Origin of the sequence: Arenicella sp. 4NH20-0111, assembly GCF_040366405.1 — a bacterium.
GTDB lineage: Bacteria > Pseudomonadota > Gammaproteobacteria > Arenicellales > Arenicellaceae > Arenicella.
The window spans coordinates 1-57671 of the sequence record NZ_BAABWF010000015.1 but is presented as its reverse complement, the minus strand read 5'-3'; the positions used below and the strand labels follow the sequence as shown (position 1 = coordinate 57671).

Here is a 57671-nt window from a genome sequence, read left to right as displayed (position 1 = left end):
CAAATTCCAACACAAAACTGAGTTCACCCATTAACGTGAGAATAGCCGCAGGTAAACTTTGATCGGGCGCTTCTGCATCCAGCTCTTCATTTAGATAGACAAAGTGGTCTTCTTTTCTATCGCCTTTGTATACGTAGCATTGCATTACTATAGTCTCTTAAGTCTCTTACTGTTTGCGCTGTATTACTCGCCCTTAAGAATCACAAAGCGATCCACTCGGGGCGTGCCTGTGCCTTCGCTGTAGTCAACTAGTTCATGCGGCAAGTGCTTAAGCATGGCGTCAAAATCGGGCTTAGCGCTGGGGTCGGTCGCCAACACTTCCACGTACTCACCCACGGACACCGCCTTTAAGGCTTGCTTGGCCCGCAACAACGGAACTGGGCAACGAGTGCCTTTAGCATCAACGCTTTTGGCTATTAAAACCTGTTCTGACGTGCTTTTAATCAAACTTTTACCTGACATGGGTTAGTATTTAAGCCTAAAAATTACGACTTGGGGATAATTCCGGCGACGTCGCGGTCTGAATTTTAACAAACTTAGATAAATCTCGCGGTGATTTTATGAACTGTCGGCTAATTTGTAATGCATATACGTAAGCAAAACTCGAAATACCACACGATGACAACCCGATTAAAGAAAACGGTGCTTGTTGGAATGCTGGCGACTGGTATTACCTTGGGTGGCACTACCTCTGGGCAAGAAGATCATTTTGACCAATTGCCGGACTTGGGTTCTCAGGCGGCCACTTTTCTGTCTGAAGAAAAAGCCAAGCTGTTGGGCAAATCGTTTATTCGTCAGTCTCGCTATCGTACTCCATACGTGTCTGACCCAGAGCTGGTGAGCTATATTAATAATTTGGGTAACCGGCTGCTTGAAGTTAGCCCAGACGCCGACAAAGACTATAATTTTTATTTAATCGACAGCGACGTCATTAACGCGTTTGCCGTGCCGGGTGGCCACATCGCCATGCACACGGCCATTTTAACCAAGGCCGAGAGCGAGAGCGAGTTGGCGTCGGTGGTGGCGCACGAAATCTCACACGTTACTCAAGCGCACATTTCCCGCAAACTGGAAAACTCCAAGTACGACAGCTGGATTGCCCTTGGTGCCCTACTGGCCGCGGCGGCGGCGGGCGGCGCAGAAGCAGCGCAAGCGGCATTGGGCGTATCACAAGCCAGCATATTGGACAGACAATTAAGCTATTCAAGAGATTACGAGGCGGAAGCCGACTCCTTAGGCATTCGCCTGCTAAGTCGCGCGGGTTTTAATCCGGGCGCCATGCCCATCTTTTTTAAACGCCTGCTGGACGAAAACCGAATTAATGAATCACGAGCCTTGGAATTTTTGCGCTCACACCCGCTTACCATCAGCCGGATTACCGAATCAGCGGAACGCGTGCGCGCCTACCCGGAAGCTCCACCGCAAGACGAACGTCAATTTTTAATGATGCAAGCGAAAGCCACCGCGGCCTACTCAAAAAACAAGCAACTTACGCGCGACGTGTTTCAACAACGAATCAAAGAGGGTGACTCGACGTTAGCCACGCGTTACGGTTTCGCCATCGCTTTATCTGAAAATGGTGAGTTCGATAAAGCACGAACAGAATACCAGGCGCTGTTGAAAGAATACCCGGACAACATGAGTGTTCGCTTAGTTCAGGGCGACAATGAACTCGAAGCTGGCAATATTGAAGTCGGGTTAGAGTTATTAAAGAGCTTATACGACGACGAAATTGCCAAGGGCAATCACATGGTCGACATCTATTACGCCAACGCCCTCGTGTTAACCAACCACAACGACGAGGCGATTCCTATCATTCGAGGCGCGTTAGCCAACAACCAAGAAGAACCGTATCTGCACTTCTTATTAGCTCGCGCTCATGCGGCTCAGGGCGACACCAAACAATCGTTCATTGAACGCGGCGAGTATCACTACATGCGCGGAAATTACGAATTTGCCATTGAGCAATTCAAGCGCGCCTTTGTGTTGACTAAGACAGAATACGAGCGCGAAAGCTTGGGCGCAAAAATCGAATCGGTGGAAGACGAGTTAAAGCAAATTCGACAGCTTTGAGTTTTTTCAGGCCGATGGTCTAGCCAATACGGATTAGCTAAAAAACGCTTTCACGGTGTCTGCGGTTTGCTCGGGTTGCTCTATGTGAAGCATGTGAGCGGCCTCATTGACTACCCAATAGTTTTCATCAGCGATTCGCAACACGTCTTTGGCTTGCTCGATTCGCCCTGACTTACCAAACCGACGAAACATCCACGACTTATCCGCCATCACTAGCCCGACTTTGGCTTGCACTTGCTTCCATATTTCCAATACATCATCAAAGTTGTATCGAACTGGGTTAGCGTATCGATGCTTGTGGTCGGCCTTAAGCTGCAACGCACCGTAGTCGCCAAACGGCCTCCCCCACATTGTAACCAGGTCATCGATCTTATCTGAAGGCAATGTCGGGTTGCCTGCGTAAATCGACATTCTGAGCATCTGCGCCGTTGGGTACACTTTGCTGGGCTCTTCAGACAAGATTTCATTCATCCAACGTCGGTACTTTTCAGGTGCTTCACTCGGCTCGGTTGGCGCCAAGCCCAACGCTTCAAGAATAAGAACCTTGCCAACTCGCTCCGGCCTCAGGCCAGCGTACATAGTGACAATGTTACCGCCCATACTGTGACCAACTAACTGCACCGACTCGTTAGGGGCGTAATGATCAAGAATAACCTCTAGGTCAGCCAAATAATCGGGAAACCAATAGCCTGGTGCGTGCTCGGTTTCACCAAACCCCCGTAAGTCTGGCGCCACAAGATGAAAGTCTTGTTCTAGGTACTTGGCCATATATTGATACGTGGCGCCGCAATCCATCCACCCGTGCAGCATAAAAATGGTGGGGTTACTAGGGTCACCCCATTCTTGTATATGAGTGCGTAAACCGCGCACTGTGATCGTTGTATTTTTCATTACGGAAGTTTAGCAAACAAACACCGACCACAAACGAAAAAAGGCCCTGCTTACGCAGAGCCTTTTTGTACTAGCGCTTACTAGTCTAAGGTTAGCAAGAACTAACGTTAGAATGTAAGTTGGAAACGAACTCGGAATTCGCTGCCATCGTCGTCAGACGTATTGCTGTCGCCATCCGTGTAATTGATGCCAAATTTAACGTTGTTATGAGCGTACCAGTTCATGCCTAGCGTGAACGCAGACGCGTCGTCACTGCCTAATTCGATGTCGCTGTGGTTACCGTCGCCATCTTCATAACGCGCAACCAATTCCCATGCGCCACCTTTACCTTTTGGCTTAACACGTTTGAATTTGCCGCCTTTATAAGGCCGTGACTCACCCGTTAGAATGTAACCAGCTTGCAAGTAGTAACCGCTTAGGTCGTCGTTAGAACCTTCTTCGCCGTCTACGTACTCAGCTTGGATATGGAAAGGGCCTGATGCGAAAGCACCTTCGAAACCCAACGCCGAATCTTCGTTGATGTCTTTGTAAGCGATACCAAGGTGAACTAAGCTGTTCTCGCCCTTGAACGCTGTTGTGTAACGTGCGGCAAAACCCGTGTCTGCGTCTTTTTCGTCGTCAGTGAATACACCGATCGCGTACGTAGAGTTACTTCCTGCAGCACCGTGCAATTGAACACCTTCAGCACGACCAACCGCGTAACGCTCAGTGATGGCAGAACGCTCTAAAACACTGATGTCTTTAGAAGAAGTCAGTTCTTCTAGACCGAAAGGCATTTTTTGGTTACCGATGGTGATGTTTGCACCCTTACCAAAACCAGTGTAGCGCAAGTACAGATCTTCTACGCCATCGCCATTTGTGTTGAACTGAGTTTTGAAAGCCCAGTTTTTAGCAATGTTGCCTTTCGCGTAAACTCGGCCACGACGAAGGTCAAAGTCATTTTCGTCAACTTCGCCATTCTTTTCAGAACGGTTGAAGTCATACATTACTCGACCACCGAATTGGAATTTGTAATCGCCGCTTGATACTTTCAAGCCGCCTTTGGTTGAAACTTTAACTTCTGCGTTGGCAGCAGGAGCGGCGGTAACGGCTGAAGCAGCGATTAAAGCTGCAATCAATTTAACTTTCATTTAACTCAAACCTCATTTTTGTTGGGGGGCCGCATTTGCACTACAACGGCTTGATCAATGCCCTAACTGTGTGGACGAGCGTATTCTGACTAGGTTTGATTACAGCTATATTACAATTTAAGCAACCCGAACATCCTTCGGTTAGTCGGCTTTCCTTGCTGTATGGGTAATTGCCCGTGCTGGCAACGAGAACCAGGCGACTCTCGATGACACGTCGGGCAGGGTAAAGTTATTCCGGTGAGGCCTGCTCTTTTTGCTCTTCTAAACGACGCTTACGCCACTCATCAAAAGAAATAGTTTCTTCAGGATCACGCTCTTCAACCTCTTTTCGTCCGACAATGGTTTCAGGTGGGCGAGTAATATCGACCGAGGGTTGCTTTGATTCTGCAAGTGCCGGCTTATCTTTTTTAAAACCGCCGCAGGCGGATAAAGTCAAACTAAAGGCGAGGATCAAAGTCAATGGAGCCAAACTGCGCTTTACCATAGTAATAACCGATGTGTGTGTTTTCATTTTTATAGTATGTGGTGCAAACAAAATTGCAATGGTATCTTCCTATGATAACAAAAATTAGAGATTAATCGCCCTTACCATGAGCAAAGCTTCATCAGTTAATACACATTTATTCGTCGGCCCCTTGCTCGCAGCCTTACTTTATTGGCTAATGAATGCTTCTGGGGTGTCAACACCGGCCAGCGCTACCGCGGCAATCACATTGTTGACCGCGTGGTACTGGGCCACAGAAGCGCTGCCCATCCCAGCCACGTCCTTAATACCGTTTGCTTTGTTTCCGGTATTTGGGGTGCTCAATCACAAAACAGCCGCCGCCGGCATGGGTTCGCACATAATTTTACTGATGCTTGGCGGCTTCTTGATGGCAAAGGCGTTGGAAAAATCGGGTGCGCACCGCCGCTTTGCGATCATGATTTTACGATCCGTGGGCCAGAACAGCCTTAAGCGCCTGATTCTCGCGTTTATGCTGGCAGCCGCGTTGTTATCAATGTGGATTAGCAACACCGCTACGTGCTTGATGTTGATGCCCATTGTCTTGGCGTGCCTCAACCAAATAGAGGATCCTAAACTGAGCACACCGTTGATTTTATCGGTGGCCTACGCTTGCTCAATTGGAGGCATTGCGACGCTGATCGGCACCCCGCCAAACGTTATTTTTGCCGGGGTATACGAGGAAATTTCAGGCGGCGAATTTGGTTTTCTTGATTGGATGGCCATTGGTGGTCCAATCGTGATTATTTTGTTACCAGTGGCCTGGGCTTGGCTGTCGCGTAATGTGTCTGGATCGTGCCCGATTGCTCTGCCAGACTTACCTGACTGGCAACAGGATGAAAAACGCGTGGTCGCGGTGTTTTCGCTGGTTATTTTGCTCTGGGTATTTCGCAGCCAACCATTTGGTGGCTGGACTGGCGTACTGGGATTATCCGGAATTGGTGATGCAACGGTCTCCATGCTGGGCGCTTTGATGATGTTCGCTGTGCGCTCTGAAAAAGGCGATGGCTTGTTAGATTGGCCCACCGCAACCACCATACCGTGGGGCATACTGCTGATGTACGGTGCCGGCATTACCATCGCCAAAGCCTTTTTTGAAAGCGGCTTAGCGGGCCTTATCGGCACCCATTTTAGCGCAGGCATTGGAGGCTTTCATCCGCTGCTAATCGTGTTACTTGTGTGCTTATCCATTACCTTCTTTACAGAACTCAATTCTAATTTAGCAACCACGACGCTCGTACTACCGATTTTAGCGGCGGCAGCCACCAGTACCGGACTGCCAATCGAGCTACTGATGATTCCGGCAACCATTTCGGCTTCCTGTGCGTTCATGCTCCCTGTCGCCACCGCACCAAACGCTATCGCTTACGCCACCGAAAAAATATCTGTAAAACAAATGATGCGAGAAGGCTTACTATTAAACCTACTCTTTGCCGGGCTGATTGCCGGCCTTTGCTATCTCTTGATATAGGCGCAAAGGCTTCTGAAAAACGCTCAGTCCAGCTCTCGCATTTGCCCAATCCTTGCGATGACTTCCGTAACGATTTGAAAATCAAGCAAGAACTGATCGACCGTTTTGTACTCGACACCCAAGGGGTCCGCCCCTTTTTCGTTTGGCAAGGCCAAGCCAAATTGAAGCGTGTTTGGAGCGTGGAGATACAACGCGGAATGCGCCTCACTAGGCATCGCCACCGTTGCGTTTAAGCTTTCGGTTGCCACTCTTAGCAAGGCTTTACCCCACCGGCTTCGGTAATTATTTGCGTTCGAACTGGCTTGAGAAGTGCTAACTTCAGACACGTTATTTTTGCCTATCGGTTGATTGCTTTTATCCCCTTCAGCGTAGATGGCCGTAGATTGCGATACGGGGTATGAACCGTCCAGCAACACATTGTACGAAGGCGCTTTGTGAGTCTCCAGATAATGCACAATTCCAGCGTGCTTTGAATGATCTGACGTATCCACCAACAGCGTTACGTTATTGAGTAGGCTGATGTTTTCTTCAACCATGACCCTCATTGCGTACATAACAATCACGATCGCATTCTTATTGTCTTGAACACCTCGACCGTACAAATTGCCTTGAAGTTTAGTCAATGTGTAAGGGTTCAGTTTAGCCCCGTTTACCACCCAGTTTTTCGCTTGGGCGTCTGAAACGCCAATGTGGGTGTGTAGGGCGATATCCCTTGCTTTACTCTGGTTGAAAGGAAGCGAGATCTCGAACAGATTATCATCGACTTTACGGAACCTAAGCCCGAACTCCTTCGACATCTGTTGTAATAACTTGGCGGTTGCAACCACTTGTGCTGCATTACTAGAGCGCTTCTTTCGTTTTCTATCCTTCTTACGTCGCTCAGCGACCTCCACCATTGACGCGCCGTCTACGGTCGGTATTTCGATCAGCTGCTTCAGCGATCTCAATGCGTCTCCGCCGTACTTAAATTGAGAATAGAGCCCCAAAACTCGAAACATAACCTCGCGTTGCTTGCCAGACAATGGCTCTTTAACCGCAAAATTGGCCAGAGAGTTCAGTTGCTCTCGGCTTAGAAAAGCTTGGCCTGAATTATACAGCCCAAAGGCGAAGTCTTGAAAATCATCAAACGGCCGCCCGGCAAAGCGATCAATAATGACATCGACCTGCCCTTTACTAAGATTACCGCTGGCCGCAGGGGTAATGGCATTACCACCTTGTGCCACGACAACACTGCAAAGCCAAACGTAATTGGCCACCAGCATCACTAATAGAAACCGTTTTACTACCATCATTGTTCATGCCCCCGAACTGAGTGTACTACTAAATGATTGAGACTAATGTGATCTAAAACTCAATCAAACTTCCCCCTTTTTGCGTTGATTTAGCCAATCACGTCGTGACAATCGATACAGTACGTGCTCACTTAATACGTGATTCAATGGCAGTTTTGGATGCGCGAATTTTTTTGGACTTCCAATCATCCCAATCCTTTGCATTACTCGTTCAGACGGCGCATTAAGCGCTGGTGTCATTGACACTATCTCATTTAACTGACGATTTTCAAACCCAAATTTGAGCGATTCCAAGGCGGCTTCGGTAGCCAGCCCTTGTCCCCAACTTGATTTTGACAGCCTCCACCCAATCTCTACATTGGGTGAAAAATCAAACCCATCGTCAACGAACTTCAAGCCTACGAAACCAATAAACTCTCCAGACTCGGTTCTTTGAGCAGCCCAAAAACCAAATTGATTTCTCTCAATGTGATCACTAAAACGCGTTATCGCGGACTCGACTTCGCCCAACGTTAAGGTACTTGGGAAAAAGCGCATCACCTCTGGGTCCGAGCACATTTCGTAAAATGGCAATATATCCGCAGATTCCCATTGCCTGAGTGTAAGCCTTGCCGTGTTTATTGGGTCCATAAGTTAAGTATATCAGTTGGCCCAATTGGGAGGTTAGTTAAGGTTACTTTCTGGGTAAATCGGGTTACCATTAACGAGTTCGACTCATCTTCTTAAGCGCGGTAAAAAACATGAGAATTGGCGTAGTGATGGACCCTATTTCGTCCATCAACATCAAAAAAGACAGTACCTTCGAAATGATCTGGCAAGCTCAGCAACTCGGCTGGCAGGTAGATTATTTGGAAATGAATGATCTTTCAATTGACAACGGTATTGCCAAAGGAGACGCGCGACACGTCACCGTGCAACAGAATCCCGAAGATTGGTATCAATTAGGCGAATCACGCCGAATCGATTTGGGAGAACTTGACGCAATATTAATGCGCAAAGACCCTCCTTTCGACATGGAGTTTGTGTATTCAACCTATATTTTAGAACTCGCGGAAGAACAAGGCGCACTGGTGGTTAATTCCCCTAAAGCGCTAAGAGATTGCAACGAAAAAGCTTACTGTGCTTGGTTTCCAGAGGTCTGCCCCGACACCGTGATCACACGCAAAGCCTCTGATTTTCGCGCCTTCTTAGCAAAGCACGGCGACATTATTGTAAAACCATTGGATGGCATGGGTGGCGCTTCGATCTTTAGAATTCAAGCGGGCTCGCCAAATATCGGTGTCATCATTGAAACGTTGACCAACCATGAAAGCACCTACGCGATGGCGCAACGCTACATGCCTGAAATCGTCGAGGGCGACAAACGAATATTAATGGTAAACGGTGAACCTGTCCCGTACGTACTCGCACGCTTACCAGCCAAAGGTGAAACGCGAGGCAACCTCGCTGCAGGCGGTCGAGGCGTGGCGCAACCTTTGAGTGAGAGCGACCGTAAAATTGCTGAAGTTGTGGGCCCTGAATTGGTAAAACGCAAGATTTTGTTTGCAGGCCTTGACGTCATTGGTGATCGCTTAACTGAAATTAATGTAACAAGCCCTACCTGTATCAAAGAGATTAATGCAGAATACGACACCAACATCGCGTTAGACTTGATGCGCGCAATCGAACAAACATTGTCGAAAAAATAAGGCACGTCTGGCTTCATGGCAAACCCATACAACAGCAAACAAAACGATTTACTGAGCGTTACCGCGTTTCTGTCCGCGCTGCTGCATACGATATTGATCTTAGCCGTGAGTTTTAAATTGCCGGATATTGCCGCGCGCCCCAACACGGACAATAACTTAGACGTTATTTTGCTTAATAACGCCAACAACCAAGTGGTGGAAGACGCACAATTGATATCCAGCGCTGGAAACGAAGGTGGCGGCGATGATGAACGAGAAGGTAAAACCCCGCTTCCTTGGAAGGCCGTCAACCCGTCACCGGTACAATCGGTGGCTAAAACCGCCAAACGCGTGGTGGAAACCCGAGTTTCACCAGACAGATTATTAAGCGCTGAGCAAGGAGAGGTAAGCCTACAGCGGCAATTGCCAACCCCTGAGAAATTGCGAATGGACGGCAGCCAGACGGGCGCCGACAGACTCACCACCAACGCTCGCATGCTCGAGCGAGAACGTTTGTTAGCGAAAACCAGCCGCGATTGGGAAAACTATCAGAAGCGACCACGAAAGAAATTCGTCGGCCCGATTACCAAATCTCACGGAGCAGCAAAGTATTTGGAAAAATGGAAAAAACGCGTTGTTACGGTTGGCAATGCGAACTACCCGATTCAAATCAAAGCTCGGGGGTTGCATGGAACCCTCATCATGTCGATTGAAATAAACAGCAATGGAACCATTCATTCGATTAAGGTACTTCAACCTTCGAATTACAAATTGTTAAACGATGCTGCGTTGAGGATTGTTCGCGATGCCTCTCCGTTTGAAGCGTTCCCCGATGAAGAGTATTTTGAAAACACCAACATATTGGTGATTACCCGGGCCATCCATTTTTTACCTGATAACAGCTTTGATAGTACGGCGAGTGGGCGAGGCTGAGTGTGGACATCACTGTTTTAGCGCTTGATATTGGACTTAAGCGGACAGGCGTAGCCTGTGGCCACAGTTACACCGGATCGGCGACACCCGCGGGCCAACTAACCGTCACAAGAGGCAGGCACGACTGGCCGGGCTTGGACAGCTTAATCAGCGAATGGGAGCCCGATCAGATCGTCATCGGAGACCCTGAGAGCAGCGACCCGCATTTAAATAAGGCCATCAATCGAGTAAAAAGTCACATACAACAGCACCATAAAATACCCATCATTGATGTCAATGAACGCCTGACATCCAGCGCCGCTAACAGTGAGCTTGCTGCACGCGGCTTAACGGAACGCAGAAAAACCGAAATGCGCGACCAGATTGCAGCGTGCTTGATCTTAGAAACCTACTTCAATGCCCAGAAATCCTAGGCTCTGTGCTATTATGCGCGCAGTTTTAAACTCGACAGTGAATTTCCCATGCTGCCATTTGACTCACTAATTTCAGCACAACAGCTCACTCCTGAAATCGTCGCGAACGTGATTTCTGTGACGGATGCGATGGCACAGAATATCGAACAGTCGGGGCGTATCGATCTGCTGGACGACAAAGTGGTTTCACTGCTGTTTTTCGAGCCAAGCTCACGAACCATGATGAGCTTTCAGAGCGCCGCACAACGACTAAAAGCGGGTATGGTGTTTGCGCAAAGTGCCGCCGGAACCTCACTGGAAAAAGGCGAAAGCATTGAAGACACCATCCGAATGGTCGAAGCTTATTCAGACATCATCGTGATGAGACACGCCATGCCAGGGAGCGCAGAAATTGCCGCTAACACCAGCAAAGTGCCTTTCATTAACGCCGGTGACGGTGGCAATGAACACCCCACACAAGCGCTCATTGACGTCTACACCATCCACAAGCACAAGGGACGCTTGGATAACCTGAATGTTGTGTTCGGGTATGATTCCCTGCAATCGAGAAGCATTCACTCGCTATCAAGATTGCTTGCTCAATACCCAAACAACCGGTTCACGTTTACCGGCCCAAAAGAGCTAAATCCGCGCGATGAAGTGCTGACAGACCTGCGGGCACTTGGAGTGGAGTGCGAGATTCGCTCAGAGGTCGAGCTCGGCGACGGATTTGATATCGCCTACGTGAACCGCCTACAACAAGAACGATTTGCCGACCAAGCCTTGTTCGACAAGAATCGCAGAAAATACCGCCTAACGAGAGATAAAGTTGAAGGCAGCAACTGCTTAATACTTGACCCGTTACCACGAATAGATGAAATAGACACCGACGTGGATTCATTGCCTAACGCGCTCTATTTCAAACAAGCCAGCTATGGGGTTCCACTTCGTATGGCCCTTCTGGCCATGCTTTTAGGCAAGGCTTGACCTTGTTAACCGTTACTCATTAGACGTTTTATCACTATGAAAGATCACATTCGCTCCAGCCTGACAGAAGCTCAATCTGCGTTGGAAAACTTATTGAGCAATGAACAACAACTCGGCAATATCGAACAAGCGGCCCAACTTTTGGTGCACGCGTTAGAAAACGGTAAAACCATATTTTCCTGCGGCAATGGTGGCTCTATGTGCGATGCCATGCACTTCGCAGAAGAACTCACTGGACGTTACCGAAAAAACCGGAAAGGCCATGCGGCCGTCTCAATCAGTGACCCCAGCCACATTAGCTGCGTTGCCAATGATTTTGGCTACGAATATATATTCTCTCGATACATCGAAAGCCACGCCTCAGAAGGAGATGTGTTGTTAGGAATTAGCACCAGCGGCACGAGCAAAAATGTGATTCAAGCCGCGAAGGTCGCTAAAGAGCTTGGTGTTCATTCAATTATATTGAGTGGCCGCGAAGCACAAGAACTGGAGTCTTTGGCCAAAGTTTACATCTGCACCAAAGGCGGAGACTTTGCTGACAGAGTTCAAGAACTGCACATTAAAATATTGCACATTTTTATCGAATTGATTGAGCGCAGCTTTCACCCTGAAAATTACCAATAGATTGGTGCTTCATCGATGATTAATTTCTCTATGGCTTCTGAGTGTTGGCCCTGACCAGAGGCCAAAACAGTTGTTCGCCAGCGCTGGTTGACGGTAAATTTTCAACTCCGATTTGCTTAGGATAACGGCGCGTTATTTTGGCGGTTCCAAACAACACATCCCAGAAAAACAATAAATTCCCGAAATTGCCCTTGTAGTGCGTCACGCCGTCGTCAGCGTGCTTCCCGTGATGAGCACTGTGAGTCGCAGGCGTGGAAATAGTTCTCTCCACAATCCACATTACGGGCGAAAGCCACGCTATTTTATACAGTGGTTCATCCCACCTAACATCGCAGTGTGCCGCATAGATAACCGTCATTTTCACCACTAAATAGACAGCGTAGACCCAACCTCCCCCCATGAAAACAAGGGCCCCAGAAAGCCAAAGACCGGGCATGAGAAGATAGAAAAAGAAATTGTTCCGGTAGACGACGCGTATGGATAAATACTCTGCGTTGTGATGAGGGCGATGCAGTTTATACATCCAAGGCACGGTGTGAGATAAACGATGCCACCAGTATTGCGTCATATCATCAAATAATAAAAACAGACCAAATACGGCGAAAAACGACCAATCACTCAAAACGCCGGCCCAGCCTGGAACCAACAAAGCCGCTGCGCCAGCACCAAGAGCGAACACCACAGGTTGTGTAAAAACAATCAACAGTAGACTGCCTATAACTTCAACAATCGCGTCATCCCGTCCCTGCCCTGGTTTGTGGAAAAACCGCGTGAACACTATTTCTAACAGCACGAACCCGAAGAAAATTGATGCGATGGCCATTACTTCAAATTTCATTTAAATCCCCATAATCAAAAAACATGCTAGCGCGTATTGACGGGCTCGCAATAGCTCAGTTCAAGCCTAAGCTTAACAAGCGTCGCCAACCCCAATTGCTAAATAGTTATCAATCAGTTCTAATTGGGCATGGACAAATTCCGCTCAACATTTATGCAAGGTGGGTCGCCCGCCTTGATGACTCACCTTTCGCCTGCTCTTCGGCAAACACTGACGTATCAATCAAACGTCATAAAATACGCCGATGGCCAGTTGATCCACAGCCGCGGAGACATTAAGCCGGGCTTATCGATCATTAAAAAGGGAGTTGCTAATGTGGGTGTGTATGGGGTAGACGGCACGTTCATCATGGCTGGCCTGTTAGGCGCTGGCGAATGCTTCGGAGAATTCACCATTTTCACAGAGCTGCCTCGTACCCATGATGTTTCTGCGAATGGCGACGTAGAGATTCATCAACTTGAAGCCGGTCGGTTCACTAAGCTATGCGATGAGGAGCCCGAATTACTGAAAGCCGTATTAAAAACAACCTTAATACGAACCCATATTCTATTAGAGTTGCTTGATTCTATGCGACGGCTGCCTCTGAAAGAAAGAACGGTAAAGTTAATGCTCTCCCTTTCTTACCACAGTGGGCGAATAGCGCAGATCCGCACACGCCAAAGCGACTTGGCTGATTCGCTCGGTGTGTCACGAGTATCATTAGGAAAAGTGCTAAAACAACTGCAAACCGAGGAGATGATTATTCTGGGCTATCGCGTAATAACGATACCAGACCGCGAAAAGATGGAGCGTTGGCTTGAGGCTAAAAATAACACCCCGTTGATAATAAAAAAATGAGCAGAAACACAGTAAGAGCCCACCCTGCAAAACAAGGTGGGCCCGAACCTAAATAGCCTAAACTCGGTGAAGCGTAAGCTCAATTAGCCATGCTAAATGGTTTGTTATCTGTTACAGCTTTGAAGCGGCAACGGCCTTGATAACCTTCCATTGCTGGTCCGCTGTTACGATGTTTTCGGACTTATCTTCTTCCCAAACTTCGTAAACGTCCTCGTTTTTATTGACGTAGAGCTTACCGTCAACAATTTCAAATGCTTTTCCATTAACCTCAAACTTCTTGCCTAACGCTGCGCCATAGGCACAGAACCCGCCATATTGAGGTTCAAATTTTTCTGGATTGTCGGTGAATAGATCTCTGTTTTTTGACGAACTAAAGCGATAGATCGCGCCGTTATGCGTTGCAGTGAATTCCGCGCTTCCCTCTATCGCCGCGTTTTGTGTAAAGTAAGCTACCGCGTCGTAGCCGGCTAAAATGACTCCGTTTTTGTCCGTTTCAACGTGATCGTTGCCGGCGAATGCACTAACTGAAAAGGTCAATAATACGGAAAAAATAATAAATAGACTGTGTCGTAGTTTCATGGTTCTATATCCAAATGTTATTAATGAATCAGGCTTTGTACGCCATAGGAGTATGTTAAATGCCCCAACGTTGGATCGATATGTTCGTGCGTCTTAGCTTTATGTCCGATCGTCCATGAAGGCCCTAAATCAGCTATTTAAGGCGCTGAACGTCCGCGCCAATGTATTTCATAACGGTCAGTATTTTGGGTCTTGGGCGGTGGATACCTCGGGAAGCGGCAGCACTTCTTTTCATCTGGTGACGCACGGGAACTGCGTCATTAGTGTGTCGGGGCAACAACACCATTTAAGGGCCGGCGATGCGATATTTCTGCCGAATGACGCTGAACACACAATCAGCGACTCCTTCAATACAAAGGCTCAAACTAATCAACAGTGCTCTGTTCCAATGACGGAGCCTTTACAGGAAACGAGTACCGGTCTGATCTGTGGCAACCTCATTAACGAACACCCACTGGGCGCCAGTCTAATGAGAGCTCTGCCACCAGCGATTGTCATCAAACACGACAAACACGCTTCCTGCTCAGCGCTGATAGCCCTATTACTTGAAGAAGCTCGTCGAGCTGACCAAGGGGCTCACTTTTTGTTAGACCATCTTGCTGACGCGCTCTTCTTTATCCTAATTAGGGATCATGCTAATGCAAGTTCAGGCCTGCTGGCCGCCATACTTCATCCTCAATTAAGGCCGGCCATTGAATTGATCCACCAGAATGCCGATAAGCCACTGTCAAACGAATCACTTGCGGATGCGGCCGCGATGTCTCGGTCAGCATTTGCAGCTCAATTTAAACACAGTGTGGGAATGCCACCAGCGGAATACCAAACACAATGGAGAATGTTGCGCGCTTATCGTTGGCTCGCGGACGAACAAATATCAACATTGGATGCGGCACTAAAAAGTGGTTACGAAAGCGAAGCATCTTTTAGCAAGGCTTTTAAACGGATCATTGGTATTGGTCCAGGCGAAGCCAGACGACAGTAAAGACATAAAAAAACCCAACCGACGTTGACGACTGGGTTAAGTTATTCGTTTAACTGCCGAGATTTACCACTCAGCAATCGTGCCATCATCGTGGCGCCAAATTGGGTTTTTCCAATCACAACCTTGTTCGGCCATTTCTTGCATGAAATCTTCGTCAATAATGACACCCAAACCAGGCTTATCTAACGGTTTGATGTAACCATTTTCGATGGCAAAATCTTCTTTATTGACGACATAATCAAGGACTTCGGCCCCCTGATTATAGTGGATGCCCATTGATTGCTCTTGTAACACAGCGTTATGCGACACAAAGTCCACCGCCAAACACGCGGCAAGGGCCACAGGGCCTAGCGGACAATGCGGTGCAAGTGCTACGTCATAGGCTTCGGCCATGGACGCGATTTTCATGCATTCAGTAATGCCACCAGCATGAGATAAGTCGGGTTGAATAATGCCGATTCCGCCGTCTTCAAACACCCGTTTAAATTCAAAACGGCTAAACATCCTTTCACCTGCCGCGAGCACAATACTGGTTGACTGAGAGAGTGCGGCGTATTGCTCTGCTTGCTCTGCGAGCACTGGCTCTTCAACGAACAATGGACGATAGGGTTCCAGTTCTCTTAAGAGCACTTTGGCCATTGGGACTGACACGCGTCCATGAAAATCCAGCCCAAAATCGACTGCTGAGCCAAAATTTTCGCGAATACTGGCTATCCGTTCTACCACGCGATCAACTGCTCGGTGGTTATCGATCATTTTCAAACGACCGCATCCGTTCAGTTTAAATGTATCCCAACCGCGTTCTACCAGAGTTTGTATGTGTTCTGTTTCTTCTGCTGGATCGTCACCACCAACCCAGGAGTACGTTTTCATCTTATCTCTGAGCTTTCCACCCAAAAGTTCGTAAACAGGCTGACCTAATACTTTGCCTTTGATATCCCAAAGTGCTTGATCAATTCCAGCAATTGCTGACATTAAAATAGGCCCGCCTCGATAGAACCCACCGCGGTACATGGTTTGCCAATGATCATTAATATGGCGCGGGTCTTTGCCGATTAAGTAAGCCATTAGCTCTTCAACCGCCGCTGCCACCGAATGGGAACGCCCTTCGATCACTGGTTCCCCCCAGCCGGTGATTCCTTCATCCGTTTCTATTGCTAAAAACAGCCAACGAGGCTTAACTGAATACAGTCGAAAATTGGTAATTTTCATGGAATGGTTCTCTCTAGACCTAAATTCAAACCCAAAACGGCTTACTTCCAAATGAATATTTTAACGCTCGCTTCGGCTGCTCATCCCGGGAGAATTAATCAGCTTAGAATAGAAACAAACATCACTATGTATATTTATATGATAAATATGATGGTACAGAAGATGACCAGCTCTGTCAAAGTGATTCTACGCTTGTCAATTCACTTTGGGCGTTGAAAACAACGCCCTATTATGAATTGAAATAGAGACTGAAAACAACGATCTAAGTTCGTTCAAGGACAATTAATCTGGAGGTGAAATCGCCTTTTTCCAAATGATTTGTATAATCGGTATCGTCCTGATGCTGCATTGCGTCGACGTAAGGCAAATCGATGCCTAACGTCATGAGAGCGTCCCCCCCAAACACCTGATTACCATGCTCGAGTTTGTATTGCGCCGACGAGTCTAAACCCACTAACTTTGCGCGTCGATAAGGTAAATTGGGGGCCGACAAAATATGGTAATACCCAACGTAAACGCGCCTGCCGTCTTTACTTATGAGTTGCCAACAGACTTCATTGTCTTGATATTTAATGCGCGAAAAGTCGCCGTCCACCATGTCTTGCGCCGACGCCTTATAGAGCTTGATGGCGTCCTTTATTTCGTCTTCGGAAGCATTGAGATCTTCTTCATTTAAAGACAGACCTCGCGCTGAGGCAAAAAATCCGACCTCCGTTCGCATTTTCACAGACGTCTGACGACCATTCTGGTGATTTGGAACCGGTCCAATGTAACTCGCCAAGGTACTCAATGGAAACAACAAAGAAGCTCCGTTAATGATACTCAACCGCCCAATAGGATCACACATATCACTCACCCAACCCTGTGACATGTAACGCAGCATTCCTAGGTCAAAACGATTGCCACCCGAGGCGCAGTTTTCAAATAAGACCGACGGGTGTTTAGTCGTAATTCGTTCAACTAAGCTATATAGCCCAAGCATGTAACGATGCGGAACCTCTAACTGTCGCTCTGCAGGCAAACCCGCGGAGCCAACTTCGGTCATCACTCGATTCATATCCCACTTAACGTAGTCAATGAGCCCACTGGAAAGAAAGCTGTCTAACCGGGCATAAAGGTAATCAACCACCTCGGTACGAGACAGGTCTAAGGTGTGCTGATAGCGACCAGTGGATAGTGTTCTATTGGGTACATGAATCAACCAGTCGGGGTGATCCCGATAGAGCTGACTTTCTTTATTGACCATTTCAGGTTCGAACCACAAACCAAACTTTAGTCCCTTTTGCTTAACCAAACGCGCTGTTTCTTCCACCCCATTTGGAAACTTCTTAGGGTCGGAAAACCAATCTCCTAGTGAAGACGTGTCGTCGTCTCTGCCAGCAAACCAACCGTCATCAAGCACCAACATTTCAACGCCTAACGATTTGGCCTTATCAGCCAGCCCTAATACAACGTCGTGACTAACATCAAAGTAAGCGGCCTCCCACGAATTTAAGTAGGTTGGCCTGGGAACGCCGTCGAACTGAGGAGGACTGATCATTCCGTTGACAAAACCATGCCAAACGTGACTCATCCCGCTCAGCCCTTCTGATGAAAATACCTGAAGTGACTCTGGCGTAACAAACTCCTCTTCAGGCTGCAACCGCCATTGGAAGTTAAAGGGATTGATTCCCGCACTAACGCGAACACTCTCAAACTCGTTTTTCTCCACACTGATGGCAAAGTTTCCGCTGTACATTAATGCCGTTCCGTACACGTCGCCTTTGCGCTCGTCAGCCCCCCGGCTTAAGACGGCTAGAAACGGATTATGAGCGTTGCTGCTGGTTCCTCGAGTAGAGTCAATGACAAATCGTCCGTGCGGCACGTCCATTCGTTCTTGTTCGAACTCTCTTGACCAACTTCCTCTCAAGTGAACCAGTTCATATTCGCTCTGAGGTAAATCAAGCGATGAACTCAACGCGTTGTGCAACAGCACCTCTTTTGATCCACAGTTGCGAATAGTGGCAGAACGAGCAATAACATCATGGTCTGCGTATATCGTGTAGCGCAGCGTCACTTCAAGTTCCGACGTCTGATCGACTAGAGTGAGCAATAATGTTTCGCTGTCATTTGATTTTTGATCGCCCCCCTTGTTACCTAGTGTGTTACCTCGTGCGCTTGGTAACCCATTCAGCAATGGCTTATCCAGCACGACCTCATGAGACTTGTACAAAAATGTATTGGTGCTGTTGCCGTCAGAGTTAACCACATGAAGCGCAGGTTGACGGGTATCCGAAGTACCAAATAAAGGGTATTCCTGAGGAGTATCATCTAAACTGTAGTTTTTAATTCCTTGGAACTCCAACACAGTGCAACGGAACTCCCTACGAGGCCCAGCCGCTAATCCGTGAGTCGGTGCAATGGCGCCACCAAAATGGATATGCTCCAAAATTCCTTCTGGGGACACTCTAAATATGTACGAAACATTTTCATTAGACAAATTGAAAACTAAGTCTTCACTTACAAAAACCAGCGATTTATTTGACGCGCTCATCCACGACACCCTCAGTTGATATTCAGCTTGGTTGAAATTGACTCTATCAGATGCTTATGTGCTGACAAACCACACATATTCTTGAATCCGGGGTACCGAAAGATACGCCTATGGAAACTCAAACAATTAAACGGTCAATTTTATTTATAATATATATATTATTATTTGATCTTCTCTCGATAACTGCAAGCTTTTTTCGTTAGTTTTAGTCGAATGACTAAATTAACTCGGTATAAAACCAAAAGACTGCGTCTGAAAAAGAAGCTATCGCTCATTTGCTTAGCATTCTTATAGAGCAATGTAGCACAAGAAAAAGCCCGATTGCTGCATGGGCAACAATCGGGCATTGAACAGTAAAACGGAGCTTGCCTGAGTTCCGCAAGCAAGCTAAGTCTGTGACGTACTAATGCCCTACGAACACCGCCGTGGTCATCGCGGGGACAATAAACTTCCCGTTTTTATACGTTGATTTCGCGGCAATTCGATCAAAAGACCAACGCTGCACTGGGTGCAAACGATATCGCTTTGCGTCCAAAGCGTCGCTTTCGAACTCAACTTCGGTGTTGGTTCCGTTAAACAAAACAACCTGTTCTCGCGCGCGTGGCCGTTCGGGGTCTTTGAGGCGCATTACGATAAGGCCCGAATGTTGTGATGGCCCAGTATTAAGAAAAGTCACACTGCGTTGGACGGCGTCTTTATCCTGCAAGCGATACAGCGGTGATGCGTATCGAATCCTTAGCCACTCTTTAAAATTTAGACTGGTTTTGAAGGACAACCACGGTGACGGCTTTAGCTCGGTGTTGGCCAACAGCGGAGCCATAACAGGCCATGCATCTTGATTTTTTTCAGCGATGGGCAATCCCTTTCCCCATCCGTTCTCGCGGAAACTAAAATCAATGGCATTGAACCAGTCGCCAGAGTTATAGCTATCTCGATCCAGAGATTTCGAACGTAAGAAGTCTTGCCCAGCGTGCAAAAATGGTACTCCTTGGCCGAGCAATATGATCGAATTGCTAAAATTCTGCATGCGAGCTCGGTCAGCCACATTAGCGGCGTCAGGCGCCTTAAGGTGGATCCCATCGAATAACGTTTCGTTGTCGTGTGCCGCTATGTACGATATCTGTTCTTGAGGGTCATCAGTAAACCCGGTTGGCAGACCACTGTAGTCGATCTCTTGAGCACTGAGCACCTCACCAGTATTGGTTTCGAAACGGTACTCCTTGAGGCCTCCTGTCAAACTACTGCGGGTCCGATCGGCCAGTGTTAATAGCGTGCTTTCTCGGTCATCGCCGATTCCGTTTGGATTGGTGAATAGGCCGTTTCCAAAGCCTTGGTCACGGTATCCTCCGAAGGGGTTTCCACCACGAATGGCGTCTCGCCCCCGATCATCAAATGAACCAATACCGGTGCCAGCCATATTCAATTGCGTGGCTTGAGTGAAGCGCGCGTCATTCGCCACTTCGCCGAAATTCCAACCTTCGCCATACAAATAGATATCTTTGCCACTAACGCCATCGCGACGTCGCTTTAACTGAGATAACGCCGCTTGCACATTAAGCATGTTTTGTTTGCTGTGATGGCCCATCAAATCAAAGCGGAAGGAGTCGACCTTATAGGCCTTAGCCCATACTAACAATGAGTCGATCATGAGCTTTTCCATCATCTTGTTCTCTGACGCCGTGTTCGCACAGCAAGAGCTCATTTCCAGTCCGCCGTCGGCGTTGTAACGATGATAGTAGCTGGGAACAATCTTATCGAGCACGGAGTTATCAAATTGACCAAACGATGATGTGTGGTTGTATACCACGTCCATGACCACGCGCAATCCGACTCGATTAAGCGCCTTGACCATTTGACGAAACTCTAAGATCCGAGTTACGCCATCGGCGTTAGTGCTGTAGCTGCCTTCAGGCACGGTAAAATGCAGAGGGTCATAACCCCAGTTAAAACCGTCTTGATTTTGCACTGCCGCCACGGCGGCTTGTTGTTCTGTGGAATCTGGCGCATAGAGACTCAAGTCTTCAGCAATCGTGACTTGCTCGGACTTCTCTTCATTCACGGTGGCTATATCAAACGCCGGTAGCAAATGAATGTGGCTCAGCCCGGCGTAGGACAATGACCGTAAGTGACGCATACCGCGAGACCAATACCGGCTGAACGCATTGAACGTACCGCGATCTTGCTCTGGGACGGAGTCATCGGCGATGCTGAAGTCGCGAACGTGCAATTCGTAAATACTGATATCTTCAGGTGCTTTTAGCTTAGGTTTACGCAGGTAATCCCAACCTCGTGGCTTGAGATCTCGATCGTCAAGATTAACAAACTGACTGAGTTTACTGTTTGTACTTAAACTCAACGAATAAGGGTCTGTGACGTCATTAATTTCAACTTGATTCGTAATGTTGGTGTAAACGGTCACTCGGTAACGATAATATTTTCGATCCCAATTTCCGGCGCTGGCTGACCACACTCCAGTAGCATCATCAACAACCATAGGAAGCACTTGTGAAGGAGCCGCGTCGGCGCTTGTTTCATAAAGCAATAGCTCAACATTCTGAGCGGTTGGCGCCCATACTTTGGCCCACGCTTGCTCGCCGTCAATAACAGGGCCTAAGTCTCCATCAAAGTAGAATAGATCATCCAGAATTCCATGGTGTTGGATGCTGGTCGCGTCTTTTAAATCGCCGTTTGCATCAATAATCGAAACCGCCAACTGGGTTTTTACCAACTGCCTCTTCAAAGCGTCGTCCAAGCCCTGGGTACTGATCGCAGAATATGAGGCTAAATGTGGAAATTTTGCTTGCAATTCCGCACTCAATTGCGATACCGAGCCCAACACATAGTCAACCCCACCTTGAACACCGTCGGTGCTCAGGCTCAGTTCGGCAGTTGAGCTTGAATGCAAGATCACTTGGTCTCCATCACTCAATGACGAATCCCATGCCAAGGTATCAGCATCCAACCACTGTGCGCGTTGAATGGCCAAGTTACCATTTGGCTCTCCGCCAGCCTTGATGGTCAACTTGTTAGTCGCCGATTCAAAACGGAAAAACATTTCCTCTCCGTTTGCTGGAACAGTAAAGTCAATGTTCGCACCATCGCGAACACCGTCTTGCCCGTAGTTTTCGTCCCAACTTTCTCCTACGGTAACCTTAGCTTGGTAGTTGCCGGCCGGAATTAGATTTGACGTAAGGGTATAAACACCATCGCCTTCAATGTCTTTCAACCATCCATTCAAGCAATCGGGCTGCCAATTTCCAGTACAACCCAAAAATTCTTGAAAACTGCCAGCCACAATGGCAATGCGTGAATTTCGATTGTCGGTTACCCAATGGGACTCATGATCATAGTAAAAGCTAACCGACGCATCACCGTCGAGAAATAACCTTACATTCGCTCCATTTCGCTGGCCATTTTCACCGTAATTTTCATCCCAGGACTCGTTCAAGGCTACTTTGTATTCATAGTCACCCACGACCATATCAAAGGTTGCTTTCCAAACGTTGGCTGAATCTATCAAGCTCAGCTTGGTGTTCGGACACTCTGGTTGCCAGTTAGCGGGACACCCAAGCGATTCTTGTAGATTGCCTGGAATGGTTACGGTAGTAGGGTCTGGTGTATCGGCCGCAAACGCTGCGATCGACCCGGTGCTCAAGATAAATGCTGCGCCCAGTTTGAGATGACCCAGCCTATTTTTTGTGCTGAATGAATCCATGATTTCCTCTGGTTGGTTTCTCTATTTTTTTGGTGAGAATTTTTACTTTTCTTTGACGATCACCGAGGCCCGTGCTTGCTAATCAATCTGGCTTAAAGCCGAGTCTAGCGCCTGAGTTAACGAAGGCCGAAGCGATGCGCGACTATTGTCAGGGAAATCTGAGGAAAAAAAAGTTGAATACGTATGCACAGTTTTATCAAATACTGACAGGGGTTTATGCACACTAAATCAGTAACTTAGAGACATTCCACCAGAAAAACTAATAGATCGAATGAAAATATTTGTCACAAAAAGTAGTTGAAAACTAATTCAATGTCCCTATTTAACAATTGTAACCAACAGATGGAGTATGTAATGACTGAACAATTTGAAAACAAATCTACATGGCTACGAATTTTATTTGTGGCTCTGTTTTGGGTGGTATTTCACGTAACCCAATTGGTGATTTTAGCCGTTGCAATAGGCCAATGCCTATTCACATTGTTTACTGGAACACCTAATCCTCAGCTGATGAAGCTTGGTGATACGCTTAGCCGCTATGTACAAGAAATTTTGGCGTTTGTGACGTTCAATTCTGACAAACGCCCATTCCCTTTTAATGACTTCCCTCAATCGGGAATGGTAATTGAAGGCGAAAAAGCATCCGGATAAAGTAAACCTTCCAACGATGTGTCTGAAAGCTCCGAAGCGAATGCTTTGGAGCTTTTTTATTGCCTAGCTATAGATGCTAGCGCACAAGTGAACCTAAGATACACAATGCCCCAATGTCATCATCGGTGGCCATCACCGTCTATCAATCTAACTTAAATGCGTGCTTGTAGTCCTTGGCTAAACTGGAATCCTGATCGGCCTTTCGAAGAATGAAGTCGCCAATGGCCAACACGTCCATTTCTGTGCCCATAAAGCAATTAAATGCATCTTCTGGAGAGCATACTATCGGCTCTCCTCGAACATTGAAACTGGTGTTAACAACAACCGGGCACCCGCTTAGATCATTAAATTTAGAAATCAACCCGTGGTAAAGCGGGTTGGTGTCATTGTGGACGGTTTGGATGCGGGCCGAATAATCCACGTGAGTGACCGCCGGTATACTCGAACGCGCAATGTTGAGCTTTTCAATGCCAAAGAGTGACTTCTGCTCTTCATTCATGGGTATGCATTTCTCACCCTTAACCTTATCAACTAACAGCATGTAAGGACTGTCGCCATTTAACTCAAACCAGTCGGACACGTGTTCTCGCAAGATAGACGGTGCGAAGGGTCGAAACGACTCACGATACTTAATCTTTAGATTAAGCGTTTTTTGCATCGCTTCAGATCGTGGGTCACCTAAAATTGATCGCCCTCCCAGCGCTCTGGGACCAAACTCCATGCGCCCCTGAAACCAACCCACAACTTGTTGCTCAGCCAAAGCCTTAGCCGCTTCATGAAGCATGCCATCTTGCTCATACTCTTCGAAGACAGCGCCAGCCGCGTCCAGCCTTTGACGTATCTCGTTGTTACTAAATTCACACCCTAAGTACGAGCCTTGCATATTGTCGTTGGGTTTTACCGTACGAGGAAGATCATGCACCATATGTGCAACGGCTTGAGCGGCCCCCAATGCCCCACCCGCATCGCCAGCAGCAGGCTGCACCCACACATTATCAAAATGACCTGCTCGCTGAATCTTCCCATTTGCAACGCAATTTAGCGCCACGCCACCGGCCATGCACAAATTTCTGATTCCAGTTTCAGCCGCTAATGATTTGGTCAACTTAAGTACGATGATTTCAGTGACCTCCTGAACCGACGCGGCGATATCCATATGAAACTGCTCGAGTTCCTCTTGATCTGGTTTTCTCGCCGGACGACCAAACAGTGCATCAAACTTTTTATTGGTCATGGTCAAACCAGTGCAATAGTTAAAATATTGCTGATCTAAGCGATAAGAACCATCCTCTTTGACGTCAATCAAATTGTCTAGAATTAGTTGTGTGTATTTGGGCTCACCATACGGAGCCAGCCCCATGACTTTATATTCACCGGAGTTCACTCGAAAGCCGGTGTAATACGTAAAGGCTGAATACAATAGTCCTAGGGAGTGCGGAAAGTGTATTTCCTTTACTATTTCCAGCTTATTACCTCGCCCAATAGCCACCGACGTGGTCACCCATTCACCCACGCCGTCCAGCGTTAAAACCACGGCTTCTTCAAAAGGAGAAGGGTAAAACGCGCTTGCGGCGTGACTCAAATGATGCTCAGAAAACTTGAGTTTTTGTTCCCAATCTATTTGCTCTGGATTAGACGAAAAACGTCCAGCCATTTCGCGAATAATTTTTTTCTGAAACAGTTTCTCTTTTACCCAAAGAGGCAGTGCGGACTTAAACGAAGCGAAGCCTCGTGGTACAAAACTGACGTAGGTTTCTAGCAGACGCTCAAACTTAATAAATGGCTTCTCAAAAAACACCACGCTATCAACGTCATCAATGTTAAGTCCGGCTTGCGCGAGACAATACTCAACTGCATTCTCCGGAAATGAAGAATCATGCTTGATCCGAGTAAACCGCTCTTCCTGCGCTGCAGCGATAATACGCTCGCCATCTATGATGGCGGCGGCGCTATCATGGTAAAACGCCGAAATACCGAGAATGATCATAGGCTGCTTAGAATAATGTGTAGATAAACGGGGCCAATGCGGATCCTTGAGCGAAGACAACCAACCCGCCGATCAACAAGCTAAACACAATAATGGGGAGAAGCCAGAATTTTTTTCTAGCTTTCATAAAACGCCAAAGTTCTTTAATAAGGTCCATCGTCTTTCTTCGTATTTAAAGTTAAAACTGATTATCGAAACTGTCTCTCGTTAAATCTTCGTTCTCACGAGGTATCCAGTACGTCGTTGCATTGGGATCCATTTTTCTTCGCATAGGATCTTTGCCAAAAAGCTTAAGCATTAAACCAGTCGGCAACACCGCCACGAAAAATATTAGCCCCATCAAAATGGGGTTCACTATGCGATGCATGAATTGACCAAAGTGCACCCAAGCAATATTTAACGGTCTTAGAGCCTTGGGGAAAATCAACGCAGGGAGCCCGAAAGCCCCCATAAGAATCATCGCCCATTGCCTCAGAGGCTCTCCAAAAATAAGAGGAAACAAGGCAATGCATAGAAATATGGCCGCAAATATTAATCCAAAACTTCGCTCACTAAGCATGTTGGGAGTAGGCTGTTTGTTATCAGTCATAATAGAGAGGTATAGGGTTGGTGGGGGTTGCGATTGACCTGGAATTTAAATGCAACTACGGCTGAGGTTGACTATTGAGAGTATTAACACGATGGATTTCGTCAACGATGGCCTCAACGATCATGGCAGAGCCCTTTGAGTTTACATGGCAGCAGGTATCAATGTAAATTTCACCGGCCTCTTGTTCATAAAGATAGGTTAGGTCAACCGAATGCACTCCCATTTTTTGTACGCGAGCCTGTTCCTTTTTCAAATAAGAATAACCTTTCTTATACCAATTCCCATACCCACCTTTTCCCGCAGGCGAGAAAGCGACGGCTCTTTCAGCCGCGGACATCGTTGGCTTAGCCCCCTCTATATACTGGTTAGGTTGTAGAAAATGGAAGAACTTGCCACCATGAGTTTTGGCTGCACTGTTGGACAACAAGGTACTATTACCCCACAAAGCGGCAGAATATTCAAATAGGGTTTCCCAGTCAGTAAACGGGTAACGCGGGCCAATCCCTTCAAATTGAAATTCTTCAGGCGTATCCGCGTCTGTAACCTGCGCCTGCTCTGCTTGTGTGTTCAATGTACTCAATTGGGCACTGAAATTCGAATGCATCACTTTCCACAATAAATTAAACGTCACACTATTGCGTGGTAACGGGCTGCTAAAAAACGTTGCTCTTGCAATGTGTTTCTTTTCAAGGGCGACCTTCTCGGCTAGCAGTAGAATTAGGTCAGGGGACACCTTATCCGACATCCTAAACTTCCAACTGCGTGGAAAAGAAGGGTGTATCTTGTGGCGCTTATACTCAGTCCCGGCAATCGCAATTTCATTGAACCCGTCCAATGCAATCACCAAGTCGTATTCTGCCCCCAAGGTCTGATAGTAATTTAGCAGCATCAATGGCTGAGGCTGTCGGTACCCACCAGCGGCCAACATATGCAGTACAATGTTGCGCCCTTGGTATTCCGGAAGCGCAGCCAGCCTCTTTTGATAATAATTAGGCGGAGCTCCATTAACCGTTCCAACCGCCACCGAACCACCCAATAATGCAACATTAAGGGTATGGTCGTTGCGCTTGGGCATGGGTGAGTCTTCTGGGCGAACAACACGTTCCTTACAAGCCCAAGGATTATCCGCTTGTAAATTGCACCCGCTCTTGCTGCGACTTCCTTGAACGGTATAGCCTGCATAAGGGTGGATGATTTCCTTAAGCTGTTCTTGTTTCTTAGACTCGGCCTCAGTCGTATCGGCCTCTTTGCCAGTGAACACTGGACCAGTTTGTACGCTGGCAACGACTCCCAAGCGCTCTTGCTGCAACTGTGCACGTGAGAACTCACCATACTTGGCTCGAAAGAAACCGTAAGCCACCAATTCCAGAAAGACACAATTCACCGCCACAATGACGGCATAAAAGATAACCTTTTTAATTCTACTGCTCCTTACACTACGCATCTTTTACGCAAAGGAAAATAGTATCTAATATGAACTGCGTTTTCTAGTCGCTCAGTTCTAAATTCATTACCACCTATCCATGACGAGCGGCGAAACTGTCTGAATCAAGAAAACGAGAATCAAACCGACGATCACCTTCGCTGGATTTACGCTTAAGCACGCTTAAAACAATCAGCCACGTGGTCGTCTACCATTCCGGCCGCCTGCATAAAGGCATAACAAATAGTACTGCCGACAAACTTAAAGCCGAGCTTTTTCAACGCTTTACTCATTGCGTCAGATTCGGGAGTATTTACTGGAACATCGGAAAGAGTTTGAGGGTGGTTCACTATCGGCTCTCCGCCGACAAAAGACCATAAAAAATCTGAAAAACCAGCACTCTCTCCGCGCTTGGCCTTGGCCTGCATATCAAGGTATAGCTGCGCATTAACGATGAAGGCATTCACTTTCAGTTTGTTTCTAATAATCCCAGGATCACTGAGCAGCGCTTCACGTTTTTGTTGATCGTATTTTGCTATTTTTTTAGGATCAAACCCATCGAACACGTTACGATAGTGATCTCGTTTTCTTAATACGGTAATCCAACTCAATCCCGCTTGAGCTCCTTCCAGGTTTAGCATTTCAAACAGTTCAAGATCATCACGTACTGGCACACCCCATTCAGTATCGTGATACTTCTCGTATTGCGCATCACCCTCACACCAACGGCATCTGTGTATCACTTTTCATCCCCTCTGAGCTCCAGCACTTGGTCATAGAGGCTTTGGCGAGATACTTCGGCCGGATCTAAAACATCACCTGCAACCGCAGTAAGCTTTTTCATGTAACCGGTCGGCACTCCTTTCAGTGCGCGCCCCTTCTTACGCGACGCCCAAGTCCCCCACATGCCTCTGAGCGCCATGGGAACAACGGGTACGGGTGTCCTCTTTAGAATCTTATCGATACCAGGCTGGAAGTTATTAAGTTCGCCAGTCTTTGTAATGTGCCCTTCTGGGAAAATAACCACGAGATGTCCAGCTTCCAATTCCTCAGCAATTTTATCGTACGCCAATGGAATCAGGTCTGCTCTCTCGCGAGCATTTCCAATGGGGATAGTTTTAAGCCATTTAAACAAGCGCCCAGCAATAGGTAAGTCATAAAAACTGTGCCACATAATAAAGCGCGCCGGTCTAGGCAATATCCCGAGTAATATAGGCGGATCGAAAAAGCTAACGTGATTACATACAATCAGCGCCGGACCTTCCTTGGGAATTTTATCAAGATCAACCTTCTTAATGCGGTAAACACTGTGCATCAATAGCCAGCTCAGTAGCCGAAGAAAATGCTCCGGGATTTGCGAAAAGATATAGATCGCAACAATGGCGTTTGCCACGGCGGCCAATTTATATATTTGCAATACGCTAAAATCCAGCGCGAGTAACACTACAGCCGCAACTCCGGCCACAACCATGAAAACCGAGTTCAAAATATTGTTAACTGCGATCGTTCTAGAGCGGTGTTTTTCATCACTGAAAACTTGCATAAAGGCGTACAAGGGCACAATGAATAACCCGGAACTAAACGCCAACATGGTTAGGTTAACTATCACCCACCAGATTCCAGGCACGGCCATTAATTCAGTCAGGCTTAAAAGTTCAGTCGAAACAACGAGGTCTGTCCTGCCTAATTGCCAAGCGAAAAATGAAATGCCAAAGGCCCCAAACGGAACAAGCCCCATCTCAACATGCCCGCGTGAAAAAATTGAACAGGCAAAGGAGCCCATGCCTATTCCGATGGAAAACGTGGCTAACAGCATGACCGCAACGTTCCCGTCCCCCGACAATATGTCTTTGGCAAAGGCTGGAAACTGCGTCATCACCACGGCACCGAAAAACCAAAACCATGAGTTAGCAAGAATGGCCGTAAACACCGGCTTATTTTCGTGAGTCTTCGTAATAATATCCACTGTACTGCGAGGCACATTAAAACTCAGTTTCAACTCAGGCGACGCCGCTGGCGCTTGGGGGATCAAGGCTGAAGCAAACCAGCCTAAAATCGCGAATCCGATTATGGCTCCCATCAACGCGTACTGAAAGTTCATGTTGACGCCCATATAATTGGCGAGCGATCCGCCAAGAATGGTACCTAAGAGAATGGCAACGAAAGTACCCGCTTCCACGTACGCGTTTGCCGTCAGCACCTCATCTTTACTGACGTGCTGAGGTAATATGCTGTATTTGATCGGGCCGAAAAAAGCAGACTGCGACCCTAAAGCAAACAACACAAACAACATCGCGCCAACGGATTGAAAATACAGTGCTAAGCTCCCCAAAATCATAATCACAATTTCGGCTACTTTTATGTGGCGTATTAACTTGGCTTTCTCATACTTATCAGCCAGCTGACCAGCAATCGCACCGAACAAAAAGAAGGGCAATATGAACGCCACCAAGGCCGCGTTTACGATCACACCTTCATTCTCCTTGGCGATAAAATAGGTCACTAAAATCGCAAACGCGTTTCGATAAATATTATCGTTAAAAGCACCCAAAAATTGGGTACAAAAATAGGGTAAAAAACGCTTTTCGTTGATCAGGTTGTTAGCCAACGTTGCCTCCGAGCCTAAATACAGGTCTAATCACTCGGTTTTAAAAGCAGAACCAAGCACTAACGCTATAATGAATTCTATTTGATATGCAGACTACCACAATCTTCACCGAATGCACTCTGTTGACTTTCTAATTATTGGCCAAGGCCTAGCGGGCTCCCTCTTAGCCTATTCATTGATCAAGCGTGGTTGCACGGTCCATGTTCTAGACAATGATCATGAAGGCAGCTCAAGTCGAGTCGCGGCGGGTCTAATTAATCCGGTTACAGGGCATCGGTTGAATATCACTGACGGTTATTCGATGTATCGCGCGACGGCGCAAAAACTCTATTGGCAGATAGAACGAGACTTAGGATGCGACATACATCGTCAAATCCGACAAACTAGAAAAATCAAGAATGCTGGGCAAGCCGATTACCTAGTAAAACGTCAAAGCCAAACGGAGTATAGCGATATTCTGGGCGACATGGACAACACCGGTGGCTGGTTCGAGGAAGCCCCAGGTAAGCTCGAGACGGCACATACTGAACGACATTTTGGTGCTATTGGCATCTCTCAAACATCGGTTGTCGACACGAAACAGCTTTTGTACCAAATGAGCTCGTGGTTGACGGCACGACGAGCGATTACAAAGCAACACGTGATTTACTCAAAGCTCTTAACCGTAAAAAGTAAAATCCGCTACGATGAAATTGAAGCCGATCGAGTGATTTTTTGTGAAGGTCATCAAGCGCTCAATAATCCTTGGCTATCGCATCTGCCGTTCAAGCTGGCAAAAGGTGAGATCTTATCGATTAAACCCTCTCGTCAGGTAGACAGAATGCTGAGCTGGGGGCATTGGCTTGTCCCTGCTCTAAACGGGGCCTGCAAACTCGGTTCAAATTACATTTGGAATGATATTAGCCCAACGACGTCAGCCGAGTCTGCTGACAAGTTTCTACTGAGTTTAGAACAGCATACCGGACTGACTGCTCACGTGATTTCTCATGAATCGGGCGTCAGACCAGCTACGACGCAACGAGACCCTTTTGTCGGCCCATTGACCAATTTACCGCGCGCATTCTGCCTTAATGGCCTCGGAAGTAAAGGCTGCCTGATCGCACCACACTTCGTAACGCTTCTGTGCGATCACTTGCTTGAACAACGCTCACTACCCTATTCAATCACACAATGGCTTTAACCAGACAAGCACACACACTGGTGCGCGAACACTTTGCAAATAGCACCGGCGGGCTGGCCATCGACGCCACCTGTGGAAACGGACATGATACCGAGTTCTTGGCGCGACTCGGGTTCGACAACGTTATTGGCTTTGACGTTCAAGAGTCGGCCATTGTAAACACACAAAAGCGCTTAGGCTTAGCTGGGCTTACCAACGTTGAGCTCAAGCATTGTGGCCATGAGAGAATGTCTGAGTTCATAGAAGGCGAGATATCTTGCGCTATGTTTAACTTTGGGTACCTACCCAAGGCCGATAAAAACATAACAACCTCTGAGGCCTCGAGCTTGGTGGCCCTGAAAACGTCTCTAGACCATCTGAGCGCTGCAGGAATCATTTGTCTAATTTGCTACCCCGGGCACCCCGCAGGAAAGACTGAAACGGCTTCAATTAAACGCTGGCTTTCAAAATTAGATCAACACTGGTTGGTGAATGAATATTTATCAACGCTTCCGAACAGTAGCACGCCTGTCATGTTCACCATTAAGGCAAAGAAATAGTCATTCCCAAACGTCAAAATCCACTGACGTTGCAGCTTCAGGGCGTATCCCAAACGTTTTCAATTTCTTCTAATGATTTGCCTTTGGTTTCAGGCATAAAACGCCAGACAAAAAGAAAAGCGATCACGCAGAAAAACGCAAAAATAAAATAGGGCAATGCTCCGTTAAACAGTTGTTCGTTGATTTCACTGCGATTCACCACGGGGAAGAAGTTGGCTACAACACCGTTAAATAACCATTGCCCTCCCACGGCAATAGCCATGGCAAAACTGCGAATTCTATTGGGAAACATTTCCGACAGGACTACCCAAACCACTGGCCCCATGGACATGGCGAACGAACCGATAAATACTAAAATTGATATCAAAGATACGATGCCAAGTTGCTGGGTGTAAATGGTAAACCCGAGCGAAGCAAGCCCTAAAAACATGCCCAGCGTGCCAATTAAGTACAGTGGCTTTCGGCCCCATAAATCAACCGTAAAAATTGCCACAAAGGTGAAAATTAAATTCACAGCGCCCAACCATAATTGCTGCTTCAACGCATCTTGGGGCCCATAGCCAAGCGCATTACTGAAAATTTCAGCACCGTAATACAGGATGGCGTTAATGCCCGTAATTTGCTGGAACACTGACAACATGACACCAATGAAAATTGCGAACGCCAAGCCACCAGCCAACGCCTTGGTGTTTGAGCCAAATGTTGACTTGTTAATTGACGTTTTGATTTCCGCCAATTGTTTATCCGCGTCAGTTTTATCAACGTACAATTTGGCCAACACACTACCCGCTTGATCATGCCGTCCTTTGATCACCAACCACCGCGGGCTGTGTGGCACAAAAAATAGCATTACCAAAAAGATACCAGCAGGGAGTAGCTCGGACCAAAACATAATGCGCCAGCCTCGGCTGAGGTTTTCTTGATGAACTGCCGCCAGTTTATCCGCGCTGGACTCTAGCGCGTTTCCACCGCCAATATAGTACGTCGCTAGAAACACCACGAAAAATCCCAAGACAATCGACAACTGATACAACGACACCATTTTGCCGCGCTGCTCTGCGGGTGAAATTTCGGCGATGTACATTGGCGCGGCCATTGACGCAAAACCAATCCCCACTCCGCCAATGATTCGGTAGACAACCAGTTCCGTCAATGAGCCCGCGTAACCAGACCCCCACGCCGAAACACAAAAAAGCAACGCCGAAAGCACTAAGGTAAATTTACGACTGATGGCCTTCGTTAAATAGCCAGCGACTAATGCTCCGACTAGACATCCATACAACGCACTGCCAACTGCCCACCCCTGCTGGCCGGGCGTGAGCTCAAAGTACTCAGTAAAGTACAGCTGTGCGCCACCAATGACGCCCGTATCAAACCCAAAAAGGAAGCCGCCTACCGCAGCGATCATCGCAATCTTCACGATGTAAAATGTATTGTAGTTATTCATTGTCATTTTTGTTTTTAGTCATGTTGATTGATTCTTTTTATACGAGGCCTAACGGCTATTTTTTTGGCTATGAGATGGATAGCATTTCAAAGTGCGCGGTAACGGTAAGCCGCATGGTCGCGACGGTTTGGCTTGATCTGACTAACGGATTGATAGTGCCAGAATGAAGCAATGACGCTGGGTAGATGATCGCTCGGTTAAACAGAGCATCGACACTTGCGACTTTCTCAAACAAATTTGTGTCTCCATCCACATAATCCGCCGCCGGCAGCCCATGCGTGGTCGCCTCTCGGCCTAAGGCTTGTTGAAACAACGCTTCGTTGCGAGTGCTGATGCGCTCAATTTTGGTACTGCGGTGTCGATAGAATGCGGTTCCTCCACATTTGGGATCACACAGGTAATGCACTAACGCCAATTGATTCTGATCGGCCGTGTCGTAGTGAGGTATGCGTTGAATCGGTAGCAACTCAGCGGGCTTTCTGTTTGCAATGGCGTAGGTGCTGTCAATCAAGTCACCGACTTCCCCAAACGAAGTTAATAACGCCTCAGAATATTTTCTGATGTTTTCAGCGTATAAAACGTGATCCACTGGTCGCTTAACACCCGGATAATAATCGCGGGCATTCGAGTCAAAGTCTGAAAGAGCACCCGCCCTATCAACCAGAGATCTGGGCTCAGGGTGATAGTCATCGATAACAACCATTGGCCAACGACCCTGCCCCACAAGGCGATGTTCAAGCTTGCCCATTACGCCCGCTCGAACCAACTCTTGGCGACCTCTAGCATCCTATTTTTTCGGGCAATCAAATTAGGTATCTGATGCATCGAACACCTTAACGTATGGATCAACCCCATCGCACCTGATCGATGTAACGCCAACACGGTTTGGTCGTCGAGTTCAGCGATCTTACTCTCGTTCAGCATGTAGGCGCCTTGCACACTTTGCTTGCTTGCATCGTTAAATTCAATATCGATACTGAATGGAGTTAGGAGATCTAAATCCAGTAGTTGACTCGCCAATTCTCTGGACTCTTGTTCGCCGTTCACAAGCTCATTTAATATCTGTTGAACGGTCTCTAAGTAGTCGCTCGGCTGGGAAGATGAAGTAAAAAGTGGCTCGCCGACGTCCGAACTTAGTGCAGCACTATCAGAATCAAAACACACAACTCGGTTGCCATTGTCGTCACCAACGAAGAACGGCTGGCGCTGAATCTGCAAAGGTTCATAATCTGCGTCCCAGAGACCCTCACGTACAAACAAGTTTTCGCCCGGTCCAAAGCCCATCATGGCAGAGAACGTAAATTGCCCCGTATCCTCACTTTTAACGATGACGATCGGAAAACAGCTACTCGCTCTTCCAAACTCCGACGGTACCAGCGGCATTAAATGTTGATTAATGGCGCTGGAATGACGCAGGTTCGCTTGTACTTGTAAGGTCGAATGATGGTCGAAATTCAGTGATACGATATTACTCATAATTGCTCCTTAATAGCGCTGACTGTTCCGCGCATATTTGTTCTTATATTGTCTGCATTCCGTAGTCATGAATCTTATTTATCAATTCACGATGACTTGGCAGCTTTGATAACGCTTGTTGCGTAATTTGCGCATTACGCAGGTATTCTTGCGCGGCATGCGATGCCGTCATCGGTGATCGCCGATGATTTTGTGCGTCTATGTTGAAACCCATGCCATACAAGACGTACTGATAACTTGCCGCTGGAAAGACTTCATTGTTGGAATCAAAGTCATGGTCGCAAGGTACTTGATAACGCCAAAGCTCCAATTGCTCAGCGAGTGATTCCGGAATCGAGTTGCAATCAGTCATCGAGCGCCAAAAAGGCTCGTCACGCTTACTCAAAAGATAGTGAAGCTTTAAGAAATCAATGATGCGCTGCCAACGATATAGGAACGTTGAATTGAATCTTTTGGCCACAATATCCATTGTCGAGCGAGTGGTTGGAAGCTGCTCAGCAATCATGTTGGCCGACAACTCTACAAGCACAATGGCTGACGCCTCAAGGGGTTCCAAAAACCCAGCCGACAAACCCACTGCCACGCAATTTCGGTACCAAAAGTGTTCCCTGTGTCCTGACTTAATATCGATTCGCCGAGGTTCGCTAATGATTTTGTCACCGCCGATGTAGGCTCTCAGTTCATGTTCGGCTTGATCGTCGCTGATGTGTTCAGAGCTGTAGACGTAGCCCACGCCTCGGCGATGCCGTAGGCCAATATCCCAAACCCAACCCGCACTCTGGCCAGTCGAAATTGTATGGCAGGCTATAGGGCTGTCGTCGGCCGGATAAGCCACATGTGTTGCTAACGCTCTGTCTATTTGCAAGACCGACGAACAATCCCTAAATGGCACAGCGTAATGCTGACCAATCAACAAGGCACTAAACCCAGTGCAATCAACGAATAAGTCCCCCATAACTTCTCCTGCTTGAGCCGTGACTAGGGCATGTATGTCTCCGTCATCGCTATTTTTTACCGCCGCCACATCCGCCAATAGGTGAGTCACCCCAAGAGATTCAGTACAGTGCTTTTGCAAGTATTGCGCGAATTTTCCAGCGTCTAGGTGATAGGCGTAATTTGCCACAGAAGTGTATTCGGGAGTCGATATGGTTTTTGGAGCGACTCCGTTTTCACAAAGTTGTTCTTGAAAACAAACCGCGTTAGAAAATGAGTCATCGCCCCCATTCGTCAACCAATGAGTGGCTAAATCAGTATTGGGGAACCCCTGAGGAATCATCAACGGGTGATAGTAAAAATCGTCATCGCAATTCTTTGACCATTTTGCGAACTTTGCTCCCTGCTTAAATGTGGCGTCACACTCTCGAATAAACTCGGTTTCGCTGATCTCTAAGCGCTTCAGCGTGGCGCGCATGGTTGGCCATGTGCCTTCGCCAACCCCAACAATCGGCACATTAGGCGATTCAACGAGCGTGACATCGACGGGCCGCCCAGGATGCCGTGACCGTTGTTCGACCGCAAGCCTTCCTGCTGTTAGCCACCCTGCCGTTCCGCCACCCACTACAACAATCGAATCAATCGTGTTCACTATTCTCACTCCGCTATTAAAGGTAATACAACGCACAAAAGGGCGGCACCCAAAGGCACCGCCCTTTATAGGCTTCATGTCAGCCTAGTAACTACCAACTCCCCCTTAAGCCAAGAGACACTCGGCGCCCCGAATCCTCGGCAAGTAGAAAGTGATTGCTAAACCGACCACGCTTTGTAACCACTTCTTCCGTCAGGTTTATCCCTTCAAGAAACACCGTAAGGTTGTCGCTCACGTCGTAACTTGCGCTGAAGTCCCATTGAGAATACTCGTCCACGAACTGCACTCCATCACCATTTACTTGAGTCAAGGATTGCAAAAACTCATCACGCTGGTTGTAGGCCAGTCGGCCCTGGAATGGCCCGCGCTCAAAGTACCCGACCAAGTTTAAGGAGTCACTCAACCCCGTCACCGCGAATTTTTGCGAAATATCCGCTGGATTGAAATCCCGGTCAGTGTCAACAAAGGTGGCGTTAGCGATGATTCCAAAACCGCTGTCTCCAAATTCATGCTGCAGTGTTACTTCAATTCCATCCACGGTAGCTGCTTGGCCATTTGAAGGAAGGGTATTGGTGAACACCGCAACCGAGTCAGCACCATCAGGGGCATCTGGATTGGTCCCCGTTGAAGGGTCACGCAATTGCGAACCGTCTGGCAACGTGAATGTCAGATCTTCCGTTCCACTGACGATAAAATTATTAACGTCCTTGCGGAAGTAACCAATAGACGCGTAACTCACGTCACCGTAGTAATACTCAAAGGACAGATCAAGATTGTCCGATTCAAACGGCAGAAGTTCAGGGTTGCCCGATGAGGAAGTCAGATTCCCACCTTGACGTGTTGTACCGATCACCGTTACCGGAGCCATGTCACGTAAGGTCGGCCTTGTTAACGTTTGAGATGCGGCAAAGCGAGCAACCAACTGTTCGCTAATTTCAAGCTTTGCGCTCAGAGATGGCAACAGTTTTGAGTAACTCGATTTGGCGCTGATTGGATTCGCCACACCAAACTGCGCCAACATTTCGGTTCTGTCCAGAATACGCAAACCAGAAATCGATGCCTCGGTACCAACCACGGTTACGTCGGTATCTTCGTAGCGAGCGCCCGCTGTTAGAAAGATTGGCATTTCGCCCACGAACCCAGAAAAATCGAATTCAGTATAGAAGGCCGTGGTGTCTTCCTCGACGGTAAAAGAATTATCTCTTATTACCGCGTCAAAATTGAGGCCACTGGCCGCGCTGACTGCGCCAAATTGCGCTTCGCCATCATGCGACAACCACACCGCCGGCGTTCGGCCACTGCCGCTTACGCTGCCCAGAAAATCACTTCCTCCGTCCAAGCGCTGCACATTAATCCCTGCCACAGCGGGAGCGTCAGGGTACCCACAATAAGTACAGTGGATGCCTGCGCCTTCATTATCCCAACGGGTCAGTGATTTGGTTTCCGACGAACTCATCACTCCGAATTTAGCCTTGATCAAGCCTTGGTCTGTGTCGTTATTCCATACACCATCCAGCTTCAGTTGATCTACGTCGTCTTCGACAGCCCAACCCCGGCGCAACATGACATGAGCCCGCAGATTACTAGGATCTAAATAGTCGCTCACACCCGCTGGCGTTACTCCGCCTTGGTAAGCCACCCCATCCAGCTCTTGCTGCCCACTGAACACAGCCGTACTTGGTGATTGAAATTCGCTGGTCCACGGCAAAACAGCGCCGTCGCTTTGAAAACGAACCCGATTCGCGTACCCAACCAAGGAAAGAAGATCACCCGTCCCTGATGGGCCTTCAAAACGATTAGCACTAGACGTGTGTGCATCCAATGCGAGCGTTAAGTTTTCATTCACATCCCATTTAACGTTTAATGCAAGCGCGTCGGTTTCGGTGATTCGGCTGAAACTCTTAGCGTGAAAATCCGTCGCTAACCCGACCTCTTGACGTAAGTCTGTGGCCGTGCCGTTTTGATCCAACGTCACGTCCGTGAGATTAGAGCCCGTAAACCAATGACCGTAGGAGCTTGTATTATCGTTAACATCAAAATCAGAATACAAATAGTCTAACGTCACTTCCGTTGCGTCGTTTGGTCGAAACTGCAAAACAACATTCGCGTTGGTTCGCTCCCGCTCTTGCTGAGACTGAAGAAGATCAAAATTTCTGGGTGTGAAGGTGTTACCTGAAAACCCTGCCCCACCGTTTATTTGCTCTTGCGGTACACCAACGTTTTCCAACCACCCATTAGTTTGAGCCCAGTTAAGTTGTACGTCGCGCTCTTGGCGAGACACCGCGACTAACACACCAAACCGGTCATCGTTAAACGTATTGCTGTACAAGCCGGATACACTCGGGCTGCTGTCGCCACTTAACGATTCATGTTGCGCCTTTACGCTTCCCGCGATTTTTAGGCCCGACGAATCAAACGGCCGCAAGGTGCGAATGTTTACCGTTGAACCCACACCGCCTGATTGAGTGCTCGCCGACGCCGTTTTAGAAACATCGATGCCAGCCACCATTTCAGCGGCAATTGTGTCAAAACCGAACCCACGTGTATCACTCTCAGATGCCAATTGACGACCGTTTAATAAGACGGTGTTAAACTCTGGGCCAAAGCCCCTAACGGTGATTGACTGCCCTTCTCCGCCAGAGCGATCTATAGATACACCGGATATGCGCTGCAATGACTCAGCCAGATTGTTGTCTGGAAATTTACCGATACCCTCCGCTGAAATCGAATCGACAACACCTCCTGCCGAGCGTTTAACATCTTGGCCACGCTTTAGCGCACGCCGAATCCCTTTAACTACCACTTCTTCAAGCTCTTGTCCGTTACTCGCTTGTTCGGCACTTTGTTGGGCTACAGAAGCAACCGGGAATGTTGCCGTCGCAATGCTCAACGCCACGGCGGACGAAAGCTTGGACCTGCGAAATTTTTTAATCATTATAATGTCTCCTCTTTGATGAGTGTTCGGCCGCCTTTGCAAGCAAGCCAAGATATAAGTGATCGTTATGACACCTATTACTCATGTGACGAGAAGGGGTTTAATATCCGCTCCATTATTTACACATTGGATAAAAAAACCCGCTTAACCAAACGGTTAGCGGGCCTAAAAATTGCGCTAGACTGAATTAAAGTTCAGCGTTTAATGCTCAAAATGGTTTCGGTCGGCCTCTTATCCACCGTCAAATCCATCAGTTCGGCAAGCATCAAAGGCAGTTCATCAATGCTGTCAATATTGACCGACAAAGTTACTTGTTTATCAGCTAATGATGGATCGCGTAGTCTAATGTTACCCGCCAGCGAATATCGGTTTGCATCAGCCAGCACGTCGCGCAACTCAGCCCCGCGGTAGGTTAAACGACCGCTTAGCCAAGGAACTAAATCCTCGCCATTCAAGGCCTCTTGCACCACAATATCCGTATCACCATCGGCCTTGGCATATTGCCCTGCCAGTAAGGTGGTCGGCAATAAACTAGAAGCCCGTAGTCGCGCGGATTCCTTACCATTAAAAACTTGAACCGCACCCTCGACAACAGACACTGATGTAGCCTGACTTAATCGTCGCACATCAAAACGCGTACCAACCACTTTTACAGAAGCTAAGTCAGCTTCTACAAAAAATGGCTTATTAGGAAGACTGACAACATCGAAATACGCTTCACCACGCACCAGCTCTACCCTACGAGCGGAATCGTTGAACACCACTTTTACGAACGAATTCGGACCAAGCGTAAAGTGCGTGCCATCTGGCAACTCAACCTTTTTCAAACGGCCTATTTCACTGTGATAAATGGATTGAAACCGACTATCGCTCACCAAATTAGGTTGCTCATTTTGAGTACTAAACCAACCCAAATTGAACATCGTGAAGAACGTAATACTGGCAGCGACGGCAACCGCCGACGCAAGCCAAGTTCGCTTCTTATAGCGACCGATACTTACCACGTCGTTGGAGTCAGAACACGCCTCTGCATCAAACGCCTCTGTTAAACGGCTGAGCGCAGCCGAATCGGTCTTCAGTTGATCGAGACCTTCGCCTAACAATTCAGCCTCGAGATACGCTTGGCGATGGTGCTCACTGATCGCCATCCAGTGATCGAAGGCGTCTTCGATTTGTTGGTCCGTGTCTCTCGACAGTCGTTGATGCCACTCAATGGCTTCGCGCTCGATAGATTGACCATCACGCGACGTAACGGCTTCGAGCCCACTGTTCTTAATACTACTCATTTACGACTCTCGCCTGTTCGAACTCTTAGCACACCCAACAGGTCGGCCAACGCTCGGTTCACATGTTTTCTTACGACCGACTCAGACAAACTGAGTTGTCTAGATATTTCAGCGTATGACAGCCCCTCAACTCGGTTCATCATGATTAACTTACGTCGCTTATTCGGCATCTTTTTTAAGGCTGACACTAACACATCAACTTCCTGCTTGACTGAAACATTTCGATAAGGGTCGATGCTCTCAACGTGTTTTTGAGAATCAATGCACACGTCTTCAACGTGCCTCTGCCCAACTTGAGCACGCCGGCAATAATCTATTCCGGCGTTGTAAGCAGATCGATACATAAACGCGCGCGCGTTTTTAATCTCACCCAGTTTTTCTTCACTCATGCACAATGCACTTTCAAACGCCCCTTGCACTGCGTCTTCTGCTGCTTGCGGCGATAAGGACAATTTGCGCACCAGATAGTTAGCAATTTCGCCATTGAGTTCGGCATACGCTGCCTCTACCTTGTCTAAGGCCGGATGGCGAGGCGCTTGCGAACGCAAAATTGCTTGGTGACTGTTCAAACCTATTTTTTTATCGTTTTTAATTATCTTTATCAACCGATTGCACTGGTTCAATAAACGTCCCAATTATCAGTTCAAGAACATCATACGCATGACTGAAGTTTCAGGTCTACCTTAATACGACGGACACACTGCGGCAATCCGCACCTTTATTTTGAAAATAATATAAAAACGAAAAAATGGGTGTGCATCGCGTATACACACCCACAACCGAACAACAAGCTAAAGGAGAGATAAAAAGTGTTCGCGGCCATACAGAGTATCGCTACTTAAAAGACGGAGTAAGGCGGTGAATCCGCTCCGTAAATTTTAGTGATGCAAGGCAACGCTAACGCCAAAAGTACGTGGTGGATGGTAATTAGCGATGAATCCATTCTCCGTGATCGCCGTTCCCGATAATGTCTTGATCGATTGATCGGTCGCATTTTTCACCCAAAACCTGAGTGCCCATCGATCGTCCCGACCAAATAGGCTGGCATTAAGATCCAACGTTGCGTACGATTTCTGTACACCCAAATTGCTGCCGCCAGCGGGCAAGCTAGCGAAAACACCGGCGGCCAATTCATCCCGATTATAGATATCTAAAAAGTAATCATCCGACACGGTTAACGAAACGCCCAATTGCCCTTCACCAACGGTGAGCGGGTGCCGGTAGGAGTACGCAAGATGCGCTTTCCAGTCTGGCACTCTTGGGGGTGAGTTTCCTGACAGATTAACATTGTCTTCCGCCACTCTGCCCATCGGATCGGAAAACGGATTAAACAAGTTGCCAAAGAGCGAATCGGGAATATCAAATTGCTTAAAGCGCGCGTTAGTTATTGCCATCGACCCGCGCCAATGGTGAAACCTTGATGCGTGCCATTGGAACTCTAACTCCAATCCCCGAACCCGCGCATTGGAGGCGTTTCGTACAACCGTGCTGCCACCGGCGTCGGCAACTCCGTCTCCATCAATATCAATACGGTCGTCATCAGAGAATTGCAGATCTTTGTAATCCGCATAGTAAGCGGCTCCGTTAATTCTTAAGCGATCGCCAAACCATTGGGACTTAAAGCCCACGTCATAACTCAACACAGTCTCGGGGTTGGCGGTATTACCTGCATCCTGTATGTGTCCAGCTTTGAACCCACTTGCAACGGAACCGTAGAGCAACACGTCGTCATTGAGCTTGTGATCCAATTTTAATAAACCAGAAATATTGCTCCAGCTGGCGCTGTTGTCATTGACCTGCCTAACCCAACAAGGCTGCTCGCCAATTCCATTTGCTGTGCCGCCGTCAAAAAATAACCCTTGTTGAATCGCCTGAGTAACATTGACGTCGGTAAATATCTGGCTCGAACGCGGCGCACCAACCCCAAGAGAACGTGAGGTGATGTAAGGTCCAAACGCCGACGGCAGGCGACAATTAATGGCTCGTCCGCCTGAGTCTGACTTTTTGTCTCGGTTGTATCTCGTGCCAAAGGTTAATCGCGACTGTGATGCGAATTGGTAAACAAACTGAGAAAATGCCCCGAAAGATTCTGACCGTCGATCCGGTTGATTGGCGTACGACACTGCCGCTCCAGGAAGACCACTGATCCAACTTGGTACGTCACTGATCTGCCGCTGCCCTCCTCGATTCTGTTGATCTACTGCAAACACAATGCTGTTTGACTCACGCGATGCAAACACGCCAGCTAGCCAACTTAACTTAAGATCTTTTGCGCTTTTCAGCAGGAGTTCGTGTGAGTAAAAGTCGAAACTGGACGCGACCGTACGTTCTACTTCAAAATCGCCTGTCCGGCCCTGGTCCGTATCGTAGAGCTGGGCGCGTTTCATATTAGCGAAGCCAGCATGGTAAGTAAGTGAGGCCCCGGATTCAAACTCCCAACTTAGCCTTGATCGGAGAGCGTCGTTGGTTAAATCAACAAACGGTTGCGTATCCAACACCACAGCCCTAATTCCTTGTTCAACTAAGGTGGGGTCGAGCTCGGCACTGCCAGTGCCGTTATCTTGATATCGCTCGGCACTCAAAAACCATTCCAAAGAATCATTAGGCCGCCAAAGAGACGACAAGCGCCAGCTCAATCGATCTTCAGAATCCAAACCTTCAGCAGTTCCAAACCCTTGATCAAAATCACCAAGTTCAGCCTCAGAACTCGGGTAATGAGGACCAAGTCCAGCGTAGTCATCAAGCGTAGTTGTGTAAGGGTCGTGTGTTTGTTTTACGCCAGAAAAACGCACCGCAAACGTGTCTGAAACCGTCCAGTTTGCCAAGAGATGCGAGCGAGTAGAGTTGTAATTGCCAACGCCTAATTCGATATCGAATTCTGAGACCTCTAGATTGGGTTCCTTTGTGTATACATTGATGGAGCCCGACGACGAATTACGGCCGAATAGCGTTCCTTGAGGCCCGCGAAGAACCTCAATATGATTAACGTCGTGCAACAAATTTGCTACGCCCTGTGACCGTGGGGAATAAATACCATCGACATGAACTGAGACTGGGCCATCCGCTATTTCGGTAATATTTGTTGTACCGACCCCCCTAAGTTGCACCAAGACGGATTCTTGAGGGCCAGTAGACGCAAACTCTAAGCCGGGCACCCAGGCCGAAATGTCTCGGACATCATGAAATCGATTCACCGTCACTTCTTGGGTGGAAAGATGAGTGACCGCGGTCGAAGAATCTTGTAAATCTGAGGTACGGCGCCCCGAGATAACCACCACTTCATCCAAACCGCTGAAGTCAGTTGGGATGACCTTCTTTAAGCTTGCGGTATCCCTAAGAATTGATACGGAGCTTTTACCAACCAATCGATAACCAAAACCGCTGCCTTCTAATAGGCGATCGAGCGCCTGGGTCGGTGTCATTAATCCTGACATGGCAGGAGTGTCAACCGACAACATATCGGAAGACAGGCCCACAATGTTAAGACCAACCTGTGACGACAACACCATTAGGGCATCGCCTAATTTTTGTTTAGGTATATCGACGTTTACTTTTACGGCGTGGTCGGTTTCAGCCTTCTGTTGGGCGGGCGCGTTTGATTGAGCAAACACCACACTGAACAGGCAGACAAAAACGCATCCACTAAAACCATAAAACAACAGCGCACGTTTAAGTAACGACTGCATAGCTCTCCTCTTTTGAGCAGTATATCATTGCACATCGAATTCTTGTAAAGCTCGCAAGACGTCTCCTGTTAGAAACAACCGCTCCTAAGCAATACGTGTATATGAACTGGCCAAAACGAATAATTTGCATGACCGAAGAAACGGTTGAAACTCTATACCTTCTTGGCGAACAGGATCGTATCGTGGGTATATCAGGCTTTACGGTTCGCCCACCCGAAGCCAGAAAAGAAAAACCGAAAGTCTCCGCTTTCACCAGCGCCAAAATACCCAAAATACTAGCGTTAAAGCCTGACTTAGTACTCGGATTCTCCGATCTACAGGCTGACATAGCGGCAGAGTTAATCAAGCACGGCATCGAAGTTTATATCTTTAATCATCGTACCGTTAACGGCATATTGAGAATGATTAGAACCTTGGGCCGACTCGTGGATGCCGCTGACGCAGCCGATAAGTTGGCCAGCACTTATGAATCGAAAATCAAACTTATACAAAATGAGACCTCACAATGGAGCGTAAAACCAAACGTCTATTTTGAAGAATGGTACGAACCCATTATCAGTGGAATTGGTTGGGTCAGTGAACTCATTGAAATCGCCGGCGGAGTGGATTGCTATGCAGAAAACGCCAAACACCAAGGCGGCAAAGACAGAATCATTGCCGACCCGATGGAGGTCGTGGCAAAAGCGCCCGATATCATTATTGGCTCTTGGTGCGGAAAGCGCTTTCATCCCCACAAAGTTGGCGAGCGACAAGGCTGGAAAAACGTACCTGCGGTGCTCACTAACCAAGTCTACGAAGTTAAGTCCGCGGTCATATTGCAACCTGGGCCCGCAGCACTCACGGAAGGTTTAGATCAATTGTTTGCAATAACGAAAAACTGGCACACCGCAAACTATGACACACCATAAAACCCATTGAGTCACACAGCGCGCATCGAATACAATAAAAAAGCGAATTACTAGGACAGTCCGAATAACACCCAAAGAAAAAACAACAAAAAAAATCAAACAGTTAGATGAATGTAGCCCCTGATAGGCATCACTTTTCAATTAACTTACCCACCAATGAAAGTGAAAATATATGATTTTTTCAATAGGTTAAAGAAAACACCCGTATTACTCGGACAAAAAATACTCAGACACCGTGTCCGGAAAGAATACTGTTAAATTATTATGACCAAATATCTACTCCTACTAATTGCATTTGTGTTTCCACTTAACTCCCTTGCTGGAGGTATGAGCTTTACGGTTGTGGTAACTGACGTTGATCTTGTAGAGGATTCAGCACACTCTTTTAAGTTAGACTTAAAACGTACTAAAGAAAGTGAATATGGGGATGGAGCTGGTTGCGAGTCTATAGTTATAGCTGGCAAGTATGACTATGATCAATGGGTAAATTACAGGCGACCAATGAGCTCCAATAATCACCAGGAAGCTCTAGAGCACTTATTAAATAGCAAGGGTCTGGAAATCCGTTTTGGTACGTTCGGCAGCGGTTTGAAAAAGATAAGTAAATGTAAGTTTGAAAGCAAAGGGCTAATGTTGCTAAATAACTATAAAGGCCAAGCTACTGTATATTCTATTTACAACAAAATTTAACAAGCGCAGCCATGCAGGACAAAATTTCCGCTGCGCTCCAATTTTGCCCATGCTGCGGGCGTTAGGCATACGATGAAAATCGTGTCAACCGATAACCAATGTGAATTAACCATTGAAAATGGTGAAGATGAATTTGGCTATAATTTTTGCTCATTAGCAGCAAAAATTGGGTCGGGAACTTGTGAATTCACTGGTTGCAACAACGATGTTACTTTCACAAACATGATCGAGTTCATCAAAGATCTCGATAGTTTTATATTGAATCGAGAATTAGAACCAAAACTAGAAGGTACTTACGGTTCCTATTTACTATTTAAAGGCACTAGCACTTACGTTGCATTAACATTCAAAATTGGTGGTGCATTTTGTGGCACTGAAACTTTTAGCTATAGCATCACCGGCACATTCGAAGTGGCAAAGGAGTATTTACAAGAAATCGTAGTGGAGTTTAAAAAGTATGCCTAACAAGCAAAGGCACTATATGGCCGCTAAAAAGCGCGGCCACGGACTCGCTACACGTTGTTTCGCTCGCTCGTGCTTTGGGCGTTATGCATCAATATGAAAATTGAAAAAGATGAAGCTCTGAGGCTGGCAAAGGAATTTGCTACTCAAGAGTACAAGAATACTGACTGGCCATTAAACGTAAACGATATATCTATAAAGCTAAGTAACGGTTCATGGTTCGGGTTGAGTGACCGACACTGGTCTGTGATCATCTCTACTAAATGCGATGACCCAAATGTTGCGGTAATAGACCCAGATCATGTAATAGTATTGGTAGATACTGAAACGGGGGAAACAAAATGGTTTCCTATCATGTAAAAATGCATAACAAGTCAGTTAAAAATCGCCCGCAAAAAGCGCAGGCTGGACTCGCTAACGCTCGCCTTTTATTGAGGCGTTATGCGCATGAAGATTAATGCTTGGGATTTTTCAGCTGTAGAGTTGGAGCGTTGGGCATATGATTCTAATGCTAGGTTTCCTGATCAGGATTGGGAGTTAGCCGTTGCTATATCGGGGAATGATGATCTGGTGCTAAAACTATCTCAAGATGAAAGCTGTCCAAATCGCGATTTTATGGTTTCGTGTTTATATATGATTGTAGGAGATTTTTTACATAGTGGTAGTGACTTTCCAAATAGAGAATCGGAGATCATAAATCTCGCTAAAAAAGCGAATGAATCTAAAAATAGCAAAGTATATGAATGGTCTGAGAAGACCATTCATATACTCAAAAATAAAAACGAATTTGAATACAATGACTGGTGCTGGGTATAAACGTCGCATAACAAGGCAAAAAACTGCCGCTACGCTCGGACGCGGTAAACCGCGCCCGTGTTCTGGGCGCTATGTCTATGAAGATATGGAAGAAGTACACCTAATTAGAACTAGCTTTTCTCTTTCTGATGCTGAATACCCTACCTTTACTAAAGAAGGTGGTGTGTTAACTGTAAGATTCGAAGACTGGCAAGAAAGTGCAATTGAAATTTACTTTGGCGAAGTAATCGCATTTAAATGGCAAGAATGCGAACAATATCTAGAAAATGAAAAAGATGATTGTTGTTATCAAATATTAAATTCAAGCTGGTTAAAGCAACATTGGGAACAGGGAATAATTGTAGATAGCGAAAGCTATAAACATTATCGCTTCAACTTTAATTGCAATGGGCAACTAGAAGTAATTAGTAATGGTTTTCAAACAAAGACATAACAAGAAGCAAAACTCTGCGTACATCAGTTCGGACGCTTTAACAATGCCCGTTTGCTGGACATTATGAGATGAGAAACCTTATTCTCCTTTTTCTAATGGTCGCCTTTTCAGCAAATGCTGAAGTTGATCTTGTGACTGTTAAGAAATCTATAAACAAAATGTACCTTCTAGAGAAAGGCAAAGTTAAGAAAGAATACGATATTGCTTTGGGGGCAAACCCCAGAGGTCACAAAGAACAAGAAGGTGATGAAAAAACGCCTGAGGGAAGATATATTTTAGACTATGTGAAAGAAGACTCTTCTTTTTACAGATCAATGCACGTCAGCTATCCAAATAAAAGGGATTTAGAAAATGCTAAAAACAAAGGTGTTTCAGCAGGTGGTTTTATCATGGTTCACGGGCAAAAAAATAACCTAGGGTGGCTCAGTCTGATTAGCCAAAACTTCAATTGGACTGATGGCTGTATTGCTTTAAAAAATAGCGAAATGGACGAATTTCTAGAGATTGTGAAAGTTGGTACTCCTATAGAAATTTCATGGTAAAAAGTACATATCATAAGACGACAATCATAACTCACTGCGTTCGTTGGAGCGCTATGTGTGTTTAGAAATAGACTAACTCAATGACTATCAGTGAATTCGAAACAAAGCGTTTTGAGAAAGAACTAGAAAAATTTCTAGCTATCAGACGGCCGCACCCTTCGATCAGGCATGAACTCGATATGGGGTATCGCATGGAAAACCAATCGATTGAAATTTTTAGTATTCGTCCAGACTGGCAAGACCCAGATAAAACAATGGAAGAAAGTCATGCTAAAGCAACATTTGTTAAATCTAAAGGCATTTGGAAAATTTTTTGGCAAAGAGGCGACCTAAAATGGCACGCCTATGAGCCCACACCTTCGGTGCGGCACTTAGAAGAATTCTTGGAGATCGTTATTAATGATGAATATGCTTGTTTTTTTGGTTAAACATATCGAGGCGATTACACTCTAGCGCTTTACGAAATAAGGCTTCTTCTTGCACCGTACCTTGGTAGCGACAACAAAGCAGATATGTCAGTGAGAACAGCCGCTCATTTGTCATATGCATTGCATAATGAAGCTTTGGCGATCATTGATGAAAAAGGCTTTGATATCGAAGAAGCCCTAAAAAAGATAAAGACAATAGACAGCATGTTAGATGATGAGTATTCAAGCTATTTCATTAATCGGTACAATGAAAATCCCGCATAACGCGCCACAGAACTATCGACGTTGGCTCAAACGCGTTATCAGCGTAATAATCACCCATTTTAGGACGCTATGTGTCCAAGTTGCTATCTGAGAGTTGAACATGAATAACGATAATTTCAGCAATGTGATGTCTAAGCATATCGATGGCGAAAATTGGAACGAAATAGAAAGGTTCTTTAATAGTTCTGATTTTTCAAAACATATGGGAATTACGGTTATCCTAGACGAACTCGAAAACCCAAAATGCGAAATAGCAAATATAAAGCCTTTTCATCTAGGTGGCATCGGTCAGAATTATATAAATGGAGCTATCATCTCGGCGATGTTTGATTTGGTGATTGGATTAACTGGTCTAAAATATTCATCATCGGGAAATTTTGCGACTAGCAATATTAATATTCAACTATTAAAGCCAGTAGAAAATAATTACTTTTATGCTACGGCTAAATGTAATCGTAAAATAGGACGAAGAGTTTTTTCTGAATCCACACTGTTTAACGTTAAAAATGAGCCATGTGCGTACGCTACTGGCGAAATAAGAATTGGGCTTAAGTAATGCAGGGCAAGTCCTACTATGCGTCCAACACACAGACTTTAAGGTTGCCTTGGTTTTTCATTGGGTTATAGCCTGCACAACGACAGACCATTAACTCAAAGCGCTGTGCCGCAAGCCTTGAATCTAGGCAATGAGCTTGCGCACTCTGAATTACGTAGTCTATTGCGTTTACGTTAACCACCAAGGCGGCTCTGTTGCTATGTATAACGTTGATGCGCTTATGCTCGCGCTAGGTTATTTTGGTAAAGATTAGTAAGCCACGCTAGCCTAGTGCTAGGTTGTGCTCGGGGAAATGGTATTTTGAGCAAAAGAGCCCACCACAACATGGTGAACTCTTAGCTACTTTTTACCCACGGTAGTTAATAGGAATAGTTATTATCAATTCTGAATGACTTCTACCGCATCAATAATAATGTCAATACCCGCTCCTGCGCCCTGGAAGTAAAGCCGTTGTGCGGCGGCGGTGCAAGCGGGTAACGAAATATCCCCTGCCAGTTCTACCCAACCGGAGTCAGTTGCGCTAACGGCGGCGGTTCCGTTGAAGACTTCCGATGTGTCTTCGCAGACGGTTTGAATCGTTGCCGATACATCAGCGCTATTGGCACCAGAAACTTTCACTTGCGCACTGATGGCATAGGCTGAGCCTGGGGTGACTTGAGCAACCAAGTCAATTGCCGGACCTTCAAAACTCGCCGTGCGGTTAGTCGCAACAAGGCTCTGTGTGCCTTCGTACGGTTCAGCGGTGGTTAGCTCAAGCGCCGCTCCACCAAAACCAAACCAAGGCGCGATATTGTCTTCGAAACCAGAATTGCTTACCAAGTTTTGGTCAGGGTTAGAGGAACCAGCCAACTCCATATTAAGCGCGTCAATCGCGATATCAACGCCGCTCCCAGGGCCTTCAATAAACAGATTGGCGTACTCAATAGCGCAGTCTGGAACCGAAACCGATCCCGCTAACTCAGCCCAACCTTGATCGTTGGCCATCACATTGGCTACGCCAAGATATTGTTCGCCGGTGTCTGCCGCACATTTTATTTGCAATGTTGCTCGAACCTCTTCTTGCGCAAGTGCGGAATTTCGAATTCGCGTAAAGGCATTAAATGAATAGGTAGAGCCCGGCGATAGCACACCGCCAAGACCAACAGCAGGCCCTTCAAAACCCTGAGTTCGATTTGTGGCGATCAAGCTTTGTGAGCCTTGATAGGCAACGTCCTGAGTAACGTCTAAAAAGGCTGAACCAAAACCAAACCAACCATCGGCGTTCTGCTCAAAATCAGGATTGCTGATTATGTTCAATGAAGGTTCGAGCAAGTTTTGTTGCAAATACACTTCGTCCAAACGCAAGTTTACGTCGGCAGAGGGCCCCTCAAAATACAGGATAGTATCGGTCGCTTCACAATTCGGGATGGTAATTTTACCCGTCAACAGCGCCCAATTGGTCTCATTTGCTACCGTACCTGCGATGCCCAAAAATTGAGGGCCAGCAGGGCAATCAACACGCAAGGTGGCTTTAACCTGTGCTTGCGCAACGCCATCGACCTTGACCCGTGACGTTAACTGATATTCTTCGCCAGCGGTCACCAGACCTAACAAGCTTGTAGCCAAACCGTCAAACTCAGCCGTTCTGCCGCTCGCATAACCCGCGGCCGAGCCGGCAAACGGCATTTGATCTCGAGCTTCTACGACAGCTTGGTCAAAGCCAAACCAGGTATCGATTCCCGACTCAAAACCGCCATTAGTGAGCACATTGGGTCCTAAGTTAGGGTTAGGCGCTACCACCAACTCTTGGGGGCGCACCGCAGGATTATCCAGAATGATTTTCGCACCCACCTTACTGCTTTCGAAATACAGTGTTGCAACCTCTAGTTCGCAATCTGGGGTAGTAAACTGCCCCTCTAAATCGCGCCACCTCCATTTACGCGCCCTTACACTTCCTGCTTGAATAAATTGCGCTACTTCACCACGACATTGCAGTTGTACGGAGGCCGTGACTGGTGCTCGGCGTGTACCGCGAACGCTGATCAATGATGAGATCGTGTAAGTTTGATTGGGCCGAAGCACATCTAATAAGTCATGGCCGGGGCCATGAAATGGCTCACTACGGCCTTTGACCATGAGGCTACGAAGGCCTTTTTTATGGTACTTTCCAAACACTCTGTAACTATGGATGGTTTTCAACGTGCCACCACCATAAGCAAACCAGCCATCGGCACCGGTCTCGAAACTGCTATTGGCAATTAAGTTTGGTAGCGTTCCTATTGGCGCTGAATCAAGCCTTAAAAAACCGTCAACCATGCCGTAATAAGCCGGTTTACGCTCGTACGACTCGTTGTATTGGAGTGGGTCATCAGGGGCAAACGTGGAGTCTATCCATGAGTGCTTGTCTGTAAAACCCCATGTCGTTACGCCTTCACAGCCGGACACTCGCATGCACGCATCGACAACTCTGTGATACACCTGTTTTTGTAGGGCAAGGTTCGTTGCTTTGTCCCAAGGTAAGTTGGCGATACGAACATCCAGCTCGCTTACATTAACCGTGAGCCCCAATGCCGTAAAGCGCTCAAAGTTTTCCACCATTTGATCAACGGTTGGAGCAAAATTTGCGTCCAAATGCATTTGAAAACCAACGCCGTCGATCGGAACTCCCGCCTCTACAAGGTCTTTTACAACGGAATAAACCTTGTCGGACTTTGTATTCACTCGCTCGATTCCGTAATCGTTATAGTAGAGTTGCGCAAACGGGTCCGTCGCTTTGGCCGTGTAAAACGCGTCTGCAATATAGTCTGTGCCCAGCTTTCTTAAAAAGATCGAATCTCGGTAGACTTCTTCGCCATCAGATATGGCTTCATTGACCACATCCCAAGAATATATCCGGCCCGCGTAGCGATTCAGCACGGTGGTAATGTGATTGTCTGAGAGAACCTTTAATTCATTTGGCGTTAGATCGTCGTTGATAAAGCTCGGCAATTGTACGTGCCAAACCAAAGCATGCCCTTTAAACAATTGGTCATTACTCTCACTGCTCTCAAGCATTGCATCCGTTGCTTCAAAGCTCCACTCATTGGCATTGTTAGGCTGTAGCTCGCCCCATTTGGCAACATTTTCGGGCGTAACGTAATTAAAGTCACTGTTGAGAATACCGCGATACGTTTCATCTGCCTGAAAAGGAGACTGACTCACCGCCGCTCCGGCCAGTCTTCCGCTACGATCCGCCGCAGATGAAATAGAATCTACTCCTCGCCAACGGAAATAGCGCTTCAGGCGCTTCCAAATAAGTGGGTTATCCGAAGAACTTAAATGGTTCCCCGTTCGCTCGGCATTCTCGGCCTCCGTCCCGACAGCCGCTCCTGTCTGGAACATCAAGACGAAGCAAATCAGTAAAATTATTTTATGTAACATAAGCTCCTCAGCTAGAAAGTGGGTTTAGTTATATTTTTTATATTTACAGTCATATGGACCATAAGATTGATTGTGTTAAGTCAGCCAAATGACATTCTTTCTTGCAAGGTTAAAATATGAGAGCAGACAGAAGGTATGAGCAAATCAAACGAATGAGACAATCTATGAAGACCCTGCTCACACAAAGTTAGATATTGACTTAAGTGTTTTGGAGCCAGATAGCCGAACAAGTCGATCTATAAGCCTAGAACAGAGTCGCACTAGGTAAGGCTAGTGCGACCCTGTTCATTTAGTATCTAAGTATTAGGTTTACCCTCCACCGGCGTCCCACACAGTTACATTAGAGTAACCGCTGCTTTGATACCCTTCTGTTGCCAGAACTTGGTAGTCATGGTTGCCCAAGTACCATCCGTTTCTAGCCCAACCATCGACGTGATTTTGAAAGCTGATAACCGAGTTATTCCACGTCTGCCTTTTTGAGGTTCTGACACTCCAGTATTGATAAAACGTTCTGGTTCCTTCAATGGATGGCTGTTGAACTCGCTGCGTTCTATAAAGGTCGTATGTGCCACCGTCTGTATAGACTCGACCACCATAATCAGCATTGCCCGGCGGACGCCACGAGCCCCAACTATCAACCACGTAGTATTCAATTAATGGCCCTTTCGTCCACCCGTATAAGGTCAGATAACTGTTCCCCGAAGGGCTATAGGCACCAGCATTGTAGCCAATTTGTCGGTTTGAAACGCCTTTTCGCCATCCCTTTCCGCCCACGAAATTGCCAGTGTTGTACCAAGAGTAACTGTAATTTCCATTGGCACCTAAGGTCATGCAGGCGCTACCACCTCCGTCCGTCCAATGCGTGTAAAACATACCGCCGTGATCACCTATTTTGGGATCGCAATGCGTCTGAGCGTATGCTGCAGTTGACAACAGCATTGCCAAAGACACGAAGGAGAACTTAATAAGCGCCCATATTTGGACTGGTGGAGATCCAGATCTAGATTTTACTTTTATCATTATTTATTTCCTGTGATGGTTTAAATTAACAGCCAAACACCCAAAACTACAGCACATTGATATGCCTGACGGTTCTAGTCTATATTCTTTTCAGCTATATTGTCAATATGACCATTAGATAGAAACATACAGGCGTTAGTCCGCGTGTTAGCTAACCCAATGCCTGTTCAGTCGTTACAACACCGCTCTCTACCCCCATAGTATTTCTACGATATTTGATTGGCATCAATTCAAATTAGGCTGACTGCGCCCCCATTTCGAATTAAGGCGCAACCTCACAGTTTGTTCCCTTTTTCAATGACGTCTTTAAGTGTAATCGGCAAGTGGTTATAACAACACTTAGATGTTATAGTCGAAATGACTAACTAAACTCAAACCACACAACTTGACGACAAATACAGAGGATAAAATGACATCGCCATCGGCATTAGCAAACGCCATCAGAATACTCAGCGCTGACGCTGTTCAAGAAGCAAACAGCGGACACCCTGGAGCACCCATGGGCATGGCTGACATCGCTCAAGCTCTCTGGTGTGATCACTTGAAACACAACCCTCAAAACCCCAAATGGGCGAACCGAGACAGATTTGTCTTGTCCAACGGACATGGATCAATGCTTTTGTACAGCCTGCTGCATTTAAGCGGCTACGACTTACCCATTGAAGAACTCAAAAACTTTCGCCAATTACATTCGAGAACCCCTGGTCACCCAGAGCTGGGATATACGCCAGGTGTTGAGACGACAACCGGGCCGTTGGGCCAGGGTATAGCCAACGCCGTGGGTATGGCCATTGGCGAAGCCAACATGGGGCAAACTTTCAATACACCAGAACACAATATTGTTGACCATTTCACTTACGCCTTTATGGGTGATGGTTGCATGATGGAAGGGGTCTCTCACGAAGCTTGCGCTCTAGCTGGAACGCTTGGGTTGGGCAAGCTCATTGCGTTTTGGGATGACAATGGTATCTCAATTGATGGTGAAGTTGAGGGATGGTTCACAGATGACACGGCCACTCGCTTCGAAGCGTACGGATGGCATGTTGTAAGGAACGTCGACGGACACGACCATGCGGCTATTTCTCAGGCTATCAGTCAAGCGCAGCAAACCATTGATAAACCAAGTCTAATTTGCTGCAAAACTATCATCGGTAAAGGGTCGCCCTCAAAACAGGGCTCAGAGTCTTGTCATGGTGCCCCGTTAGGTGCCGATGAAATTAAACTTGTGCGCCAGACACTGGGTTGGGACGCACCCGCCTTTAACATTCCTAACCACATCGCCGAGGCATGGAACGCCAAAACCAAGGGACAGAGAAATGAGCAAGACTGGAACGACACTTTTAGCCGATACGCGCTATCACACCCCGAATTAGCGGCGGAGTTCAAACGTAGAATACGTGGCGAACATACTCAGCTATGGCAAGAAACTGCCAACCAGTTAATACAGATCTGTGACGCAGCAAAGCACACTGTCGCTAGCCGTAAAGCGAGCTTAATGGCTCTGGAAGCCTTCGGCCCGCTGACCCCTGAAATGATGGGCGGGTCGGCAGACTTGGCCGGCTCTAATTACGCAATATGGAGTGGTTCCACCTCCATCTGCAATAAAGACCTAAGCGGAAACTATTTGCATTACGGCGTACGGGAATTCGGCATGGCCGCAATATCAAATGGCCTGTCAGTTTACGGTGGCTATCGCGTATACAACGGAACTTTCCTAGTTTTTTCTGACTATATGCGCAACGGCATGCGTATGTCAGCGTTGATGAAACAACCGATAATCTACGTTCTAACCCATGACTCTATTGGTTTAGGCGAAGATGGCCCAACCCACCAACCCGTTGAACATACCGCCAGTTTAAGGCTGATACCTAATATGTCAGTATGGCGGCCAGGTGATGCTGTCGAAACGTTTGTGGCTTGGAAAAAAGCGATTGAGTCGACGGACAGGCCAACGTCGCTTATCTTATCTCGACAAAACTTACCGCACGTTGAACGAACCGCCGAACAAATTAGCAACATTGAGCGCGGCGGGTATATATTAAAAGATTGCGAATCTAAGCCAGACCTAATTTTGATCGCCACAGGCTCTGAAGTGGATATTGCCTTAACTGCTGCACGCCAGTTACAAAAATTGGGGGGGCGCCTACGCGTGGTGAGCATACCAAGCTGCGATTTGTTTGAACAACAGAGCCAAGCCTACAAAGACCACGTCTTACCCCCCAGCTCCGATAGGCGCGTTGCCATCGAAGCTGGCTCTATGGATGGCTGGTACAAATACGTTGGCTTAAATGGAGAACTTATCGGAATGAACACATTCGGAGAATCCGGCCCAGCAAACGAACTCTACGAGCACTTTGGAATTACGCCAGAAGCGGTGGTGACGCGTGTTAAAGATCGCGGCTGGATCTAACCTTACCAACGGCAAAACACGCTAAATCACAAAAGCCAGCCACCATCTTATTACCGAGGGCTGGCTTGTTTGTTATCGAAAAACAGTGGCCCAACATTATTTCGACACGGTTCTTAACCAGGCCAACAACATAATTTAAATCATTTGAGTCACATAGCGCCTATCGCATACAATAAAAATACGTATTACTAGGACAGTCCGAATAATACCCAAGGAAATACTAATTAAAAATCAAATAGTTAGCAGAAAAACCCAATCATAAAGCGTCGTTTTCCAACTAATTCATCAGCAAAGGGATAAGAAAATATATGCATTATTTCAATAGGTTAGGAAAGCTGCCTGTATTACTAGGACAAAAAATACTCGGACACCGTGTCCGAAAAGAATACTGTTAGGTGTATCAGAATCGAATGCCATTCTTCGGGAAAAATGAAAAGTTTTACATTGGTTCTTTGCAGTGCGGCGCAGGTAGAGATGCATATCTTCAAATTGAACTTTCTGAGTCACCATGTGAAATTGAAGAGTTATTCGCTTTGCAGCCGCTGAAATCAGGATTGAGTGAAGGGGTTGATCCAGACAAAATTCGAAGCTCGGTTAAAGAATCATTAGATAAGACCAACGAGTATTTTGGTAAGGAATATTTCATAAAGAATGTTGGGTACGTGCCAAATGACTCAACTCACTACGACCTCTATGGCAGGTTGGTATTCGAGATAATTAATCATTTAAGAAATGGCGGTACTTTTACCCATGTTGCAGACAACAACACCTAACAAGAACAAAAACGGTAACGCCTTCGGCTCGGACGCGCTATTCGCGCGCCCGTTTTGTGGGCGTTAAGCGTAAGGTTATATCGTGCTAAAACGTAGTGACTGGAAGACTGAACCACTACCCAGAGAAAAAGAAGATCTCGGGTACGAAAACTTCTTTTGGGATTCTGATGCAGAGAAAATTATGGCTGGGCATAAACCAGCTGATATGGACGATAAATGGTTTATATATTCTGAGGATGGTTGGGTCTATTTCGTCCGTAGCTGGACAGGCCATCACATATTTGGCTTTCAGCTTGCTGGTTCGCCAGCAGGAGGCTCAAGGGTGGTAGCTAGCTGGGTAAATACAAACACTAAGCAGTACCGTTCGCCCGGTAGGGAAATGGATATCAAAATAATCAATAATTTAATCAAAAGTAGGTTTGGCGTTGAAAGCCACGCTTAACAAGGCCCAGCAAAATGCCCTGCGGGCTGGACGCGCTAAAGCGCGCCTTTGTGGGCGGCGTTATGGGTATTAAATTGAATATCTATATTCGCTATTCCCTGTGTTTTATTCTCGGTGGAGTTATCTTTAGTTACGTCACTTTCCATCTATATGCTAAATTCATTGGGAAATTCATGAATCACAATACATATGTTTCTCAATCTGCTTCAGGAGAACAGAGTTTAAGAATTATTGAAAACATAAAAAAAGGAAACTTAGATAAAGCAATACACGACCTCGAACTCAATATATCTATAGCTAAAACCACGTTAGCTAATTGCGATGATTGCTTTGAAAGGGAACAAAAGATCTATGAATTATTATCAAAGTATCAATTCACTGAATTTGTTGAACAAACAAATCCATAACAAGAACAAAAACGTTTACGCCTTCGGCTCGGACGCGCTAATCGCGCGCCCGTTTTGTGGGCGTTATAAGT

53 protein-coding genes (1 of these 53 running past the window's edge) are annotated in these 57671 nt (G+C 46.9%); 25 read left to right on the top strand and 28 right to left on the bottom strand.

Translation table 11 applies throughout. From position 1 onward, the window contains the following. Together ABWW54_RS19555 and ABWW54_RS19550 are read right to left on the bottom strand one after the other, a co-directional pair. Positions 1-145: the 5' portion of a YcgL domain-containing protein gene (locus ABWW54_RS19555; protein ID WP_353414858.1), read on the bottom strand. It extends 131 nt beyond the left edge of the window; 145 of the gene's 276 nt are visible here — the first part of the coding sequence; the start codon lies at positions 143-145; its stop codon lies beyond the left edge, outside the window. 38 nt (positions 146-183) lie between these two features. After that, entirely contained in the window at positions 184-462 is a 279-nt protein-coding gene (locus ABWW54_RS19550) for a sulfurtransferase TusA family protein (protein WP_353414857.1), read from the bottom strand. Between the two features lie 156 nt (positions 463-618). Here ABWW54_RS19550 and ABWW54_RS19545 point away from each other — a divergent pair, with 156 nt between their 5' ends. Then, positions 619-2073, top strand: a complete 1455-nt coding sequence (locus ABWW54_RS19545) for a beta-barrel assembly-enhancing protease (RefSeq protein WP_353414856.1) — start codon at positions 619-621, stop codon at positions 2071-2073. 33 nt (positions 2074-2106) lie between these two features. Here the strand turns inward: ABWW54_RS19545 and ABWW54_RS19540 are convergent, their stop codons facing one another. The 3 genes from ABWW54_RS19540 to ABWW54_RS19530 all read right to left on the bottom strand — a co-directional run bounded on the left by ABWW54_RS19540 (position 2107) and on the right by ABWW54_RS19530 (position 4605). Beyond that, the gene (locus ABWW54_RS19540) at positions 2107-2964 is read right to left on the bottom strand and encodes an alpha/beta fold hydrolase (protein WP_353414855.1); all 858 of its coding nucleotides are present in this window, start codon (positions 2962-2964) and stop codon (positions 2107-2109) included. A 107-nt stretch (positions 2965-3071) separates the two neighbouring features. After that, the gene (locus tag ABWW54_RS19535; RefSeq protein WP_353414854.1) at positions 3072-4094 is read right to left on the bottom strand and encodes an OprO/OprP family phosphate-selective porin; all 1023 of its coding nucleotides are present in this window, start codon (positions 4092-4094) and stop codon (positions 3072-3074) included. Between the two features lie 229 nt (positions 4095-4323). Then, on the bottom strand, positions 4324-4605 hold the full coding sequence (locus ABWW54_RS19530) for a hypothetical protein (protein WP_353414852.1): 282 nt from the start codon (positions 4603-4605) through the stop codon (positions 4324-4326). Positions 4606-4684: 79 nt separating this feature from the next. Here ABWW54_RS19530 and ABWW54_RS19525 point away from each other — a divergent pair, with 79 nt between their 5' ends. Then, positions 4685-6067, top strand: a complete 1383-nt coding sequence (locus ABWW54_RS19525; protein WP_353414850.1) for an SLC13 family permease — start codon at positions 4685-4687, stop codon at positions 6065-6067. A gap of 23 nt (positions 6068-6090) precedes the next feature. Here ABWW54_RS19525 and ABWW54_RS19520 read toward each other — a convergent pair whose 3' ends face one another. Further along, a complete protein-coding gene (locus tag ABWW54_RS19520) occupies positions 6091-7359 on the bottom strand; it encodes a M20/M25/M40 family metallo-hydrolase (protein WP_353414849.1) in 1269 nt (422 codons plus the stop codon). 63 nt (positions 7360-7422) lie between these two features. Then, positions 7423-7989 carry a GNAT family N-acetyltransferase gene (locus ABWW54_RS19515; RefSeq protein ID WP_353414847.1) on the bottom strand — a complete coding sequence of 189 codons (567 nt, stop codon included), beginning with the start codon at positions 7987-7989 and terminating at the stop codon, positions 7423-7425. Positions 7990-8099: 110 nt separating this feature from the next. On the opposite strand from ABWW54_RS19515, the gene gshB reads away from it, so the two are divergent. From gshB to ABWW54_RS19490, 5 genes are read left to right on the top strand one after another with little or no spacing between them, the layout of a single operon-like run. Continuing rightward, positions 8100-9047, top strand: coding sequence for a glutathione synthase (gshB, locus tag ABWW54_RS19510; RefSeq protein ID WP_353414846.1), 948 nt, complete (start codon positions 8100-8102; stop codon positions 9045-9047). A gap of 15 nt (positions 9048-9062) precedes the next feature. Further along, positions 9063-9959, top strand: coding sequence for an energy transducer TonB (locus tag ABWW54_RS19505; RefSeq protein WP_353414844.1), 897 nt, complete (start codon positions 9063-9065; stop codon positions 9957-9959). A 2-nt stretch (positions 9960-9961) separates the two neighbouring features. Further along, positions 9962-10372 (top strand): Holliday junction resolvase RuvX, encoded by a 411-nt coding sequence (ruvX, locus tag ABWW54_RS19500; protein WP_353414842.1) that lies wholly within the window; start codon positions 9962-9964, stop codon positions 10370-10372. Positions 10373-10420: 48 nt separating this feature from the next. Next, positions 10421-11338: an aspartate carbamoyltransferase gene (gene pyrB, locus ABWW54_RS19495; protein WP_353414840.1), complete on the top strand. Its 918-nt coding sequence runs from the start codon at positions 10421-10423 to the stop codon at positions 11336-11338. A 36-nt stretch (positions 11339-11374) separates the two neighbouring features. Further along, on the top strand, positions 11375-11962 hold the full coding sequence (locus tag ABWW54_RS19490; RefSeq protein WP_353414838.1) for an SIS domain-containing protein: 588 nt from the start codon (positions 11375-11377) through the stop codon (positions 11960-11962). Positions 11963-11990: 28 nt separating this feature from the next. On the opposite strand, the gene ABWW54_RS19485 is transcribed toward ABWW54_RS19490, so the two are convergent. After that, positions 11991-12800, bottom strand: coding sequence for a sterol desaturase family protein (locus ABWW54_RS19485; protein WP_353414837.1), 810 nt, complete (start codon positions 12798-12800; stop codon positions 11991-11993). A 129-nt stretch (positions 12801-12929) separates the two neighbouring features. Between ABWW54_RS19485 and ABWW54_RS19480 the strand changes: the two genes are divergently transcribed. Beyond that, the gene (locus ABWW54_RS19480) at positions 12930-13637 is read left to right on the top strand and encodes a Crp/Fnr family transcriptional regulator (protein ID WP_353414835.1); all 708 of its coding nucleotides are present in this window, start codon (positions 12930-12932) and stop codon (positions 13635-13637) included. Between the two features lie 111 nt (positions 13638-13748). Here the strand turns inward: ABWW54_RS19480 and ABWW54_RS19475 are convergent, their stop codons facing one another. Next, entirely contained in the window at positions 13749-14216 is a 468-nt protein-coding gene (locus tag ABWW54_RS19475) for a YHS domain-containing (seleno)protein (RefSeq protein WP_353414833.1), read from the bottom strand. Between the two features lie 115 nt (positions 14217-14331). Between ABWW54_RS19475 and ABWW54_RS19470 the strand changes: the two genes are divergently transcribed. Beyond that, on the top strand, positions 14332-15198 hold the full coding sequence (locus tag ABWW54_RS19470; RefSeq protein WP_353414831.1) for an AraC family transcriptional regulator: 867 nt from the start codon (positions 14332-14334) through the stop codon (positions 15196-15198). Positions 15199-15261: 63 nt separating this feature from the next. On the opposite strand, the gene dgoD is transcribed toward ABWW54_RS19470, so the two are convergent. The 3 genes from dgoD to pulA all read right to left on the bottom strand — a co-directional run bounded on the left by dgoD (position 15262) and on the right by pulA (position 22658). Further along, positions 15262-16410, bottom strand: coding sequence for a galactonate dehydratase (gene dgoD, locus ABWW54_RS19465; protein WP_353414830.1), 1149 nt, complete (start codon positions 16408-16410; stop codon positions 15262-15264). Between the two features lie 262 nt (positions 16411-16672). After that, on the bottom strand, positions 16673-18943 hold the full coding sequence (locus tag ABWW54_RS19460) for an alpha-galactosidase (RefSeq protein WP_353414828.1): 2271 nt from the start codon (positions 18941-18943) through the stop codon (positions 16673-16675). 403 nt (positions 18944-19346) lie between these two features. Continuing rightward, the gene (gene pulA / locus ABWW54_RS19455) at positions 19347-22658 is read right to left on the bottom strand and encodes a pullulanase-type alpha-1,6-glucosidase (protein ID WP_353414827.1); all 3312 of its coding nucleotides are present in this window, start codon (positions 22656-22658) and stop codon (positions 19347-19349) included. 354 nt (positions 22659-23012) lie between these two features. Here pulA and ABWW54_RS19450 point away from each other — a divergent pair, with 354 nt between their 5' ends. Next, complete coding sequence (locus tag ABWW54_RS19450; protein WP_353414825.1) at positions 23013-23309, top strand: DUF4389 domain-containing protein; 297 nt, start codon at positions 23013-23015, stop codon at positions 23307-23309. 142 nt (positions 23310-23451) lie between these two features. On the opposite strand, the gene ABWW54_RS19445 is transcribed toward ABWW54_RS19450, so the two are convergent. The 6 genes from ABWW54_RS19445 to ABWW54_RS19420 form a co-directional block, all read right to left on the bottom strand. Beyond that, on the bottom strand, positions 23452-25296 hold the full coding sequence (locus tag ABWW54_RS19445) for a carbamoyltransferase family protein (protein ID WP_353414823.1): 1845 nt from the start codon (positions 25294-25296) through the stop codon (positions 23452-23454). 7 nt (positions 25297-25303) lie between these two features. After that, positions 25304-25453, bottom strand: coding sequence for a DUF5989 family protein (locus tag ABWW54_RS19440; RefSeq protein ID WP_353414821.1), 150 nt, complete (start codon positions 25451-25453; stop codon positions 25304-25306). A 21-nt stretch (positions 25454-25474) separates the two neighbouring features. Further along, complete coding sequence (locus tag ABWW54_RS19435; RefSeq protein ID WP_353414819.1) at positions 25475-25885, bottom strand: SxtJ family membrane protein; 411 nt, start codon at positions 25883-25885, stop codon at positions 25475-25477. Positions 25886-25940: 55 nt separating this feature from the next. Further along, positions 25941-27329, bottom strand: a complete 1389-nt coding sequence (locus ABWW54_RS19430) for a hypothetical protein (protein WP_353414817.1) — start codon at positions 27327-27329, stop codon at positions 25941-25943. Positions 27330-27481: 152 nt separating this feature from the next. Continuing rightward, complete coding sequence (locus ABWW54_RS19425; protein ID WP_353414815.1) at positions 27482-28051, bottom strand: DNA-3-methyladenine glycosylase I; 570 nt, start codon at positions 28049-28051, stop codon at positions 27482-27484. Beyond that, the gene (locus ABWW54_RS19420) at positions 28048-29916 is read right to left on the bottom strand and encodes an MFS transporter (protein ID WP_353414814.1); all 1869 of its coding nucleotides are present in this window, start codon (positions 29914-29916) and stop codon (positions 28048-28050) included. Before ABWW54_RS19420 ends, ABWW54_RS19425 begins: the two co-directional genes overlap by 4 nt. Before the next feature lie 112 nt (positions 29917-30028). On the opposite strand from ABWW54_RS19420, the gene ABWW54_RS19415 reads away from it, so the two are divergent. Further along, complete coding sequence (locus ABWW54_RS19415; protein WP_353414812.1) at positions 30029-31096, top strand: NAD(P)/FAD-dependent oxidoreductase; 1068 nt, start codon at positions 30029-30031, stop codon at positions 31094-31096. Beyond that, entirely contained in the window at positions 31087-31635 is a 549-nt protein-coding gene (gene mnmM / locus ABWW54_RS19410; protein WP_353414811.1) for a tRNA 5-(aminomethyl)-2-thiouridylate-methyltransferase MnmM, read from the top strand. Before ABWW54_RS19415 ends, mnmM begins: the two co-directional genes overlap by 10 nt. 37 nt (positions 31636-31672) lie before the next feature. On the opposite strand, the gene ABWW54_RS19405 is transcribed toward mnmM, so the two are convergent. The 8 genes from ABWW54_RS19405 to ABWW54_RS19370 form a co-directional block, all read right to left on the bottom strand. Then, entirely contained in the window at positions 31673-33082 is a 1410-nt protein-coding gene (locus ABWW54_RS19405) for a sugar porter family MFS transporter (RefSeq protein WP_353414810.1), read from the bottom strand. A gap of 67 nt (positions 33083-33149) precedes the next feature. Further along, entirely contained in the window at positions 33150-33830 is a 681-nt protein-coding gene (locus ABWW54_RS19400) for a DUF6445 family protein (RefSeq protein ID WP_353414809.1), read from the bottom strand. After that, positions 33830-34558, bottom strand: a complete 729-nt coding sequence (locus ABWW54_RS19395; RefSeq protein ID WP_353414807.1) for a SapC family protein — start codon at positions 34556-34558, stop codon at positions 33830-33832. The genes ABWW54_RS19400 and ABWW54_RS19395 overlap by 1 nt, the downstream gene beginning before the upstream one ends. 43 nt (positions 34559-34601) lie before the next feature. After that, positions 34602-36152 carry a tryptophan halogenase family protein gene (locus tag ABWW54_RS19390; protein WP_502907833.1) on the bottom strand — a complete coding sequence of 517 codons (1551 nt, stop codon included), beginning with the start codon at positions 36150-36152 and terminating at the stop codon, positions 34602-34604. Between the two features lie 82 nt (positions 36153-36234). Further along, positions 36235-39078 carry a TonB-dependent receptor gene (locus ABWW54_RS19385; RefSeq protein ID WP_353414804.1) on the bottom strand — a complete coding sequence of 948 codons (2844 nt, stop codon included), beginning with the start codon at positions 39076-39078 and terminating at the stop codon, positions 36235-36237. Between the two features lie 194 nt (positions 39079-39272). After that, positions 39273-40364 carry a FecR family protein gene (locus tag ABWW54_RS19380; RefSeq protein ID WP_353414802.1) on the bottom strand — a complete coding sequence of 364 codons (1092 nt, stop codon included), beginning with the start codon at positions 40362-40364 and terminating at the stop codon, positions 39273-39275. Further along, positions 40361-40933 carry an RNA polymerase sigma factor gene (locus tag ABWW54_RS19375; RefSeq protein WP_353414800.1) on the bottom strand — a complete coding sequence of 191 codons (573 nt, stop codon included), beginning with the start codon at positions 40931-40933 and terminating at the stop codon, positions 40361-40363. Before ABWW54_RS19375 ends, ABWW54_RS19380 begins: the two co-directional genes overlap by 4 nt. Positions 40934-41242: 309 nt before the next feature. Next, positions 41243-44050: a TonB-dependent receptor gene (locus ABWW54_RS19370; protein WP_353414798.1), complete on the bottom strand. Its 2808-nt coding sequence runs from the start codon at positions 44048-44050 to the stop codon at positions 41243-41245. A gap of 101 nt (positions 44051-44151) precedes the next feature. Between ABWW54_RS19370 and ABWW54_RS19365 the strand changes: the two genes are divergently transcribed. The 10 genes from ABWW54_RS19365 to ABWW54_RS19320 all read left to right on the top strand — a co-directional run bounded on the left by ABWW54_RS19365 (position 44152) and on the right by ABWW54_RS19320 (position 49149). Continuing rightward, positions 44152-44958 (top strand): cobalamin-binding protein, encoded by an 807-nt coding sequence (locus ABWW54_RS19365; protein ID WP_353414796.1) that lies wholly within the window; start codon positions 44152-44154, stop codon positions 44956-44958. Positions 44959-45222: 264 nt separating this feature from the next. Beyond that, the gene (locus ABWW54_RS19360) at positions 45223-45648 is read left to right on the top strand and encodes a hypothetical protein (RefSeq protein ID WP_353414794.1); all 426 of its coding nucleotides are present in this window, start codon (positions 45223-45225) and stop codon (positions 45646-45648) included. 72 nt (positions 45649-45720) lie between these two features. After that, the gene (locus ABWW54_RS19355; RefSeq protein WP_353414792.1) at positions 45721-46113 is read left to right on the top strand and encodes a hypothetical protein; all 393 of its coding nucleotides are present in this window, start codon (positions 45721-45723) and stop codon (positions 46111-46113) included. A 93-nt stretch (positions 46114-46206) separates the two neighbouring features. After that, positions 46207-46470 (top strand): hypothetical protein, encoded by a 264-nt coding sequence (locus ABWW54_RS19350; RefSeq protein ID WP_353414790.1) that lies wholly within the window; start codon positions 46207-46209, stop codon positions 46468-46470. Between the two features lie 87 nt (positions 46471-46557). After that, positions 46558-46926, top strand: coding sequence for a hypothetical protein (locus ABWW54_RS19345; protein ID WP_353414789.1), 369 nt, complete (start codon positions 46558-46560; stop codon positions 46924-46926). Continuing rightward, positions 46898-47359, top strand: a complete 462-nt coding sequence (locus ABWW54_RS19340; RefSeq protein WP_353414788.1) for a hypothetical protein — start codon at positions 46898-46900, stop codon at positions 47357-47359. Before ABWW54_RS19345 ends, ABWW54_RS19340 begins: the two co-directional genes overlap by 29 nt. 68 nt (positions 47360-47427) lie before the next feature. Further along, positions 47428-47901, top strand: coding sequence for a L,D-transpeptidase family protein (locus ABWW54_RS19335; RefSeq protein WP_353414786.1), 474 nt, complete (start codon positions 47428-47430; stop codon positions 47899-47901). 80 nt (positions 47902-47981) lie between these two features. Next, positions 47982-48329 carry a DUF3024 domain-containing protein gene (locus ABWW54_RS19330; RefSeq protein WP_353414784.1) on the top strand — a complete coding sequence of 116 codons (348 nt, stop codon included), beginning with the start codon at positions 47982-47984 and terminating at the stop codon, positions 48327-48329. Between the two features lie 84 nt (positions 48330-48413). Beyond that, positions 48414-48593, top strand: coding sequence for a hypothetical protein (locus tag ABWW54_RS19325; RefSeq protein WP_353414782.1), 180 nt, complete (start codon positions 48414-48416; stop codon positions 48591-48593). Between the two features lie 100 nt (positions 48594-48693). Beyond that, the gene (locus tag ABWW54_RS19320) at positions 48694-49149 is read left to right on the top strand and encodes a PaaI family thioesterase (RefSeq protein WP_353414781.1); all 456 of its coding nucleotides are present in this window, start codon (positions 48694-48696) and stop codon (positions 49147-49149) included. A gap of 378 nt (positions 49150-49527) precedes the next feature. Here ABWW54_RS19320 and ABWW54_RS19315 read toward each other — a convergent pair whose 3' ends face one another. Then, positions 49528-52548: an endo-1,4-beta-xylanase gene (locus tag ABWW54_RS19315; protein ID WP_353414779.1), complete on the bottom strand. Its 3021-nt coding sequence runs from the start codon at positions 52546-52548 to the stop codon at positions 49528-49530. A 309-nt stretch (positions 52549-52857) separates the two neighbouring features. Next, complete coding sequence (locus ABWW54_RS19310; RefSeq protein ID WP_353414777.1) at positions 52858-53568, bottom strand: glycoside hydrolase family 11 protein; 711 nt, start codon at positions 53566-53568, stop codon at positions 52858-52860. A 409-nt stretch (positions 53569-53977) separates the two neighbouring features. Here ABWW54_RS19310 and tkt point away from each other — a divergent pair, with 409 nt between their 5' ends. From tkt to ABWW54_RS19295, 3 genes are all read left to right on the top strand, one after another. Next, positions 53978-55978 carry a transketolase gene (tkt, locus tag ABWW54_RS19305; protein ID WP_353414775.1) on the top strand — a complete coding sequence of 667 codons (2001 nt, stop codon included), beginning with the start codon at positions 53978-53980 and terminating at the stop codon, positions 55976-55978. Positions 55979-56373: 395 nt separating this feature from the next. After that, the gene (locus ABWW54_RS19300; protein WP_353414773.1) at positions 56374-56751 is read left to right on the top strand and encodes a hypothetical protein; all 378 of its coding nucleotides are present in this window, start codon (positions 56374-56376) and stop codon (positions 56749-56751) included. An 82-nt stretch (positions 56752-56833) separates the two neighbouring features. Then, positions 56834-57193 (top strand): hypothetical protein, encoded by a 360-nt coding sequence (locus ABWW54_RS19295; protein ID WP_353414771.1) that lies wholly within the window; start codon positions 56834-56836, stop codon positions 57191-57193. Positions 57194-57671: the final 478 nt, after the last annotated feature.

Coding starts and splice junctions, on each gene's coding strand:
- ABWW54_RS19470 (WP_353414831.1), top strand. CDS start 14,332: ATGAAGGCCCTAAATCAGCTATTTAAGGCGCTGAACGTCCGCGCCAAT.
- ABWW54_RS19310 (WP_353414777.1), bottom strand. CDS start 53,568: ATGATAAAAGTAAAATCTAGATCTGGATCTCCACCAGTCCAAATATGG.
- ABWW54_RS19535 (WP_353414854.1), bottom strand. CDS start 4,094: ATGAAAGTTAAATTGATTGCAGCTTTAATCGCTGCTTCAGCCGTTACC.
- ABWW54_RS19445 (WP_353414823.1), bottom strand. CDS start 25,296: ATGATCATTCTCGGTATTTCGGCGTTTTACCATGATAGCGCCGCCGCC.
- ABWW54_RS19475 (WP_353414833.1), bottom strand. CDS start 14,216: ATGAAACTACGACACAGTCTATTTATTATTTTTTCCGTATTATTGACC.
- pulA (WP_353414827.1), bottom strand. CDS start 22,658: ATGGATTCATTCAGCACAAAAAATAGGCTGGGTCATCTCAAACTGGGC.
- ABWW54_RS19490 (WP_353414838.1), top strand. CDS start 11,375: ATGAAAGATCACATTCGCTCCAGCCTGACAGAAGCTCAATCTGCGTTG.
- ABWW54_RS19525 (WP_353414850.1), top strand. CDS start 4,685: ATGAGCAAAGCTTCATCAGTTAATACACATTTATTCGTCGGCCCCTTG.
- ABWW54_RS19365 (WP_353414796.1), top strand. CDS start 44,152: ATGAACTGGCCAAAACGAATAATTTGCATGACCGAAGAAACGGTTGAA.
- ABWW54_RS19440 (WP_353414821.1), bottom strand. CDS start 25,453: ATGGACCTTATTAAAGAACTTTGGCGTTTTATGAAAGCTAGAAAAAAA.
- ABWW54_RS19330 (WP_353414784.1), top strand. CDS start 47,982: ATGACTATCAGTGAATTCGAAACAAAGCGTTTTGAGAAAGAACTAGAA.
- ABWW54_RS19335 (WP_353414786.1), top strand. CDS start 47,428: ATGAGAAACCTTATTCTCCTTTTTCTAATGGTCGCCTTTTCAGCAAAT.
- ABWW54_RS19325 (WP_353414782.1), top strand. CDS start 48,414: ATGTCAGTGAGAACAGCCGCTCATTTGTCATATGCATTGCATAATGAA.
- ABWW54_RS19460 (WP_353414828.1), bottom strand. CDS start 18,943: ATGAGCGCGTCAAATAAATCGCTGGTTTTTGTAAGTGAAGACTTAGTT.
- ABWW54_RS19505 (WP_353414844.1), top strand. CDS start 9,063: ATGGCAAACCCATACAACAGCAAACAAAACGATTTACTGAGCGTTACC.
- ABWW54_RS19520 (WP_353414849.1), bottom strand. CDS start 7,359: ATGATGGTAGTAAAACGGTTTCTATTAGTGATGCTGGTGGCCAATTAC.
- ABWW54_RS19350 (WP_353414790.1), top strand. CDS start 46,207: ATGAAAATTGAAAAAGATGAAGCTCTGAGGCTGGCAAAGGAATTTGCT.
- ABWW54_RS19370 (WP_353414798.1), bottom strand. CDS start 44,050: ATGCAGTCGTTACTTAAACGTGCGCTGTTGTTTTATGGTTTTAGTGGA.
- ABWW54_RS19435 (WP_353414819.1), bottom strand. CDS start 25,885: ATGACTGATAACAAACAGCCTACTCCCAACATGCTTAGTGAGCGAAGT.
- ABWW54_RS19380 (WP_353414802.1), bottom strand. CDS start 40,364: ATGAGTAGTATTAAGAACAGTGGGCTCGAAGCCGTTACGTCGCGTGAT.
- ABWW54_RS19450 (WP_353414825.1), top strand. CDS start 23,013: ATGACTGAACAATTTGAAAACAAATCTACATGGCTACGAATTTTATTT.
- ABWW54_RS19515 (WP_353414847.1), bottom strand. CDS start 7,989: ATGGACCCAATAAACACGGCAAGGCTTACACTCAGGCAATGGGAATCT.
- tkt (WP_353414775.1), top strand. CDS start 53,978: ATGACATCGCCATCGGCATTAGCAAACGCCATCAGAATACTCAGCGCT.
- ABWW54_RS19315 (WP_353414779.1), bottom strand. CDS start 52,548: ATGTTACATAAAATAATTTTACTGATTTGCTTCGTCTTGATGTTCCAG.
- ABWW54_RS19355 (WP_353414792.1), top strand. CDS start 45,721: ATGAAAATCGTGTCAACCGATAACCAATGTGAATTAACCATTGAAAAT.
- ABWW54_RS19545 (WP_353414856.1), top strand. CDS start 619: ATGACAACCCGATTAAAGAAAACGGTGCTTGTTGGAATGCTGGCGACT.
- dgoD (WP_353414830.1), bottom strand. CDS start 16,410: ATGAAAATTACCAATTTTCGACTGTATTCAGTTAAGCCTCGTTGGCTG.
- ABWW54_RS19385 (WP_353414804.1), bottom strand. CDS start 39,078: ATGATTAAAAAATTTCGCAGGTCCAAGCTTTCGTCCGCCGTGGCGTTG.
- ABWW54_RS19530 (WP_353414852.1), bottom strand. CDS start 4,605: ATGAAAACACACACATCGGTTATTACTATGGTAAAGCGCAGTTTGGCT.
- pyrB (WP_353414840.1), top strand. CDS start 10,421: ATGCTGCCATTTGACTCACTAATTTCAGCACAACAGCTCACTCCTGAA.
- ABWW54_RS19405 (WP_353414810.1), bottom strand. CDS start 33,082: ATGAATAACTACAATACATTTTACATCGTGAAGATTGCGATGATCGCT.
- ABWW54_RS19430 (WP_353414817.1), bottom strand. CDS start 27,329: ATGCGTAGTGTAAGGAGCAGTAGAATTAAAAAGGTTATCTTTTATGCC.
- ABWW54_RS19540 (WP_353414855.1), bottom strand. CDS start 2,964: ATGAAAAATACAACGATCACAGTGCGCGGTTTACGCACTCATATACAA.
- mnmM (WP_353414811.1), top strand. CDS start 31,087: ATGGCTTTAACCAGACAAGCACACACACTGGTGCGCGAACACTTTGCA.
- ABWW54_RS19320 (WP_353414781.1), top strand. CDS start 48,694: ATGAATAACGATAATTTCAGCAATGTGATGTCTAAGCATATCGATGGC.
- ABWW54_RS19360 (WP_353414794.1), top strand. CDS start 45,223: ATGACCAAATATCTACTCCTACTAATTGCATTTGTGTTTCCACTTAAC.
- ABWW54_RS19395 (WP_353414807.1), bottom strand. CDS start 34,558: ATGAGTAATATCGTATCACTGAATTTCGACCATCATTCGACCTTACAA.
- ABWW54_RS19550 (WP_353414857.1), bottom strand. CDS start 462: ATGTCAGGTAAAAGTTTGATTAAAAGCACGTCAGAACAGGTTTTAATA.
- ABWW54_RS19480 (WP_353414835.1), top strand. CDS start 12,930: ATGGACAAATTCCGCTCAACATTTATGCAAGGTGGGTCGCCCGCCTTG.
- gshB (WP_353414846.1), top strand. CDS start 8,100: ATGAGAATTGGCGTAGTGATGGACCCTATTTCGTCCATCAACATCAAA.
- ABWW54_RS19415 (WP_353414812.1), top strand. CDS start 30,029: ATGCACTCTGTTGACTTTCTAATTATTGGCCAAGGCCTAGCGGGCTCC.
- ABWW54_RS19400 (WP_353414809.1), bottom strand. CDS start 33,830: ATGGGCAAGCTTGAACATCGCCTTGTGGGGCAGGGTCGTTGGCCAATG.
- ABWW54_RS19485 (WP_353414837.1), bottom strand. CDS start 12,800: ATGAAATTTGAAGTAATGGCCATCGCATCAATTTTCTTCGGGTTCGTG.
- ABWW54_RS19345 (WP_353414789.1), top strand. CDS start 46,558: ATGAAGATTAATGCTTGGGATTTTTCAGCTGTAGAGTTGGAGCGTTGG.